Origin of the sequence: uncultured Sulfitobacter sp., assembly GCF_947499945.1 — a bacterium.
Classification (GTDB): Bacteria; Pseudomonadota; Alphaproteobacteria; order Rhodobacterales; family Rhodobacteraceae; genus Sulfitobacter.
Genome location: NZ_CANMQD010000001.1, coordinates 1,591,112 through 1,646,977 on the forward strand (window position 1 = coordinate 1,591,112; position 55,866 = coordinate 1,646,977).

General features: G+C 53.7%; 60 protein-coding genes (2 of these 60 only partly in view). 35 read left to right on the forward strand and 25 right to left on the reverse strand.

Annotation, left to right across the window (positions count from 1 at the left end; genetic code table 11):
- The 6 genes from dnaN to mutM all read right to left on the reverse strand — a co-directional run.
- Positions 1 to 444: the 5' portion of a DNA polymerase III subunit beta gene (gene dnaN / locus Q0775_RS07925; protein WP_298859034.1), read on the reverse strand. 675 nt of this gene lie to the left of the window's left edge; the window shows 444 of its 1,119 coding nt (coding positions 1-444); the start codon lies at positions 442 to 444; its stop codon lies beyond the left edge, outside the window.
- 138 nt (positions 445 to 582) lie between these two features.
- Positions 583 to 1,947 (reverse strand): chromosomal replication initiator protein DnaA, encoded by a 1,365-nt coding sequence (dnaA, locus tag Q0775_RS07930; RefSeq protein ID WP_298859036.1) that lies wholly within the window; start codon positions 1,945 to 1,947, stop codon positions 583 to 585.
- Between the two features lie 490 nt (positions 1,948 to 2,437).
- Entirely contained in the window at positions 2,438 to 2,701 is a 264-nt protein-coding gene (gene rpsT, locus Q0775_RS07935) for a 30S ribosomal protein S20 (RefSeq protein ID WP_184565023.1), read from the reverse strand.
- 173 nt (positions 2,702 to 2,874) lie between these two features.
- Positions 2,875 to 3,750 (reverse strand): mechanosensitive ion channel family protein, encoded by an 876-nt coding sequence (locus Q0775_RS07940; RefSeq protein WP_298859042.1) that lies wholly within the window; start codon positions 3,748 to 3,750, stop codon positions 2,875 to 2,877.
- 120 nt (positions 3,751 to 3,870) lie between these two features.
- Entirely contained in the window at positions 3,871 to 4,647 is a 777-nt protein-coding gene (locus tag Q0775_RS07945) for an enoyl-CoA hydratase (RefSeq protein ID WP_298859045.1), read from the reverse strand.
- A 62-nt stretch (positions 4,648 to 4,709) separates the two neighbouring features.
- Positions 4,710 to 5,561, reverse strand: a complete 852-nt coding sequence (gene mutM, locus Q0775_RS07950) for a bifunctional DNA-formamidopyrimidine glycosylase/DNA-(apurinic or apyrimidinic site) lyase (RefSeq protein WP_298859047.1) — start codon at positions 5,559 to 5,561, stop codon at positions 4,710 to 4,712.
- An 81-nt stretch (positions 5,562 to 5,642) separates the two neighbouring features.
- On the opposite strand from mutM, the gene ubiE reads away from it, so the two are divergent.
- A complete protein-coding gene (gene ubiE, locus Q0775_RS07955; RefSeq protein WP_298859049.1) occupies positions 5,643 to 6,386 on the forward strand; it encodes a bifunctional demethylmenaquinone methyltransferase/2-methoxy-6-polyprenyl-1,4-benzoquinol methylase UbiE in 744 nt (247 codons plus the stop codon).
- 1 nt (position 6,387) lies between these two features.
- Positions 6,388 to 7,920 (forward strand): 2-polyprenylphenol 6-hydroxylase, encoded by a 1,533-nt coding sequence (gene ubiB, locus Q0775_RS07960; RefSeq protein WP_298859051.1) that lies wholly within the window; start codon positions 6,388 to 6,390, stop codon positions 7,918 to 7,920.
- Between the two features lie 54 nt (positions 7,921 to 7,974).
- Here ubiB and Q0775_RS07965 read toward each other — a convergent pair whose 3' ends face one another.
- The 4 genes from Q0775_RS07965 to Q0775_RS07980 form a co-directional block, all read right to left on the reverse strand.
- On the reverse strand, positions 7,975 to 9,153 hold the full coding sequence (locus tag Q0775_RS07965; protein ID WP_298859053.1) for an acetyl-CoA C-acyltransferase family protein: 1,179 nt from the start codon (positions 9,151 to 9,153) through the stop codon (positions 7,975 to 7,977).
- Positions 9,154 to 9,209: 56 nt separating this feature from the next.
- Positions 9,210 to 9,953, reverse strand: coding sequence for a metallophosphoesterase family protein (locus tag Q0775_RS07970; RefSeq protein WP_298859055.1), 744 nt, complete (start codon positions 9,951 to 9,953; stop codon positions 9,210 to 9,212).
- 66 nt (positions 9,954 to 10,019) lie between these two features.
- Complete coding sequence (serA, locus tag Q0775_RS07975) at positions 10,020 to 11,615, reverse strand: phosphoglycerate dehydrogenase (RefSeq protein ID WP_298859057.1); 1,596 nt, start codon at positions 11,613 to 11,615, stop codon at positions 10,020 to 10,022.
- Positions 11,616 to 11,673: 58 nt separating this feature from the next.
- On the reverse strand, positions 11,674 to 12,813 hold the full coding sequence (locus tag Q0775_RS07980) for a phosphoserine transaminase (RefSeq protein ID WP_298859058.1): 1,140 nt from the start codon (positions 12,811 to 12,813) through the stop codon (positions 11,674 to 11,676).
- 158 nt (positions 12,814 to 12,971) lie between these two features.
- Here Q0775_RS07980 and serB point away from each other — a divergent pair, with 158 nt between their 5' ends.
- Complete coding sequence (serB, locus tag Q0775_RS07985; RefSeq protein ID WP_298859990.1) at positions 12,972 to 13,847, forward strand: phosphoserine phosphatase SerB; 876 nt, start codon at positions 12,972 to 12,974, stop codon at positions 13,845 to 13,847.
- Between the two features lie 19 nt (positions 13,848 to 13,866).
- On the opposite strand, the gene Q0775_RS07990 is transcribed toward serB, so the two are convergent.
- On the reverse strand, positions 13,867 to 14,850 hold the full coding sequence (locus Q0775_RS07990; protein WP_298859059.1) for an asparaginase: 984 nt from the start codon (positions 14,848 to 14,850) through the stop codon (positions 13,867 to 13,869).
- Positions 14,851 to 15,043: 193 nt separating this feature from the next.
- On the opposite strand from Q0775_RS07990, the gene Q0775_RS07995 reads away from it, so the two are divergent.
- The 3 genes from Q0775_RS07995 (at position 15,044) to Q0775_RS08005 (ending at position 17,238) form a co-directional block, all read left to right on the forward strand.
- Positions 15,044 to 15,574 carry an invasion associated locus B family protein gene (locus Q0775_RS07995; protein ID WP_298859061.1) on the forward strand — a complete coding sequence of 177 codons (531 nt, stop codon included), beginning with the start codon at positions 15,044 to 15,046 and terminating at the stop codon, positions 15,572 to 15,574.
- A 106-nt stretch (positions 15,575 to 15,680) separates the two neighbouring features.
- Positions 15,681 to 16,850: a 23S rRNA (adenine(2503)-C(2))-methyltransferase RlmN gene (gene rlmN / locus Q0775_RS08000; protein WP_298859063.1), complete on the forward strand. Its 1,170-nt coding sequence runs from the start codon at positions 15,681 to 15,683 to the stop codon at positions 16,848 to 16,850.
- A gap of 172 nt (positions 16,851 to 17,022) precedes the next feature.
- Complete coding sequence (locus tag Q0775_RS08005) at positions 17,023 to 17,238, forward strand: hypothetical protein (RefSeq protein WP_298859065.1); 216 nt, start codon at positions 17,023 to 17,025, stop codon at positions 17,236 to 17,238.
- A gap of 14 nt (positions 17,239 to 17,252) precedes the next feature.
- Here the strand turns inward: Q0775_RS08005 and Q0775_RS08010 are convergent, their stop codons facing one another.
- Positions 17,253 to 18,095, reverse strand: coding sequence for an LOG family protein (locus Q0775_RS08010; protein WP_298859067.1), 843 nt, complete (start codon positions 18,093 to 18,095; stop codon positions 17,253 to 17,255).
- A 179-nt stretch (positions 18,096 to 18,274) separates the two neighbouring features.
- Between Q0775_RS08010 and dapD the strand changes: the two genes are divergently transcribed.
- The 3 genes from dapD (at position 18,275) to Q0775_RS08025 (ending at position 19,859) form a co-directional block, all read left to right on the forward strand.
- Positions 18,275 to 19,102, forward strand: a complete 828-nt coding sequence (gene dapD, locus Q0775_RS08015) for a 2,3,4,5-tetrahydropyridine-2,6-dicarboxylate N-succinyltransferase (protein WP_298859069.1) — start codon at positions 18,275 to 18,277, stop codon at positions 19,100 to 19,102.
- Positions 19,102 to 19,458, forward strand: coding sequence for a hypothetical protein (locus Q0775_RS08020; protein WP_298859071.1), 357 nt, complete (start codon positions 19,102 to 19,104; stop codon positions 19,456 to 19,458). The genes dapD and Q0775_RS08020 overlap by 1 nt, the downstream gene beginning before the upstream one ends.
- Before the next feature lie 62 nt (positions 19,459 to 19,520).
- Positions 19,521 to 19,859, forward strand: a complete 339-nt coding sequence (locus Q0775_RS08025; RefSeq protein WP_298859073.1) for a hypothetical protein — start codon at positions 19,521 to 19,523, stop codon at positions 19,857 to 19,859.
- Here Q0775_RS08025 and Q0775_RS08030 read toward each other — a convergent pair.
- Positions 19,856 to 20,950, reverse strand: coding sequence for a Hint domain-containing protein (locus Q0775_RS08030; protein WP_298859075.1), 1,095 nt, complete (start codon positions 20,948 to 20,950; stop codon positions 19,856 to 19,858). The genes Q0775_RS08025 and Q0775_RS08030 overlap by 4 nt on opposite strands.
- Positions 20,951 to 22,672 (reverse strand): Hint domain-containing protein, encoded by a 1,722-nt coding sequence (locus tag Q0775_RS08035; protein ID WP_298859077.1) that lies wholly within the window; start codon positions 22,670 to 22,672, stop codon positions 20,951 to 20,953.
- Between the two features lie 277 nt (positions 22,673 to 22,949).
- Here Q0775_RS08035 and dapE point away from each other — a divergent pair, with 277 nt between their 5' ends.
- Genes dapE through rnr form a run of 4 tightly spaced genes read left to right on the forward strand, consistent with a single transcriptional unit; the run spans position 22,950 to position 27,370 of the window.
- Entirely contained in the window at positions 22,950 to 24,095 is a 1,146-nt protein-coding gene (gene dapE, locus Q0775_RS08040) for a succinyl-diaminopimelate desuccinylase (RefSeq protein WP_298859992.1), read from the forward strand.
- Positions 24,092 to 24,508 (forward strand): GNAT family N-acetyltransferase, encoded by a 417-nt coding sequence (locus Q0775_RS08045; protein ID WP_298859079.1) that lies wholly within the window; start codon positions 24,092 to 24,094, stop codon positions 24,506 to 24,508. Before dapE ends, Q0775_RS08045 begins: the two co-directional genes overlap by 4 nt.
- Complete coding sequence (locus Q0775_RS08050) at positions 24,505 to 25,077, forward strand: TIGR04282 family arsenosugar biosynthesis glycosyltransferase (RefSeq protein WP_298859081.1); 573 nt, start codon at positions 24,505 to 24,507, stop codon at positions 25,075 to 25,077. The genes Q0775_RS08045 and Q0775_RS08050 overlap by 4 nt, the downstream gene beginning before the upstream one ends.
- Positions 25,078 to 25,114: 37 nt before the next feature.
- Entirely contained in the window at positions 25,115 to 27,370 is a 2,256-nt protein-coding gene (gene rnr, locus Q0775_RS08055) for a ribonuclease R (RefSeq protein WP_298859995.1), read from the forward strand.
- On the opposite strand, the gene Q0775_RS08060 is transcribed toward rnr, so the two are convergent.
- Entirely contained in the window at positions 27,367 to 28,062 is a 696-nt protein-coding gene (locus Q0775_RS08060; protein ID WP_298859083.1) for a glutathione S-transferase family protein, read from the reverse strand. The genes rnr and Q0775_RS08060 overlap by 4 nt on opposite strands.
- Positions 28,063 to 28,161: 99 nt before the next feature.
- On the opposite strand from Q0775_RS08060, the gene Q0775_RS08065 reads away from it, so the two are divergent.
- A complete protein-coding gene (locus Q0775_RS08065) occupies positions 28,162 to 28,881 on the forward strand; it encodes a YafY family protein (RefSeq protein WP_298859085.1) in 720 nt (239 codons plus the stop codon).
- A gap of 64 nt (positions 28,882 to 28,945) precedes the next feature.
- A complete protein-coding gene (locus tag Q0775_RS08070) occupies positions 28,946 to 30,145 on the forward strand; it encodes a lytic murein transglycosylase (protein ID WP_298859087.1) in 1,200 nt (399 codons plus the stop codon).
- Here the strand turns inward: Q0775_RS08070 and Q0775_RS08075 are convergent.
- The 5 genes from Q0775_RS08075 to Q0775_RS08095 form a co-directional block, all read right to left on the reverse strand.
- Entirely contained in the window at positions 30,134 to 31,312 is a 1,179-nt protein-coding gene (locus Q0775_RS08075) for an ABC transporter permease (RefSeq protein WP_298859089.1), read from the reverse strand. The two genes, Q0775_RS08070 and Q0775_RS08075, sit on opposite strands and share 12 nt — an antisense overlap.
- 11 nt (positions 31,313 to 31,323) lie before the next feature.
- Complete coding sequence (locus tag Q0775_RS08080) at positions 31,324 to 32,928, reverse strand: ABC transporter permease (RefSeq protein WP_298859997.1); 1,605 nt, start codon at positions 32,926 to 32,928, stop codon at positions 31,324 to 31,326.
- Positions 32,929 to 33,104: 176 nt separating this feature from the next.
- Positions 33,105 to 34,211, reverse strand: a complete 1,107-nt coding sequence (locus Q0775_RS08085; RefSeq protein ID WP_298859090.1) for an extracellular solute-binding protein — start codon at positions 34,209 to 34,211, stop codon at positions 33,105 to 33,107.
- Positions 34,212 to 34,329: 118 nt separating this feature from the next.
- Positions 34,330 to 35,430 carry an ABC transporter ATP-binding protein gene (locus Q0775_RS08090; RefSeq protein WP_298859091.1) on the reverse strand — a complete coding sequence of 367 codons (1,101 nt, stop codon included), beginning with the start codon at positions 35,428 to 35,430 and terminating at the stop codon, positions 34,330 to 34,332.
- A 204-nt stretch (positions 35,431 to 35,634) separates the two neighbouring features.
- Positions 35,635 to 37,032, reverse strand: a complete 1,398-nt coding sequence (locus Q0775_RS08095; protein WP_298859093.1) for an aspartate aminotransferase family protein — start codon at positions 37,030 to 37,032, stop codon at positions 35,635 to 35,637.
- A gap of 224 nt (positions 37,033 to 37,256) precedes the next feature.
- Between Q0775_RS08095 and Q0775_RS08100 the strand changes: the two genes are divergently transcribed.
- The 5 genes from Q0775_RS08100 (at position 37,257) to Q0775_RS08120 (ending at position 42,745) form a co-directional block, all read left to right on the forward strand.
- Positions 37,257 to 38,342: a polyamine ABC transporter substrate-binding protein gene (locus tag Q0775_RS08100; RefSeq protein WP_298859095.1), complete on the forward strand. Its 1,086-nt coding sequence runs from the start codon at positions 37,257 to 37,259 to the stop codon at positions 38,340 to 38,342.
- A 70-nt stretch (positions 38,343 to 38,412) separates the two neighbouring features.
- Positions 38,413 to 39,540, forward strand: coding sequence for an ABC transporter ATP-binding protein (locus Q0775_RS08105; protein ID WP_298859097.1), 1,128 nt, complete (start codon positions 38,413 to 38,415; stop codon positions 39,538 to 39,540).
- A gap of 192 nt (positions 39,541 to 39,732) precedes the next feature.
- The gene (locus tag Q0775_RS08110; protein WP_298859999.1) at positions 39,733 to 40,605 is read left to right on the forward strand and encodes an ABC transporter permease subunit; all 873 of its coding nucleotides are present in this window, start codon (positions 39,733 to 39,735) and stop codon (positions 40,603 to 40,605) included.
- Positions 40,602 to 41,420, forward strand: coding sequence for an ABC transporter permease subunit (locus tag Q0775_RS08115; RefSeq protein WP_298859099.1), 819 nt, complete (start codon positions 40,602 to 40,604; stop codon positions 41,418 to 41,420). The genes Q0775_RS08110 and Q0775_RS08115 overlap by 4 nt, the downstream gene beginning before the upstream one ends.
- Positions 41,417 to 42,745 carry an FAD-binding oxidoreductase gene (locus Q0775_RS08120; protein WP_298859101.1) on the forward strand — a complete coding sequence of 443 codons (1,329 nt, stop codon included), beginning with the start codon at positions 41,417 to 41,419 and terminating at the stop codon, positions 42,743 to 42,745. The genes Q0775_RS08115 and Q0775_RS08120 overlap by 4 nt, the downstream gene beginning before the upstream one ends.
- On the opposite strand, the gene Q0775_RS08125 is transcribed toward Q0775_RS08120, so the two are convergent.
- Together Q0775_RS08125 and Q0775_RS08130 are read right to left on the reverse strand one after the other, a co-directional pair.
- Positions 42,742 to 43,419 (reverse strand): flagellar hook capping FlgD N-terminal domain-containing protein, encoded by a 678-nt coding sequence (locus tag Q0775_RS08125; RefSeq protein WP_298859105.1) that lies wholly within the window; start codon positions 43,417 to 43,419, stop codon positions 42,742 to 42,744. The genes Q0775_RS08120 and Q0775_RS08125 overlap by 4 nt on opposite strands.
- A 9-nt stretch (positions 43,420 to 43,428) precedes the next feature.
- Positions 43,429 to 45,432, reverse strand: a complete 2,004-nt coding sequence (locus tag Q0775_RS08130; protein ID WP_298859107.1) for a flagellar hook-length control protein FliK — start codon at positions 45,430 to 45,432, stop codon at positions 43,429 to 43,431.
- Positions 45,433 to 45,551: 119 nt separating this feature from the next.
- On the opposite strand from Q0775_RS08130, the gene Q0775_RS08135 reads away from it, so the two are divergent.
- From Q0775_RS08135 to Q0775_RS08160, 6 genes are all read left to right on the forward strand, one after another.
- Positions 45,552 to 45,830, forward strand: a complete 279-nt coding sequence (locus Q0775_RS08135; RefSeq protein ID WP_298859109.1) for a rod-binding protein — start codon at positions 45,552 to 45,554, stop codon at positions 45,828 to 45,830.
- Positions 45,820 to 46,173 (forward strand): flagellar biosynthesis protein FlgN, encoded by a 354-nt coding sequence (locus Q0775_RS08140; protein ID WP_298859111.1) that lies wholly within the window; start codon positions 45,820 to 45,822, stop codon positions 46,171 to 46,173. Before Q0775_RS08135 ends, Q0775_RS08140 begins: the two co-directional genes overlap by 11 nt.
- A gap of 256 nt (positions 46,174 to 46,429) precedes the next feature.
- Entirely contained in the window at positions 46,430 to 47,272 is an 843-nt protein-coding gene (locus tag Q0775_RS08145; RefSeq protein ID WP_298859113.1) for a flagellin, read from the forward strand.
- A gap of 77 nt (positions 47,273 to 47,349) precedes the next feature.
- A complete protein-coding gene (gene flaF, locus Q0775_RS08150) occupies positions 47,350 to 47,703 on the forward strand; it encodes a flagellar biosynthesis regulator FlaF (RefSeq protein ID WP_298859115.1) in 354 nt (117 codons plus the stop codon).
- A gap of 13 nt (positions 47,704 to 47,716) precedes the next feature.
- On the forward strand, positions 47,717 to 48,121 hold the full coding sequence (gene flbT, locus Q0775_RS08155) for a flagellar biosynthesis repressor FlbT (protein ID WP_298859117.1): 405 nt from the start codon (positions 47,717 to 47,719) through the stop codon (positions 48,119 to 48,121).
- Entirely contained in the window at positions 48,121 to 48,912 is a 792-nt protein-coding gene (locus Q0775_RS08160; protein WP_298859118.1) for a DUF1217 domain-containing protein, read from the forward strand. The genes flbT and Q0775_RS08160 overlap by 1 nt, the downstream gene beginning before the upstream one ends.
- On the opposite strand, the gene Q0775_RS08165 is transcribed toward Q0775_RS08160, so the two are convergent.
- Positions 48,909 to 50,246: a FliI/YscN family ATPase gene (locus Q0775_RS08165; RefSeq protein ID WP_298859120.1), complete on the reverse strand. Its 1,338-nt coding sequence runs from the start codon at positions 50,244 to 50,246 to the stop codon at positions 48,909 to 48,911. The genes Q0775_RS08160 and Q0775_RS08165 overlap by 4 nt on opposite strands.
- Before the next feature lie 80 nt (positions 50,247 to 50,326).
- Between Q0775_RS08165 and Q0775_RS08170 the strand changes: the two genes are divergently transcribed.
- Genes Q0775_RS08170 through Q0775_RS08210 form a run of 9 tightly spaced genes read left to right on the forward strand, consistent with a single transcriptional unit; the run spans position 50,327 to position 54,949 of the window.
- Positions 50,327 to 50,713 (forward strand): FlgB family protein, encoded by a 387-nt coding sequence (locus tag Q0775_RS08170; RefSeq protein ID WP_298859122.1) that lies wholly within the window; start codon positions 50,327 to 50,329, stop codon positions 50,711 to 50,713.
- Positions 50,714 to 50,724: 11 nt separating this feature from the next.
- Positions 50,725 to 51,117, forward strand: coding sequence for a flagellar basal body rod protein FlgC (gene flgC / locus Q0775_RS08175; RefSeq protein WP_298859124.1), 393 nt, complete (start codon positions 50,725 to 50,727; stop codon positions 51,115 to 51,117).
- A 44-nt stretch (positions 51,118 to 51,161) separates the two neighbouring features.
- Positions 51,162 to 51,452, forward strand: a complete 291-nt coding sequence (gene fliE, locus Q0775_RS08180) for a flagellar hook-basal body complex protein FliE (RefSeq protein ID WP_298859126.1) — start codon at positions 51,162 to 51,164, stop codon at positions 51,450 to 51,452.
- Entirely contained in the window at positions 51,452 to 51,721 is a 270-nt protein-coding gene (locus tag Q0775_RS08185; RefSeq protein WP_298859128.1) for a flagellar biosynthetic protein FliQ, read from the forward strand. Before fliE ends, Q0775_RS08185 begins: the two co-directional genes overlap by 1 nt.
- A gap of 2 nt (positions 51,722 to 51,723) precedes the next feature.
- On the forward strand, positions 51,724 to 52,443 hold the full coding sequence (locus Q0775_RS08190) for a flagellar hook-basal body complex protein (protein ID WP_298859130.1): 720 nt from the start codon (positions 51,724 to 51,726) through the stop codon (positions 52,441 to 52,443).
- A gap of 20 nt (positions 52,444 to 52,463) precedes the next feature.
- Entirely contained in the window at positions 52,464 to 53,249 is a 786-nt protein-coding gene (gene flgG, locus Q0775_RS08195) for a flagellar basal-body rod protein FlgG (protein WP_298859132.1), read from the forward strand.
- The gene (gene flgA, locus Q0775_RS08200; protein WP_298859134.1) at positions 53,249 to 53,668 is read left to right on the forward strand and encodes a flagellar basal body P-ring formation chaperone FlgA; all 420 of its coding nucleotides are present in this window, start codon (positions 53,249 to 53,251) and stop codon (positions 53,666 to 53,668) included. The genes flgG and flgA overlap by 1 nt, the downstream gene beginning before the upstream one ends.
- 4 nt (positions 53,669 to 53,672) lie before the next feature.
- Positions 53,673 to 54,407 (forward strand): flagellar basal body L-ring protein FlgH, encoded by a 735-nt coding sequence (gene flgH / locus Q0775_RS08205; protein ID WP_298859136.1) that lies wholly within the window; start codon positions 53,673 to 53,675, stop codon positions 54,405 to 54,407.
- Positions 54,408 to 54,421: 14 nt separating this feature from the next.
- Positions 54,422 to 54,949 carry a flagellar basal body-associated FliL family protein gene (locus tag Q0775_RS08210; RefSeq protein ID WP_298859138.1) on the forward strand — a complete coding sequence of 176 codons (528 nt, stop codon included), beginning with the start codon at positions 54,422 to 54,424 and terminating at the stop codon, positions 54,947 to 54,949.
- 6 nt (positions 54,950 to 54,955) lie between these two features.
- Here the strand turns inward: Q0775_RS08210 and Q0775_RS08215 are convergent, their stop codons facing one another.
- Together Q0775_RS08215 and Q0775_RS08220 are read right to left on the reverse strand one after the other, a co-directional pair.
- On the reverse strand, positions 54,956 to 55,360 hold the full coding sequence (locus Q0775_RS08215) for a hypothetical protein (RefSeq protein ID WP_298859139.1): 405 nt from the start codon (positions 55,358 to 55,360) through the stop codon (positions 54,956 to 54,958).
- Positions 55,357 to 55,866, reverse strand: partial view of a flagellar biosynthesis protein FlhB gene (locus Q0775_RS08220; protein WP_298859141.1) — the 3' portion only. It continues 573 nt past the right edge of the window; the window shows 510 of its 1,083 coding nt (coding positions 574-1,083); its start codon lies beyond the right edge, outside the window; it ends in the stop codon at positions 55,357 to 55,359. The genes Q0775_RS08215 and Q0775_RS08220 overlap by 4 nt, the downstream gene beginning before the upstream one ends.

Here is a 55,866-nt window from a genome sequence, read left to right on the forward strand (position 1 = left end):
GGAAATCGCGAATTTTGACTTATCAAACAGGCGGCGCAGGACTGCGGCGTTGGCAGAGAAGTTCGACGCATACTCCGACGTCGCCATCACGGGAAAATCTTCCTTGGGCAGCGTCGCGAGGGAAAAGTTCGAGCGACCCGCTTCAACGGTCAAACGACCAGCGGCATTGTCGGCTGTTAGAGAGACGAGCGCACCATCCGGCAACTTGCGAACAATCTCGTGCAGTGTTGTCGCGGCAACTGTCGTGGCGCCTGCGCGCTCGACTTGGGCTGGGGCCTTATCGACGACTTCGATGTCGAGGTCGGTTGCACGGAAGGAGACATCGCTGCCTTCAGCTTCGATCAGGACGTTCGCAAGGATCGGGATTGTATTGCGGCGCTCAACCACGGACTGTGCCTGGCTGACGGCTTTGAGCAACGCGGCGCGTTCGATGCTGAATTTCATATGCCTAATCTCCACTGCACAGGGTTGGGAAAATTAACGTACCCGCTTTGTGCCTGATCACAAGACTTAACGGTGTTGAAACGTAAAAGGCGACCCTGTGGAGGGCCGCCCTGTGGCATCGCTGCATCGCACTGAGTACTATGCCTCGAGCGAGCGGCGCAAAAGCTCTAGATCTTCTGCGATTTGGCCGTCTGATACCTTCAGTTCTTCGATCCGCTTCACACCATGCATAACTGTCGTGTGATCACGACCGCCAAAGCGACGGCCAATTTCAGGCAGCGAGCGGCTTGTCATATGCTTGCACAAATACATGGCGACCTGACGGGGCCGCGCATAGCTGCGCAAACGTTTGGGGCCGATCATGTCAGAGAGGCGGATGTTATAGTGGTCGGATACTTTGCGCTGTATCTCCTCTACTGTGATTTTACGCTCCGAAGCACGCAGGACATCGGCAAGGCAATCCTGCGTTAGTTCCATATCGATTCGACGACCGACGAGCGAAGCAAAGGCAAACAGACGCGTCAATGCTCCCTCAAGAACACGCACATTTGTCGAGATACGATGGGCAAGGAACGCAAGGATATCATCGTCCATCTCAAGCTCGGGGTAAGAGGCGCGGTGCACATCTACTTTTGTCTGCAGGATGCCGAGGCGCAGCTCATAATCAGTGGGATGAAGATCAACCACCAGACCGCATTGTAACCGTGACTTCACGCGGTCCTCGAGATCTTTGATATCCTGCGGTGCACGGTCAGCTGAAATGATAATCTGCTTGTTTTGGTCCACCAGCGCGTTGAACGTATGAAAGAACTCTTCTTGCGTACTGTCCTTACCTGCGATGAACTGAACATCGTCTACCATCAATACGTCAACTGTGCGGAAGATTTCCTTAAAGTCCATCATTTTGCGATCACGCAGTGCTTGAACAAAGCGGTACATGAATTGCTCGGCTGACAAATAGAGCACGTTCAGTTCCGGTCTGCGTGCCTGTAGCTCTTGGGCGATGGCATGCATGAGATGCGTTTTACCCAGACCAACACCACCGTAAAGAAACAGCGGATTGAAGGTTACAGGACCACCCTCGGCGACACGGCGGGCGGCGGCATGCGCAAGCTCGTTCGGCTTACCGACAACAAAAGTGTCAAACGAGAAACGCCTTTCCAGCGGCGCGGTATAAACCGAAGATGTATTCACAGGCTTGGGAGCTGCTGCGCGAGCTGGGGTGATCGCATCGGTCTGGCGGGTAACAAGGTCTGGCTTAGCGCTTGCGACTTCAAAATTCAGACGCGTTACGTCGGCGTCAAAGCCCTTCATCTCATGCAAGATAAGATCAGAGAAGTTTTGTGAGACGTAATTACCGAAAAAGTTGGTTGGCACGCTCAGCGTTGCAATGCCGTCCAATGTCTGACCCAACATGAGTGGATCAATCCAAGTGGTAAAGTTGTTTTGCCCGACTGTCTTAAGCAGCCGTTGCTTAACATTGGCCCATTCTTCGCGTGTCATACTTTTACTACCACCATCAATCATGCTGCCCCCTGCAGCAAAGTCCCGATCAGCCACACGAACAAACACAGGCCGTTCCGGTCCCATCGGAAAACCGGCCCAATCCGTCGGACTGTTATTCTTTTGCGAACGCACTTTTTGGCACAAATGTACCGCCAAAGAACGAGCGACATCGTTATATAATCGTGACAGGCAATACTGCTGGCAGCAGAACTTGCAGCTCATCTCAATGGCGTTTTGTGCCATTGGAAGAGACCTTCAAATCAAGCACCACCTCTAGCAAAATGGTTCTCGATGATCGGGTCTGTCCCCCTGCGATGTGAATCGCTCACCCTTCGTAGCAAGGTCGGACAGCGCGTTTCAACACATCTTACTTGTTGACTCTGTGTTTGCTGAAAAAGAATCTCACGACCCTCTGAAAGGGGTCCTGAAAACAACACAGGCGCCACCATTGGTGACGCCTGTGCGAAGTCTCTGAACAGGTAGTTGATTAAGCGATTGCTTTAACCCGTGCGGCCAGACGCGACATTTTACGTGAGGCTGTGTTCTTGTGGTAAACGCCTTTTGTAACACCGCGCATCAGCTCTGGCTGTGCCGCTTTGAGTGCTGCAACGGCGTCATCTTTTACGCCAGATTCGATTGCTTCTTCGACCTTGCGGATGAATGTGCGGATACGTGAGCGACGTGCTTTGTTGATCGCAAAACGCTTCTCGTTCTGACGTGCGCGTTTCTTTGCTTGTGGTGTATTGGCCATGAGGATCGTCCTATCAATTTATTCGTGTCAAAGCGTGCAAACTCTCCCGAGGGGGAAGGACACCGATAGGTGATTCTAGCCTGAGCGGGCTGCACGCGCATGTATGTGGTGGCCTATAACGGTGTTTGGTCAGTGTTGTAAAGGTCGCTGTGCCAGCTGACGTTAACAAGGCATCAATCAGCCTCGGTCTTTCCTCCCCCAGAGAGAGGCAATGGCTCTTTGAAAGTCAACGTACGGTAGGGGAACGGAATTTCTATCCCAGCATCATCAAGTGCTCGTTTTACCTTTGATACTACTTCATCGCGAGATTTTCGAATTTCCAGAGGAGTGGATCCGGTCCACCAGGTCACTTCGAAATTGATGGACGACGATGCGAATTCCTGGGCAAAAATTTGCACAGGTTTTTCGTCTGTTTCCACGGTTTCGCATGATTTCACCGCATCAGCGATTACTGTTCGGGCTTCATCAACATCAACGTCATACGCAACACCACAAATAACGGTCACCCGCCTTTGATCTTTATCGGTTCGCACCGTCACTGCGTTTTTGAAAAGAATTGAATTTGGTATGATAACGAGTTGTCCGTCGGTCTGCCTTATGTGGCTTTCACGAATAGCGATATGCGTCACTTGTCCTTCGATCCCCTCACACTCGATATGATCCCCAATTCGCATTTCGCGGCGAAAGAGAATGATAATACCAGCCAGAAAATTCTCGAACACGTCCTTGAAGGCAAAACCAATCGCCACTGAACCAATACCTAAACCGGCAAGCATGCTTGACGGTGTTAACCCTGGGAAAAGGATGATCGCGGCAATCATAATCCCCGCCATCCATACAATGATCGAACTGATTAAAGTGAACAGTTCTTTTAGGCTTTGCCTAAGATTGCTGCGCTTCAAAACGCGTCTGATGATTGTCGAGACTAGTTTGTTCAGCAGCCACGTGGCCAGTAACACCACCAATGCAACAACGAGTTGCGGCACAAGCTCAATTGCACCTGTTGCCATAACATGTAGTTGTTCAATCAGAATGTTTACTGGTTCCAAGGCTGTCTACTCCAACAAATTCCATTGGAGAGACAACAGTACCAGCATGTCAAAGGTTCCGTTTAACGAGAAACTAAAAGCACTTGTTCAAAATGGCAGTAGCTTCTTTAGGAGTTACCGCTACCTGTCACGGAACTGTGTTTCACGCTTCTCCAGAAATGCACTCATGCCTTCTTCCTGATCTTCGGTGGCGAACAGCGCGTGAAACATGCGGCGTTCAAACAACAGACCCTCCCGCAGCGGCACTTCATAAGCGCGGTTTACGGCCTCTTTTACGACCATAGCGGAAATCATGGATTTCTCGGCGATCTTGTGTGCAGCGCCGAGCGCCTCCTCCATCAGTTTCTTCACAGGCACGACACGCGAGGCGAGGCCGGAGCGCTCTGCCTCATCCGCGTCCATAAAGCGACCTGTGAGGTTCATATCCATTGCTTTGGATTTGCCGACGATTCGCGTCAGGCGCTGTGTCCCGCCAATACCGGCAACCACACCAAGGTTGATCTCGGGCTGACCGAATTTCGCTGTCTCTGAGCAGATGATGAAATCACACATCATGGCAAGTTCACAGCCACCGCCCAGCGCATAGCCGGATACGGCCGCGATGATCGGCTTGCGCACACGCATGATCTGATCTGTTTCGGGGGTGAAAAGGTCACCCGCAAACACATCCACAAAGGATTTATCTTTCATCATCGCGATGTCAGCACCGGCGGCGAATGCCTTTTCCGAGCCGGTGATGACGATGCAGCGCACTTTCTCGTTTTCCTGACAGCCTTTGAGGCAATCGGCCAACTCGCTCATCAGTTGATCATTGAGCGCATTGAGCGCGTCAGGACGGTTCAACGTTACCAAAGCGACATGATTATCGACGTCCAGAATGATCGTTTCATAAGCCATATGTGCGGCCCTTTGCTGTTGTTCAGACGTGCTTGCATACCATGGCGGTTGGGTGGATCAAGCTATCTTTGACATTGTGGACAATAGAAAGAGGAGCGACCCGATTGTACAATTCGGGCAATGGTCGCATCGCATCCTTGTGCTTTGCACGGCGCACCTTCCCTACCGTAAACATCGAAGGAATGCTGAAAATATCCAAGCTCTCCATCAGCTTGACGGAAATCGCGCAGGGAGGACCCACCTGCTTCAATTGCTTCGCCCAGTACCTCTCGGATGATGGGAACCAGTGCTGCAACCCGCACTGCGGCAATCCGCCCCGCTTTTCGCGCTGGGTTAATTCCTGCCCGAAAAAGTGTCTCGCAGACGTAGATATTGCCTAAACCAGCCACAATACGCTGATCTAACAGAGCTGACTTCACTGGCGTATTGCGGCCTTTAAAGGCCGCAACCAGAATCGCTTCATGAAAATCATTGCTCAGCGGCTCTGGTCCCAGCAAAGCGAGCAGCTTGTGTTCTGCTTCACGGGCCGTCTCCATTAGGTCCATCGCCCCAAAGCGGCGCGGGTCGTTGAAAGTAATCCGTGCGCCGTTCTCCATATGAAACACCACATGGTCATGTTTTTCCGCGGCAGGATGCTTATGGACAAATTGCCCAAGAGGGTCACCCGAAATGAGCATGCGCCCGGACATCCCAAGATGGATGAGCAGGGTTTCACCCGAACTCAAATCGGCTAGCACATATTTGGATCGCCGCCGTAGTCTCTCCACCCGCTGCCCTGTTATCCGCTCCGCCATCCGCTCTGGGAATGGCCAGCGCAGGTCAGGTCGGTTCACATCCGCATGCGCAATCACCACACCTTCAATCACGGGAGCAAGACCGCGACGGACCGTTTCAACTTCGGGTAATTCGGGCATGACTGCTCCTGCGTCAAATGGTGGTTTGCACCTGCCTACCTGAGGCTATATCCCCAACGCAACAAGATCAGGACCTATACCATGACCGACAAAACAACACATTTCGGCGCCCAGACAATTCCCGAAGAGGAAAAGGCGGGCAAGGTCCGCGCACTCTTCTCAGACGTGGCCAATAAATACGACGTTATGAACGATGTCATGAGTATGGGGATCCACCGCATCTGGAAAGAGGCGATGATGGACTGGCTCGCCCCGCGTCCGGGTCAAAAGCTGCTCGATGTTGCGGGCGGGACGGGCGATGTCTCGTTCAAATTTCTTAAGCGTGCAGGCCAAGGTCATGCGACGGTCTGTGACCTTACCGAAGGGATGTTGATCGAGGGCCGCAAACGTGCCGAAGCCGAGGCAATGCAAGACAGCCTCGATTGGGTTGTCGGCGATGCGATGGACCTGCCATTTGAGGACAACACGTTTGACGTCTATACGATCTCCTTTGGCATCCGGAACGTGACCCGCCCGCAGGAAGCGCTCAATGAGGCATACCGCGTTCTTAAGCCCGGTGGCCGCATCATGGTGCTGGAATTCTCGCAACTTCCCAACCCGATGATGCAAAAAGCCTATGATCTCTATAGCTTCAATGTGATCCCGCGCATGGGCCAGATGATCGCCAATGACCGCGATAGTTATCAGTACCTTGTGGAATCAATCCGCAACTTTCCTGATCAGGATACATTCCTTGGTATGGTGCGCAGCGCGGGGTTCGAGAACGCAAAATATCGTAACATGACCATGGGCATCGCGGCACTTCATTCCGGCTGGAAAATCTAGCATGCGCGGGCCTCATAATATTTGGCGCCTGATCCGCACGGGCGCCACGCTGGAACGTACCGGCGCGATGAATTTCGTGCTCGACGCATTTGAGGCACCAAAGGCTGTGCGCCTTGTGGCGCGCGCGCTGGCGATCCCGTTCAAGCCTCTGGGCTATAAGGGCGATCCGGCGCTTCAACCAGCCACCCGCGCCCTCACGGCGCTGGGCCCTGCCTATATCAAATTTGGACAGATACTCTCAACACGCCCCGATGTGGTTGGTGATGAGATGGCGCTACAACTGCGCGTGTTGCAGGATCAGCTGCCGGCCTTCCCTGTAGAGGTGGCAAAAGCAGCGGTTGAAAAGGAGCTTGGCCAGCCTGTCGACGAGATATTCTTGGAATTCAGCGAACCAGTAGCAGCCGCTTCTATCGCGCAAGTACACAAAGCCCGATTGCGTTCTACGGGTGAAGACGTCGCCGTAAAAGTTCTGCGTCCAGGTATTGAAAAAGCATTCCAGAAGGATGTGGATGCCTTCTATCTCGCAGCGCGGATGGTTGAGTTATTCTCCCCCGGTTCCCGCCGGCTACGTCCGATGGATGTAATTGAGCATTTCGACGGCGTTGTGCGCGGTGAGCTTGACCTGCGGCTTGAATCCTCCTCGGCCTCTGAATATGCGGCCAATACAAAAGACGATGCTGGCTTCCAGTTGCCCGAGATCAAGTGGGATTATTCTGCTCGTCGCGTTATGACACTTGGCTGGGCCGAGGGTGTCCCGATGGGCGATAACGCAGCCATTGATGCGGCTGGCCATGACCGCGTCGAGATGTCAGAGCGAATCTTGGCTCTATTCCTGCAACATGCGCTGCGCGATGGTTTCTTCCATGGTGACATGCATCAGGGGAACCTGAAAGTCGCGGCAAATGGTGATATCATCGCCTTTGATTTCGGGATCATGGGCCATATCGACGAATATACTCGCCGCGTCTACGCCGAGATACTCTATGGCTTCATCCGTAAGGATTATAAGCGCGTGGCGGAGGTGCATTTCGAGGCGGGATATGTGCCTGCCGATAAAGATGTCGATGAATTCGCCCGTGCACTGCGTGCAGTGGGGGAGCCGATCTTTGGCATGGATGCCGACCGTATCTCTATGGCGCGGCTGCTGGCCTATCTGTTTGAAGTGACAGAGCGTTTCGGCATGGAAACCCGTACCGAGCTTATCCTGCTCCAGCGCACCATGGTTGTGGTCGAAGGGGTGGCCCGCTCGCTCAATCCGCAGATGAACATCTGGCAGGTAGCAGCCCCGATTGTGACGGATTACATCACTAAATCCATTGGTCCCAAGGCAATCATAACCGACCTCACCAAGACGGCGCGTGTCCTGTCGCGCTTTGGTCCGCGACTTCCTGCACTTGTCGAGGCGGCGTTGATCCGTCAGGCGGATGCGTTGCCGCCACCGCCCAAGCCGTTCAAGCGTTATCTTGTCTTGTCAGCTCTCGTGGGTGCTGGGGTGGCAACTGGTATAATCGCAATGATCAACGCACTGACCTGACCTCTAGGCTTTTGGGCTTGATGGGCGCAGAGTATTCCGCGCCCATCGCCATCGTCAGAGCATTTCAATCGCCAGTGCAATACCCTGACCACCACCGATACACATGGTGATCAATCCGCGCTTGCCGCCGGTGCGCTGCAATTCGTGCAGGGCCTTAACCGTGATAATTGCACCTGTTGCACCGACGGGATGGCCCAGCGCTATCGCACCGCCATTGGGGTTTACCCGCGCCGGATCAAAACCAAGCGCTTTACTCACGGCCAATGCCTGCGATGCGAAGGCTTCGTTGCTCTCGATTACGTCAAAATCATTCGGCCCCAATCCTGTCTTCTCAAATAGCTTGGTGACGGCGGGAATAGGTCCGATGCCCATAACCTCGGGGCGCACACCTGCGTGGGCATAGCCGATGATACGCGCCAAGGGGCGCAGCCCGTTATCTTTAGCAACCGAAGTGCGAGCAAGAACAAGCGCCGCCGCCCCATCGTTAATCCCTGACGCATTGCCTGCTGTGACAGAGCCGTCTTTCTGGAACACGGCCCGTAAACCAGCCAGCTTTTCCAGCGTGGTAGCTTTTGGATGTTCATCCACTTCAAAGGCCACAGTCTCGCGACCCTTTCGCACTTGGACAGGCACGATCTGTTCCTTGAAATAGCCCGCCTCAATCGCCGCGGCCGCGCGCTCTTGCGACAGCATGGCAAAGGCGTCTTGTTCTTGACGATTCACGTCATGCTCACCCGCAACATTCTCTGCGGTGATGCCCATGTGTCCCGTTCCGAACGGGCAGTTTAACGTACCCAGCAGCATATCAAGGGAGGCCACATCGCCCATCTTTTGACCCCAGCGTGCAGCAGGCAAGATATAGGGTGCGCGGCTCATGCTTTCTGCGCCGCCAGCCAGTGCGAAATCCGCATCGCCCAGCATCAGTGACTGCACGGCAGATACAATCGCCTGCACACCAGAACCGCAGAGGCGGTTCACGTTCATCGCGGGTACGACATCAGGCACGCCAGCTTCCATTGCGGCAACACGGCTGAGGTACATATCCCGTGGCTCGGTGTTGATGACATTGCCGAATACCACATGCCCGATCTGGCCGCCCTCAACGCCCGCGCGGTCAAGCGCTGCCTTGGCAACAGTTGCGCCCAGCGTTGTGGCGGGTGTACCCGCAAGCGCGCCACCGAATGTTCCGATCGCAGTGCGCGCACCGCTTAGAATGACGATATCATCTGACATATTTTCTCTCCCTGATATGTTAGCTGTATCCTAGAAATCAGCCTGCCGCTTGTCAGCTAGGACGTTCCGTCAGTGGGGTGCAATTGAATGCGCCCTTGATCGGTCAAGCTCCAGCATTTTCGCCCTTCAAAGACTACAGCCGCCAATGGTCGCCCGTATCCTGCGCCCGCATCTATGTTTACGCGGTTGCCATAGTGGGTTGCTGTGTCAACTGGAGTGTGGCCATGCACGATAAGCTTGCCGTGATCGCGGGTATCCACATGGAACTCTTTGCGAATCCACAGCAGATCATGCTCCGACTGCTGATCCAGCGGCACACCGGATTGGATGCCTGCATGGGCAAAGAATAGATCATCATTCTCAAAGCTAAGCGCGAGACTGTCGAGGAAATCGACATGGCGCTGCGGCACGGCCTTCTTGGCCAAGCCATGCACATCGGTTTGGCGATCCGTCTGGGTCATCTTGATTCCGTAGGAGGCGAGTGTCGTATCGCCCCCCAACCGTTCGTGCAGCCAATACAAATAAACGGGCAGATAGGCATCATGGAGAGGATAGTCGCGCATAAACCAGCTGAACATGCGGTCATGGTTACCCTTGAGGCAGTGCCAGCTTTTGCCTGCTTCCAAACCGTCGATCAGAGTATCAAGAACATCTGAGGACGCGGGGCCGCGATCGGTATAGTCGCCGATAAACACGATCTCCGCCTCTGGCCCACCGTCTGCCTCGATCAAGTGCAGCACGCGCAAAAGCTCGGTGTGCTGCCCGTGAATATCGCCAACAGCATAGATCGGTTTGGTCATAGTTCCTCCAATGCAAAAGGCGCGACCCCATAAGAGCCGCGCCTTTTAGTCAATTTGAAGATAGCTTTAGTTGACGTCGAATTCCAGCAGCTTGATCTGGGTGAACAAACCTGTCTCGTGCAGCTTTTTCACAACAGGGGCCGGAACAGGCTCGTCCACATACAAAAGCGCAATCGCCTCACCCTTCACTGCCGCACGGCCAAGGGTAAAGTTTGCGATGTTTACACCGTTCTCGCCCATCGTCTGACCCAATGTACCGATGATGCCTGGCACGTCCTCGTTGGTGGTATAAACCATGTGACGGCCCACCTCGGCATCAATCTGGATGCCTTTGATCTGAATAAACCGTGGCTTACCGTCAGAGAATACCGTGCCTGCGATAGAGCGCTCGCGCTTGTCGGTCACAACGGTAACTTTGATGTAACCTTCAAAGGCGCCTGATTTATCCTGATTGGTGGTCGAAATCTGGATGCCTTTTTCTCTGGCAACAACAGGCGCGGACACCATGTTCACGTCAGGGTTTGCACGTTTCATGATCCCAGCCACTACGCCACAGTTCAGCGCATCGAGGTTCATCTCGGAGACAACACCGTCATAGAGAATGTTGATTGCCTTGATCGGCTCATCCGTGAGCTGACCAATGAACGACCCAAGGTGACCCGAAAGCTTCAGCCACGGACCCATAACCTGCGCCTCTTCGGCAGTGACGGACGGCATGTTGAGCGCGTTGCTCACCGCACCTGTCAGCAGATAGTCGGCCATTTGCTCAGCCACTTGCAGGGCCACGTTTTCCTGCGCTTCGGTTGTTGCGGCACCAAGGTGCGGTGTGCAGACAACATTGGGCAGGTTGAACAATGGGTTCTCGGTGGCAGGCTCGACTTTGAATACGTCAAATGCCGCACCTGCCACATGGCCGGACTTCAGCAAATCGGCCAGCGCCTCTTCGTCAACCAGACCGCCGCGCGCACAGTTGATGATGCGCACGCCCTTTTTGGTCTTCTCAAGATTCTCACGGCTCAGGATATTGGCCGTCTGATCGGTGAATGGAACGTGCAGCGTGATGAAATCAGCGCGTTTCAGCAGCTCTTCCAGTTCGACCTTTTCCACGCCCATCTTGGCGGCTTTTTCCTCACCGAGGAAGGGGTCATATGCCACAACCTTCATCTTAAGCCCACGCGCACGGTCGCACACGATACCACCGATGTTACCCGCGCCAATCACGCCAAGTGTTTTGCCCGTCAGCTCGACACCCATGAATTTGGACTTTTCCCATTTACCGGCGTGGGTGGAGGCGGAGGCCTCAGGGATTTGACGCGCCACAGCGAACATCATCGCAATGGCGTGCTCGGCCGTTGTGATCATGTTGCCAAAAGGCGTGTTCATGACGATCACACCCTGTTTGGAGGCGGCGTCTTTATCGATGTTGTCGGTGCCGATACCAGCACGGCCAATGACCTTGAGGTTCGGCGCAGCGGCGAGGATTTTATCGGTTACTTTGGTTGCGGAACGGATTGCGAGGCCGTCGTAGTTACCAATGATCTCGGCAAGCTTGTCTTTGTCCTTGCCCAGCTGGGGTTGGAAATCGACATCAATGCCGCGGTCTTTGAAGATTTGGACGGCGGCTTCGCTCAGGCTGTCGGAAATGAGTACTTTGGGGGCCATGATATGGTCCTTTAACTTGAGAATGGGGGAAGGCGCGGGGGTTATCCCCCGCGCGGAATTATGCGTTAAGCTCTGCGTTGAACGCGTAGTCGAGCCACGGCAACATCGCTTCGATGTCCGACGTCTCGACCGTGGCACCACACCAAATGCGCAGACCTGCGGGCGCGTCGCGGTAGGCACCGATGTCGAGCGCCACGTCCTCATCCGCCAGCCGCTTTGCAACAGCTTTGGCAAATGCGGCACCATCGGTAATGCGGTCGTCCGTGAACTTGAGACAAACAGATGTATTCGAGCGTGTCTCGGGATCAACTGCAAGGAAGTCGATCCAGTCATGGGCCTCGACAAAAGCAGTGATTGCTGCCGTATTCGCATCGGCACGCGCGATCATGCCTTTCAGGCCACCAACGGATTTTGCCCACTCAAGCGCAAAAAGATAATCCTCGACGCAGAGCATGGAGGGTGTGTTGATTGTCTCGCCTTTAAAGATACCCTCGATCAATTTGCCACCTTTGGTCAGGCGGAAAATTTTGGGCAGTGGCCATGCAGGGGTGTAAGTCTCCAGCCGCTCAACCGCGCGAGGGGACAGGATGATCATACCGTGGGCCGCTTCACCACCCAACACTTTTTGCCAGCTGAATGTCGTGACGTCCAAACGGTCCCACGGCAGGTCCATCGCGAAGGCGGCAGATGTTGCATCGCAAAGCGTCAGACCCGCGCGATCCGCAGGAATATCAAACGAGGCAGGAACGCGGACACCTGATGTCGTGCCGTTGTAGGTGAAGCAAACGTCGTTGTCGAAATTCACACCATTCAGATCAACGATCTCACCATAGGCGGCGGTTTTTTCAGTCGCATCAATCTTGAGCTGCTTGAGGGCATCAGTAACCCAGCCAGAGCCAAAACTTTCCCATGCGAGCATTTCGACATGACGCTCACCCAGCAGATTCCACATCGCCATCTCGTAAGCGCCAGTGTCAGAGGCGGGAACAATACCGATCTTGTAGTCAGCAGGTATGCCAAGGATTTCGCGGGTGGTCTCTATCGCTTCCAGCAGCTTTGCCTTGCCCGGAGCGGCACGGTGGCTGCGGCCCAACGGCGCGTCAGACAACTTTGCCAGATCAAATGTGGGGGGCTTGGCGCAGGGGCCAGAAGAAAAACGCGGATTAGCCGGCCGCGTAGCCGGAGCAGTAATAGCCATTGATGCTACCCTCTCAGATAAAATGCCCTTCGTTGGGGAAGGGTGTCCCACGGATGCGTGTACGGGCCATTCCGTTCTGGCACAAGCGGGGAAATAGGGCTAAACCGCCGCTCGGTCGCCTTTTTGCGACGCCCCTGACGCTGATCGGAAACTTGGATATGTTTACCGCCATTCTCTTGTGTGCACCCGACACGCGCAATCTGGAACCATCCCTTGTGGAATCACTACGCAATGCATGGGGTGGGGGTGATGCGATCTGGCTTAAGCCTGATGAGGCGGCGGAATTTGCGCTGGGCGTAATGCCTGACAACTTTGACGAGGTGTGGAGCAGCTGCCAGGCCATGAGCGTTGACCTGGTTATTGTGCCCACCGAAGGGCGGCGAAAGAAGATGCTGCTCGCCGATATGGATAGCACCATGATCGAGCAGGAGTGTATCGACGAGTTAGCTGATGAGGCCGGTGTCGGTGCGCGGGTCAAAGACATCACAGCACGCGCCATGAATGGCGAGCTAGATTTTGATGGTGCACTTCGTGAACGCGTCGGGCTGCTCAAAGGATTGCCTGAGACTGTCATTGCCAAAGTTCTGGCAGAGCGGATTACGTTGATGGGCGGTGGCAAAACGCTTCTTGCGACGATGAAGGCGCAGGGTGCGTATGCGGCTCTGGTTTCTGGCGGATTCACGGCTTTTACATCGCAAGTGGCAGGTGAGTTGGGCTTTGACGAGAGCCGCGCGAACACGCTCTTGGTGACGGATGGGATGCTCACAGGGGAGGTTGGCATGCCGATCCTTGGCAAGCAGGCGAAGGTGGATGCGCTGGAGGACATCACTGCGCGCCTTGGGATTGTCGATGCGGATGTGCTTGCGGTAGGTGACGGCGCCAACGATCTGGGTATGCTTACCCGTGCGGGGATGGGTGTTGCTCTGCACGCCAAGCCGTCAGTCGCCGCACAGTGTAATGTGCGCGTCAATTTCGGCGATTTGACTGCGCTCTTGTATGTGCAGGGCTACGCGCAGAGCGATTTCGTAACCTAGAATTGCCCTGCGCGACTGATTATCCGATCAAGTCAGCCGCAGGTTTCAAAATACCTGTAGTCAAACCATCCCAGTTTTTTATGGGTTTGTTGATTCTATTCAGCGTGGCGGGGTGATTGGCATCTAAAACCCCAAGACGTACGAGCAGCGCAGCAATCGCCGCTTCCGCCGCACGCGTGGTGCCACAAGCCGCTTTGAGCGCGATGCCAAGCCCGCGTTCTGGAATTATTGCGATGAAGAAGCCCTCGGCACCTGTTTTGAGCGCCACCTTGCCATCACAAGCCCGCATGAGTTCGGTGCAGGCACGCCCCTCACCCGCGACAAGGTCCGGATGTAGACGCATTGCCTCATGCAAGCGGGCTTCTGCGCTGCCTTCGGATGCTGCAGCGAAATGCGCCATGGCGCGTGCCATACCGTGAAGGGATGTGGCGTGATTCGGAGCGGAGCAACCGTCGATACCAAAACCGGGGCTGGTTTCGCCCGTCACTTCCTCAAACGCCTCAAGGCAGGCACGCTGAACAGGGTGGTCGAGTGCGACATAATCGGCCCCGCCGCCAAGGTACTTGGACAGAGTCAGAAATCCTGCATGCTTGCCAGAACAATTGTTGTGGATGCGGCAGGGCTTCTCATGGGCGCGAATTTGCGCTTCCATCACTTCACGGTCCCGCGATTCCTCGGTTCCGCAGCGAAAATCATCATCGCTCAGGCCCAGATCCTTTATCCATGCTCCGACGCCATCAAGGTGGATTTGCGCCCCTTGGTGAGACGCGCAAGAGAGTGCAAGCTGGCGTGTGCTAAGGCCGAATGCATCCGCTGCACCAGAGCGCACCAAGGGTAGCGCCTGAATCATCTTTGAAGAACTGCGTGCCAGCACAACAGCGTCCGGATCACCCCAAGCCTCTACTATTTGCCCAGAAGCGTCACAGATGACGGCATGGCCTGAATGGACGCTTTCCAAAAACTGGCCACGCCAGATTTCTGCGAAGGGGGCGGGAGCGATCATAGTTGGGTCCTTTTTGCAGCGAATATGGGCGAAAACCTGCCAATGCGGGGTTTCACCACTCGCGTCTTTCGCGTTATGGTGTTTGTTGTCGGTAAGAGCGTAAACCATTGTGAACGAATGGCCCATTCAAAAGCGGCCACGACAAGGTTTTGGATACACGTTGAGGCAATGAGACGGCTGGAGAGTTAGAAGAATGGCATTTTTGAAAACGGGTGTAGTGGCAGCACTGATGGCAAGCCTGATTGCGGGCAGCGCATGGGCGCAAAGCCAGAGCACCAACCGCGTAGCGGCAAAGACAGACTGGAGCGTGTTTGTAGAGGATAACCCAACTGAATGTTGGAGTGTCTCCACGCCCAAAGAGACCGTAAACTCACGCGATGGTCGTGTCGTTGCGGTGAACCGTGGGCAGACATTGCTGATGGTGTTCTACCGCCCCAGCGCGGGTGCAAACGGTCAGGTCGCCTTTACCGGCGGCTATCCTTTTGCCAGCGGGTCTACTGTACGCATGGATATTTCCGGTAACTCCTTCGAGTTGTTTACCGAAGGGGAGTGGGCATGGCCTGCGACTACATCAGACGATGCAAAGATCATCGCAGCCATGAAGCGTGGCGCGGATGCAAAGCTGACGGGCCGTTCTGGTCGGGGCACCCAGACAGAAGATACGTTCTCATTGCTTGGCTTTACTGCCGCTGTTGAGGATGCGGGCAAACGCTGCGGCGGGTGATCCTTTGCGAAACAAATAGTGCGGCTCTGCCTCTTGGGGCGGGGCCGTTTTCATTTTCGGCACCAAGCGCCTATATACTGCGCAACACCTTATAGGAATCGCTCTCATGTCCGCTCCCATTACCCAAGACGTCCATACCATGCCGCGCAAATTGCCCGAGGGGCCTGCGAACCTTGTGGGGATGACCCGTGAGGGAATGCGCGATGCTTTGATTGCAATTGGCACGCCAGAGAAGCAGGCCAAGATGCGGGTCGGTCAGATTTGGCAGTGGATCTATAACTGGGGTGTTCGTGATTTTGACGCGATGACCAACCTGAGCAAATCCTTTCGTGCCGATCTGGCCGCGCATTTTGTGGTCGAAGTGCCCGAAGTTGTGACCAAGCAGGTGAGCGAAGACGGCACACGCAAATATCTGGTGCGGATCGCAGGTGGTCATGAGGTTGAGGTCGTCTATATCCCCGAAGCGAACCGAGGCACGCTCTGTGTGAGTTCGCAGGTGGGTTGCACGCTGACCTGTTCATTTTGCCACACAGGCACCCAAAAGCTGGTGCGCAATCTAACAGCAGGTGAAATCATCGGGCAGGTAATGATTGCACGCGATGATCTGGATGAGTGGCCGAAAAGCGGAACGCGCACCGAGGACGCGCGCCTGCTGTCCAATATCGTGCTGATGGGTATGGGAGAGCCGCTTTATAACTTCGAGAACGTGCGTGATGCGATGAAGATTGCGATGGATCCCGAGGGTATTCAACTGTCGCGCCGTCGGATCACGCTCAGCACATCAGGTGTGGTTCCAGAGATTGCGCGCACGGCGCAAGAGATCGGTTGCATGCTTGCTGTTTCTTTTCACGCAACAACGGATGAGGTGCGCGACACGCTGGTTCCGATTAACAAAAAGTGGAATATCGAAACGCTTCTGGACGCGCTGCGTGACTATCCCAAGGTATCTAACTCCGAGCGGATCACCTTTGAATATGTCATGCTGCACGGGATTAACGATAGCGACGAGGATGCCCACCGCCTGATGAAATTGATCGAGGGTATTCCTGCGAAGATCAACCTGATCCCCTTTAACGAATGGCCCGGTGCACCATACAAGCGGTCGAGCAATAACCGTATTCGTGCATTCTCGGACATTGTGCATAAAGCGGGATATGCCTCCCCCGTGCGCAAACCGCGCGGTGAGGATATCATGGCCGCCTGTGGTCAGCTGAAGTCAGAGACAGAGCGTGCGCGTAAATCCAAGCGCCAGATCGAGGCGGAAACGCGTAGCTAAGATACTGTTTTAGGAAGGAAAATACCTTTAAAAAGCTGCGGGTTTGATAAAAATGCACAGCTGCTCAACCTTTGAGGGTACAAAAACCTCTGTTCCGCCACAATCGGAGCCGAATCTTGCCATTGTGACTCCGCAGATTGTTTCCTGAGATGACTTAATCAGGAGAACGACAATGTCGATTATTATCAAACAAGACGCATTTGTTACCGATGAGGTAATGCAGATTGTAGCACGCGAACGCGCAGTGGCTCTTTCAGCCCGCGAATGGAAGCATCGCCTTGCAGGCTATGGCTATTCCATTCGCGATACCGAAGACGGAAAGCATGTTTTGGAAACACTGCCTCACCACGTTGCGCTATGTGAGCTACCAGACGAGCTGTTTCATTAAACTTTGCTGATTGTTTACCGACCGGGAACACTCTCGCGTGCCGACGGCTCGCCCCAGTTCTCGATCAGGTCCATCGCTTCCTGAGCTGTTTCAACAAAACGGAACAGGTTGAGGTCTTCGGCAGAGATTGTTCCCGCATCGGCAAGCGCGTCCCAATTGATGATGCTTTCCCAAAAGGCGCGACCGAACAGCAGAAACGGCACCCGCTCCATCCGGCCTGTCTGGATCAGCGTCAGCGCCTCAAACGTTTCGTCCATGGTGCCAAAGCCACCAGGGAACACACAGATCGCTTTTGCCCGCATGAGGAAGTGCATCTTTCTGATCGCGAAATAGTGGAAGTTGAAGCACAGCTCAGGTGAAACATATTCGTTCGGCGCTTGCTCGAACGGCAATACGATGTTCAGTCCGATCGACTTGCCGCCTGCGTCGAGCGCCCCACGATTGCCTGCTTCCATCACGCCTGGTCCGCCGCCGGTCACGATGATGTCTTCATGCCCGCCACCTTCCATGGACTTTACGGTCATCAAGCGTGCAAATTCGCGTGCTTCATCGTAAAAACGCGACAAATCAGCCAGCGTTTTTGTCCTCGCACTGTCTTTTTTTGCAGGCTCTGGAATCCGTGCACCGCCAAAAAGAACAATGGTCGACTCAACGCCATATTCATTCATCATCACGCCTGCTTTGAGCAGTTCAAGTTGGAACCGGACGGGGCGCATATCGTCGCGGCACATAAAATCGAAATCGTTGAAGGCAAGCTTGTAGGCCGGCGCTTGGGATTGCGGTGTGACGGGTACGCCGTCTGCTGCGGTGCGGTCTGTGCTGGCGTTACGCAATGGGTGCTGGTGTTTTGTGCTCATGTCTGTCCTCAATATTCGACTATTTTGTGCAACATGCACCCGATTGCGCGGATTGACTATGCGATTATGTCTGGAGTGGCGTACCGCCACGACAACTACAGCGCAGCGGTTAGGATTGCGCGATGCGCTTTGCCCGCGTATATCGCCCCCTAACAATCTCAATTAATCGGAGTTCCGCCATGTCGAATGCCCAGCTTGAAACAGCCATTGAGGCCGCGTGGGATGCCCGCGATACAATTACCCCCGAGACAAAAGGCGAAACCCGCGATGCGATTGAGGCCACACTGGCCGCGCTCGATTCCGGTACGCTCCGCGTTGCAGAGCGTCAGGGAAATGGCGACTGGCATGTAAACCAATGGGCAAAGAAAGCCGTTCTTCTGGGATTCCGTATTCAGGATATGGGCGAGCAGTCTGGTGGTCCGCAAGGCTCCAACTGGTGGGACAAGGTCGACAGCAAATTCAAAGGTTGGGGTCCGGCAGAATGGAAAGCTGCGGGTTTCCGCGCTGTTCCTGGCTCTATTGTGCGCAAGTCGGCGTTTATTGCACCTGGTGCGGTGCTGATGCCGTCGTTTGTGAACCTCGGCGCCAATGTTGGCGAAGGCACGATGGTCGATACATGGGCCTCAGTTGGTTCCTGTGCACAGATCGGCAAAAACGTGCACCTCTCGGGTGGCGTTGGCATTGGTGGTGTGTTGGAGCCGATGCAAGCAGGCCCGACAATCATTGAGGATAACTGCTTTATCGGAGCGCGCTCCGAAGTGGTCGAGGGCTGTATCGTACGTGAAGGCTCCGTGCTTGGCATGGGCGTGTATATCGGCCAGTCGACCAAGATCCTCGACCGCGAAACGGGCGAAGTGATGTACGGCGAAGTGCCGTCAGGCTCGGTTGTGGTTGCAGGCTCCATGCCATCCAAGAACGGCGTGAACCTTTACTGCGTTGTGATTGTAAAGCGCGTGGACGAGAAGACCCGCTCAAAAACTTCCATCAACGAATTGCTGCGCGACTGATGCGACTCTTCCTGCTCATGCTTTTGCTGTCTGTAACGGCGGCTACAGCATGGGCGGGTCCCTATGATGGCCGGTACAGACCCGACCATTCAAGCGGGGATAGTTGGGATTGTAAGCGGGTTGGAAAAGATGGCGGCGCGATTTTGCTGACGTCCAACATCTTCTTTGCTGTTGGCAGCAGGTGCAACCTGCGCGACCCCGTCAGGGTGAGCGGCATGGATGCGACACTGTATAGTGCGATCTGTCGTGCGGATGGGACGCCATGGGAGCGCCGCATAATGATCATGAAAACCGAAAATGGTATTGCTGTGATCCAAAGCGGTGCGCGGGTCAGTATGCTTCGCAAGTGCGAGTAGGCTTTTCAAACCACCGTTGACCGTCTAGGTCTGCACTCCATCTGCGTTTGAGGGACAGGCCAATGACCGACGAAAAGAAACCCAAAAAAGTATCACGCCAACAGGTCTATACCTTGCTGGTAGAAATCGGCCGAAAGGCAGGTGACGGGCTGCCCGACAAGGCGACGGGTGCTGCGCTCATGTGCTTTGCCTCTGGCATTGATGAGGCCGAAGCTGTTCGTGAAACCGTAGCAATTCTCAAGCAGGCAGAAACTGCTCCGCTTGATGTGACAGGCTATGGCACGCTGGCCGAGCGGGAGGCCGAAGGCGACGAGATCGACGACGAAGAGCGCGCCCTTATGATGCGTGCCCTCGACGAGAACTCGGTTATTATCGCCCAGATGACGCCGTTTTTTGATTAGGCCGCGCGGCGACGCGCGAGATGAATTGCTTCATACCATTTGAGCACTTTATGTGACGGTGCCTTGTGTTCTGGCAGGTCATTGCGGTCCACGCCAAACATTACGCTTGAGGCCAATTGATGACTGTCACGCCGAATACGCCCGATATAGAGACTTTCCAACGGCGCACCTCCCGCGAGAATCGGTTCGTGATTGGGTAGGATAAGCTGGGTGTAGGTCACGAGATGGCCGCACGGCTCTGTCCGCGCGGCAAATCCGTTGACCAAATGGCGCGCGGGGGTCAGCACACTCTCACAGGCGAAAAGATACTCAACTTCTGGCCCGTCAATCACCACATGCTGCTCTGGTGAAATGATGATGTCGTCCTGTAATCCGAAGTAGGGCGCGCGCATGCGGATCGGGGCATAGCTGCCGCGTGCAGGCACGCTACGTGAAACGGTTTGGAGAACAGGCACAACGTCACCGTTCATGGTATAAACAGTATCTCCACGCTTAAGCGTTCCTGCATTGCGGTAGCCCCATGGTGTCGCAATTGGCGTGTCAGGGGACAATGTCGGACCGGGGCCAATCGGCTCAATCTCGTTTGAGAGGGCGGCAAAGACCATGTCAGGCGCATAATCCTGTTGCCCGCGCCCCAGCATAAGATCTCGCAGATCATCAAGGGTCAGCGGGAGCGGGTTTTCCACAGCCACACTCGTCACTGTCGTCTCGCCCGCCTGCTCCAATGTGAGGCGGCCCCAGTTGTATTTCGTGTCCCACGCATAGGTCAGGCGCAGGATTTCAGCGCGGCCTGCATTTTTATGAGCAATCGCGGCATGGGCAATTTTCTCCCCCTGCACATGGACCATCGCGACACCACCACCGGGTATTGCTTGAAACACTAGGCTACGGTGGGTTGGATGCGGATTGGTGTAGCCGAACAGCACTTGTGGTTTGCTGTCCTCAGAGACCTGAGCCTCGAACATAATACTGCCGCGCGTCAGCTCTTCAGTCGGTTTATCGATCATAATTGGCATGGCGCGTTTTTCGTGGCCAAGGCCGCGCAGGGACAGACGGCGGTCAGTGTGATCGGTAATTGCAAGCCAAGTCATTTAAGCCACCTTTGCGGCGCGCAATAGCCCCGCCTCATATCGTTTCAGTGTACGGCGTGCGGCAGTGGGATAGCCTGCACCAGTTTCAGGGTCTAGCTCGGGGAAAATGCTATAGATTTCCTCAACCACTTCGGCCTCAAAACTTGCTGCGGTTTGTGGTCCTGGTAGAAAACTTTCAGTCTCTAATCCTTCGGAAAACACAACTTGATGGCGATCAAACAGGAGATGGACATAGGTCACGTGACCGCCCTCGCGCCGCGTGATCGAGTGATCGTTAATCAGATCTCGCGCAGCGACCAAAACTTCGGCCTCACCAAAGAGAAGCTCAGCCAGAATATCCTTGATCAACACACGGTGAAGGGGAGAGACCAGCAGGTCGCGATGCTGGCCTAATGTGTTTGCGCGAATGTGGATGGGGGCAAAATTACCCGTTGCGGTCACCTGCCGCGATCCAATCCATCGCAGTGGTTGTGCACCGTCGTCTTTTGTCATCACCAGATCACCGGGTTTCAATTGTTCCGCGCGGCGATCCCCGTCTGGTGTCGCGATCAGCGTGCCCGCCACAAAGCATGGCACCGAGGTTGCGTTAACAAAACCTACGTCCGTGTCGGTGCCATTGTCGATCGTGTAGGTAAAGTTGAAATCTTCTACGTCGCCGTCGCCGACCACGCTAAAGGTGCCATCGGCATTCAGGGTTACTTGCTGCCCCGTTGGCAGGGTAATTGCTGTTCCCACCGTCGCAGGCTGACCGTTGATGTGTGTAATGGTCATCGTGCTGCCTGCGGGGCCGTTGTTAATGTCGTTGCCCAACACATCCAAGGTAGTGGTCCCGTCAGGATAAACGTTCACGTCGTCGGACACTGCGACAAGCTGTGTCTGCACAGAGTTACCTGCGATCAGCACGTTAGAATCGTATTGGCTGTCGCCCACATCGGCGATGGCGATCCGTATCGAGTTTGTCTCACCCGCATTTACGACCATCGTGAGGGTCAGCGTGATCGTAAAGCCGTCCATCTCCGTATTGTAGTCGTCGTTGGTATTGTCGTTGTACATGTTGATGTTGTTAGTGGTCGAGATATTGAACGGATCGGTCTCGCCATCACCTACGTCATGCTCGACTAAGGTGCCGTTGATCCATACACCAAAGAAGTCTTGATAGATGGAATTTGCAAATTCTGGGTATTCTTCTGAACTGAACACGAATTGCATCGTGAGAACGTCAGTGTCTGGAATGAAGTCAACATCCAAAGTAGCGGCGTCATACGTCCTGCCGCCAGCGGCCGAATTATACTGACTGAAATTATCGGTGCCCGAAGTATTCGTCGATGTGTTCGTGGATTGGTTCGGATCTGCGCCGCCGGTATTGCCGCTTCCGCCGTTTCCATTTCCGTTTCCGTTATTTCCGTTCCCGTTGCCGCCACCGTTCCCGACGCCGTTTGCGTTTCCGTTGTTTCCGTTTCCATTTCCGCTACCGGTCCCGCTAGTGGTCGCGTCGTTGGTAAAGTCCTCGGCTTCTCCCGTGGACATGATAATACCAGTTGGTCCGGGGACTACGCCGGGCGATGTCGTATCACCGCCGCTGTAGATGCCTGCACTATCGATATCGCCGTAGTAGGTGGCACCCGTTACGGTCACACCGTTGCCGAAAATCTCCTGCGCCATCTCAATCGCAGTCGTCCCCTCGCGCACGGTTTCGATATCAAGCTCGGATGCTACTGCCATGTCTCTGCCTCAAACCTTCTTATGAGACAGCACACGCACGCAGATTGGACAGGGGGATTCCCCCACATTCCAGATTTGTCTGTGTTCAGACGATTCCGCCCCTGTTTTCAGGTGTTGGAACTGCTTAGGCCCTGCCTCGGGTCAATTATTATACTACCAAGCTACCACAATTTTGACATAAATGAAGTGGGATTTTGCATGGTTGCGAGGGCTGGCGCTTTTTGACCACAGCGGGGATAAAGGGGGTGATTTCCAAAAGGAGCCTCCTATGTCGCAGATATCCCCGATTGATCCCGTTGAATTGACGGCTGCATTGGTGCGCTGTCCGTCGGTCACACCTGCGGATGCTGGTGCGCTCGATGTACTTCATGACCTTCTGACTGATGCCGGATTTACCTGCGCTTGGGCAGACCGTGGTGGTATCCGCAATCTCTTCGCACGGTGGGGTACCCAAGGGAACACGCGCAGTTTCGGCTTTAACGGTCACACGGATGTAGTGCCGATCGGGGACGAGGCTGCATGGACCATGCCCCCTTTTGGGGCTGAGATAAAAGACGGCATAATGTACGGTCGTGGCACAACCGATATGAAATCCGGCGTAGCCGCGTTTGCCGCTGCCGCCGTTGATTTTGTCCGGAACACGCCGCCTGACGGTTCTATTATAATCACCATCACGGGCGATGAAGAAGGTGAATCTGTCGATGGGACGCTGGCCCTGTTGGAGTACATGGAGAAGCATGGGGAGCGGATGGATGTCTGCCTTGTGGGGGAGCCGACCTGCCCCAATACCATGGGCGAGATGATAAAGATCGGGCGTCGCGGTTCTATGACGATCAAGTTCCGCGTAGTCGGCAAACAAGGGCACTCTGCCTATCCGCACCGCGCGAAAAATCCATTACCACCAATGATGCGCCTCATGGATCGCTTGGCAAGTCACGAGCTGGATCAAGGAACGGAGCATTTTGACGGCTCGACGTTGGCTGTAGTCACGGTGGATACGGGCAATCCTGCGACCAATGTCATTCCAGCGGAATGCTCTGCAACGGTGAACATCCGCTTTAACGATACGCATTCAGGGGCGAGTCTGAGCGAGTGGATCGAGAACGAAGTTGCCGCCATTCGCGAGGCTTTCGGCGTGCAGATCGAGACGCAGGTGAAAATCTCTGGAGAGAGCTTCATCACCCCACCCGCTGATTTGTCCACGATGGTGTCAAAAGCGGTTGAGGCGGTGACAGGCGTCATACCGGAGCTTTCGACTACGGGTGGCACCTCCGATGCGCGATTTGTTAAATCGCATTGCCCTGTCGTTGAGTTCGGCCTCGTGGGTCAGTCCATGCATCAAGTGGATGAACATGTTGAAGTCGTGCATATTCACGAACTCAAGATGATCTATACCCGCATCCTTCAGGATTATTTCGCTTGATCCAGATCACCGAGACCGAGGACCGCCAGACCTGTTATGCTCTGCGCCAAGAGGTGTTTGTGCAAGAGCAGGGCTATACTGCGGAGGGGGAAGTAGATGATCTGGATGCAATCAGCCACCACCTGTTGGCGGTTGAAGATGATGAGCCCGTTGCCACGGCACGTGTGTATATAGATGGGACTACGGCCAAAATTGGTCGCGTTTGCGTGATCACGTCGCGACGCGGGATTGGCCTCGGGGCAGATATTATCAACGCTGCGGTGGCCTTGGCCGCACAAAAGCGGGCTAAGCATGTCGTCCTTGGCGCTCAGGTTCATGCGATTGGGTTCTACGAGAAGCTGGGTTTCACACCTTTTGATCCACCTTATGATGATGAGGGCCAGCCGCACCAGATGATGAAGCAGGCCCTGTGAAACGAACCCTTGTTGTCATGCTGAAAGAGCCGCGTGCGGGGCGTGTCAAAACGCGGTTGGGGCGCGATATCGGTATGGTTGCTGCGGCGTGGTGGTTCCGCCATCAGGTGCGCAGATTGCTCCGTCGGATCGACGATCCGCGTTGGGATATCGTGTTGGCGGTTTCCCCTGATCGTGCAGGTCTTGTATCACGGGTTTGGCCCCAGTATTTGGTGCGCATTGCGCAGGGGCAGGGCGATCTGGGGGACCGAATGGGGCGTGCATTACGCAAACCACCCGTTGGTCCTGTCTGTGTGATAGGTGGTGATATCCCTGATATTAACGCCAAACGCATTGCCGAGGCTTTTGCGGCGCTGGGCCATAATGACGCAGTGTTTGGCCCTGCTCCTGACGGTGGTTATTGGCTTATCGGATTGCGGCGGGTCCGTGCAATTCCCCCAAACATCTTCGCCAATGTACGTTGGTCAACGAAATACGCGCTTAGCGATACAGTGGTAACGTTGGCAGATCACCGCATTGCTTTTGTTGCGACGCTCGATGACGTGGATACAGTTGCGGACTTAAAATAATGTGACGCGGCTCGATGCGCGTGCTACCTCCACCACCATGAACAATATCCCAACCAAAAAAGAAGTGCTCGACTGGATCGAGGAAAACCCCACTCTGACGGCCAAGCGTGACATCGCAAAAGCCTTCGGCATCAAAGGGGCTGCGCGCATTGATCTCAAGCGGATCCTCAAAGAGCTGGAGGCCGAAGGCCATCTGGAAAAGCGCAAGAAATCCTATAGCGACCCCGAGCGTCTGCCGCCCGTCAGCGTGCTGATGGTTACCGGACCTGATGCAGATGGTGATCTATACGCCAAACCGATGGAATGGGGCGGTGAGGGTGTGGAGCCTGTGGTTCTGATGATCCCCCGCGCCGCTGATCCTGCGCTGGGTGAGGGTGACCGCATTCTGGCGCGACTGACTTTGGTAAAGGGTGAAACGCATCATTATGAGGGGCGTCTCATTCGACGCATTGGCAGCAATCCGAAAAAGATTATCGGTATATTCAAAAAGCATGCCGAGGGCGGCCGTATTCAGCCTATCGATAAAGGCGCAGACAAAGAGTGGGCTGTTCCGTCTGACTTCACAGGTGGTGCCAAGGATGGGGAGTTGGTCGAGGCTGAACTTGCAGGTCCCAAAGGCCGGATGGGCCTGCCGCGCGCGCGCATCGTGCAGCGGTTGGGTGATCCTTCCGCACCCAAGGCGGTCTCACTCATTGCGATTCACCAGCATAATATCCCCGATGATTTCCCCGACGATGTCATTGCCGAAGCCGACGCGGCAGAACCTAAGGGCCTGAAAGGGCGCGAGGACCTTCGCGAACTGCCATTAATTACGATTGATCCATCTGACGCACGTGACCACGACGATGCGTGCTTTGCCGAGGCTGATCCTGATCCGGCCAATAAAGGGGGTCATATCCTTTGGGTCGCGATTGCTGACGTATCTGCTTATGTTGTGCCGGGATCCGCGCTGGACCGTGAAGCACGTAAACGTGGCAATTCCACCTACTTCCCTGATCGCGTGGTGCCAATGTTGCCTGACCGTTTGTCAGGCGACCTTTGCTCGTTGCATGAGGGGGTGGAACGCGCCTGTATCGCCGTGCGCATGGTGCTCGATGCCGAGGGCAACAAAATCACCCACGATTTCCACCGCGGCCTGATGAAATCTCCTGCAAGCTTGCATTACGAAGAAGTGCAGGATGCGATTGACGGTAAGCCGAACGAGCGTACCGAACCGTTGTTAGAGACTGTTTTGAAGCCCCTTTATGCCGCTTATGGCGCGTTGGTCGCGGCACGAGAGCGCCGCCAACCGCTTGATCTTGATCTACCAGAGCGGCGCATCGAACTCGATGATGATGGTAAAGTTCGCTCCGTCAATTTTCGTCTGCGGCTGGATGCACACCGTTTGATTGAGGAATGTATGGTGCTGGCCAATGTCGCCGCTGCCGAGACACTCATCGCCAAGAAAACCCCACTTCTCTTTCGAACCCACGAAGAGCCTACGCCAGAGAAACTTGATGCGCTGCGTGAAACGGCTGCCGCAGCAGGATATACGCTGGCCAAGGGCCAAGTGCTGCAAACGGCGCATTTAAACAGATTGCTTGAGCAGGCGGCAGGAAGTGACGATTCGGAACTGATCAATATCTCCACGCTTCGCTCAATGACTCAGGCTTATTATGGCGCGGATCAGATTGGGCACTTTGGTTTGGCACTGCGGTCCTACGCGCACTTTACCTCCCCCATTCGCCGGTACGCGGACCTGATCGTGCACCGTGCGCTTATCACTGCGCATGGCTGGGGCAAGGACGGGCTGTCGCAACATGACATCGACGATCTTGAGGCGACTGGTGCGCATATCTCGGACACCGAACGACGCTCCATGATTGCGGAGCGTGACACGACGGACCGCTATCTCGCGTCGTACCTGTCAGAGCGTGTGGGCAACGAGATGACAGGGCGGGTCAGCGGCATTGCCCGCTTTGGTGCCTTTGTGAAATTGGACGAGACGGGTGCCGATGGCCTTATCCCCATGCGTAATATCGGACGAGAGTACTTTCACCACGATGCCGATGCTGGCACGCTTATGGGGGCCGATACGGGCATGACCATCGGTCTGGGTCAGCGAGTCACCGTGCGCCTGTCCGAAGTGACACCAGTGACGGGTGGGATTGCGCTGGAACTGCTTGAGATCGAAGGCGAGGCAATGCCTCAGGGCCGTCATAACCCTGCAGGCCGCAGCCCCCGCCGCAAGGGGGCAAAGGCGAAAGGTAAGAAAGCTGCGACCAAGCGGAAAGTTACCCGAAGCCGACGCTAACCCATCGCTTCGCGACAACGGGCGATATAGGCGCTCAGAACTCGATCATCTGCCACACGTTGTGACAGAGGTGTGGGTGCAGGTGCTCCAATGATCCCACCAAGGATCGCCCCTACACTGGCATCCGCCGCCGTTGGCGTGTCGCCAAACAAGAAGTCCTGTTCTCCGAGTTGCGCAGCAATGGCCTGAAGGTCTGGTTCAATACGCTCTAGTCTCTCTGGTCCCGTGAGCCGGCCCAACCCAAGACCGTGCATGGTCTTTATAAGGTCTTTTCGCAGTTTGGACGTGACAAATCCGCGGATGAGCGCAGGCAGGAAATCGAAATACTCTTTGCGGATGATCGCCCAATTCGCCTCATCTCCCCAACGATCATGAACTTGATGCCAGTACATGTGCTCTTCGGCCATGCGGATAAATGCGCGGGAAATTCCGCGGTCACGGGAAGTGAGACCTGCATCAAAGTCATGGCCAAGCCCCTCAAGGTGGGCGCGGATATTGTCGCTGTCCGGCACGATGGTACCATCGTCGAGTGCGATAGCGGGGAGCTTTCCATGGGGCATCTTGCGCGGATCATGAAGGTCTTTGCGCTCCCATGGTGTTCCCGACATCTTCAAAAGATACCCTGCTTTTGTGCAGAACGGGCTATAGCTGAACTCCCCGAATCCGGAGGCGAATGTGTAAAGCGTGATCATGGGTATCCCTTTCTGTGAATTGAGACTTGTTTACCAGGCATTGCTGACAGAAAATGACAGCAACCTGTGCGAAGGTTGGCACATAAAGGGGAGAGACCCATGAACCGCACGCACCGCTTGTTTCAACTCATGCAAACGCTCCGCCGTTTGCCTGCGCCTGTCACGGCTTCCGCACTGGTGAATGAAACGGGAGTCTCCTTGCGCACAATCTACCGTGATATTGATGCCCTGCGTGGCTTGGGCGCTGTGATCGACGGGGAAGCGGGGTTTGGCTATACGCTGATCGAAGATGCTGCTTTGCCGCCATTGGGGTTTACCGATGACGAGCTTGAAGCGCTGGTGCTGGGCCTGCGTGAAGTGGACGTGATAGGCGACCCTGCTTTGGCAGCGGCCGCCCGCACCGCGCTGGCAAAGCTTAAGGCGCGACTGCCAGCCCGCCAAACACATCGCCTGCAACATGCCGTTCTGGATGCCCGCCGTTTTGTTCGACCCACAGAACCAAAGATTAACGTGAAAGCTCTACGCGCCGCGACTTGGGATGAGGCAACTGTCGAATTTCAGTATGAGGACGCAAAGGGTGCAGCCTCAAAGCGGCAGGTAGACCCGCTTAGTATAGTGTTTATGCAGAATGCCCACATGCTGCTTGCGTGGTGCCACCTCCGCCAAGATTTTCGCGCTTTCCGCCTCGATCGGATGCATGATTTTGCTGTGACGGAGGCTCATTTCAGACCTCGCCGCGTGCCGATGCTGCGCGACTTTCTGGAGCGGTTGCGTGCGGAGGATGAGCGACGGGCTAAAGACCGCGTAGCGGAAGTTTGATTGCTTTTCGCGTCACCATATTGGCGTTAGATTGGAAGCAATTGATTTAAGAAAGGGTAATAAAATGCGCGCTATTCCGGTTTTTCTTCTTCTGCTTGCCGCGGCGCCATTGTGCGCCCAATCGACGGAGCGCAGCAATGCAGGACTACAGGCGTGGATTGCGGATTTTCGCGCTGACGCGCTCGCTGCTGGCATTTCGGCGCAGGTTTACGATGCGAGTATGGCCAAAGTCACGTTTTCGCCAAAGGTAGTTGAGCGTGATCGCAACCAATCGGAATTCACGAAAACGATTTGGGATTACCTTGAGACAGCAGTATCTGATTTGCGCATTAGCAATGGCAAGGCTGCGCTGAAGCAGCAGCGAAAAGCCCTGATTGCGATTGAAGCAGAATATGGCGTTCCCGCAGAGATCGTCACGGCGATTTGGGGGCTTGAGAGTGCCTATGGCACCTTTCGCGGTACCGACCCTGTCCTGACTTCCATGGCATCGCTGGCCTATGACGCGCGGCGCGCTGCGTTCTTTCGGTATCAGTTGATTTCGGCGCTAACTATTCTGAGTATTGGCGAAACAGATGTCGAAAACCTGCGGGGCAGTTGGGCGGGGGCGATGGGCCATACGCAATTTATGCCCAGTTCATTTTTTGCCCATGCGGTTGATTGGGACGGTGACGGTAAACGAAACATCTGGGGCGATGATCCCCGCGATGCGCTCGCCTCTGCGGCGAAATATCTCAAGGATAACGGCTGGGTCACAGGCCAGCCTTGGGGTGTAGAGGTCACCATACCCGCCGGCTTTGACTACCTCTTGGCAAATCGTGAAATTTTGAAGAATCCGCGTGAGTGGGCTGCTCTTGGGATTATGGATACCAGCGGAAAAGTTGTGCCGGATCATGGGCCGGCGGCGATTCTGCTGCCTGCGGGGAAAGACGGTGCAGCATTCATGGTGTTCAAGAATTTCGAAGTTATCGAGACATACAACACTGCCGATGCTTATGTTGTCGCCGTTGGACATCTGGCAGACCGCATTGCGGGCGCTGGGCCGCTCAGAGGGGATTGGCCGCGTCCGGATCGCGCGCTTACCTACGATGAGCGGATAGAGCTTCAGACAGCGCTGACGGCACAAGGTTTTGACACGCAAAAAATAGATGCCAAAATCGGGCCGTTAACGGTCAATGCTGTGAGGGGTTGGCAGGTATCGCAGGGAGAGGTGCCTGACGGCTATGCCTCTCCCGCGTTGTTGGAGCGTGTTAGATCAGCTCGGTGACATGCCGCGCATCCGCTCAGAGCGGCGACGCAGGAGTTCAACGACAGTCAGCAAACAGATAGAGATGAATACCAGTATCGTCGCCACGGCGAGGATCGTCGGGCTAATCTGTTCGCGCAGTCCTGTGAACATCTGCCATGGCAGGGTTTTTTGACCAGCCGAGCCAACGAAGAGCACAACAACCACTTCGTCAAATGATGTGATAAAGGCGAAGAGGCCACCCGAGATCACGCCCGGCAGGATCAGCGGCATCTGCACACGAAAGAATGTGGTCACAGGGTTGGCACCCATGTTCGCCGCGGCGCGGGTCAGCGAGTTGTCAAAGCCGACCAGTGTCGCCGTCACAGTGATGATCACGAATGGAATGCCCAAGGCGGCGTGCGCGAGGACCACCCCAATATACGTTCCCTGCAAACCAACACGACTGTAGAAGAAGTACATACCAGCGGCAGAGATGATCAGCGGCACGATCATTGGCGAGATCAGGATCGCCATGATCGCGCGGCGGAAGGGCACATGTGGTTGGCTGAGACCGATGGCCGCCAAAGTGCCAAAGCTGACCGATAGGAGCGTGGCAACAGGCGCAATATAGAGTGAGTTTTTCACCGCATCCTGCCACGCGTCATTGGTAAAGAAGTCGCGATAATGCTTGAGCGAGTAGCCCGCAGGATCAAAGCGCAGCATCTCTGGTGTGAATGTAAAGAAGTTCTCGGCATTAAAGCTGAGCGGCATTACGATGATGATTGGCGCGATTAGGAAGAAGAAGATCATGCCGCAGAGAGTGCGGAAAGAGAAATGCCACAAAACCTGACCAGGTGTCAAATAAGGGGCCACCTTCGCACGGTAGCGTCCCTCGTAGAGCCAGAAGATCAGGAACCCAAAGAACCAGCCAAAAAAGGCGCCAACGAAAAGACCGGGAAGGCCAGCGAGTGCAAATCCACCAATCGCCAGCAGGAGCGTAAGGCCCCAACGGCTTACCCGTTCATTTTTGGCGACTTTTGTCAGGACAAAGGCGATAACGCCCATCAGGATCGCGCCCCCAAGGACACCGCCTATCGTGCTACCCTGTCCTGTTCCGATGAAGACGCCGAAAAAGGCACCGAAGGCTGCCACGACCGGAACATAAAAGCTCGGGGCGGTGCGCGAGATGGGTGTGAGTGCAACCATTGGTCTGCTCCTTATCCGAGTTTCACGTTATCGATGCCGACGATTTTATCGTAGGCGTAATAGAGCAGCATAACAGCCGCCAAGAGGATCGCGCCCAGCGCTGCACCCAGACCCCAGTTCAGCGAGCTGGAGATGTGATAGGCGATACGGTTCGAGATGAATGTGCCCTCAGTGCCGCCCACAATCGCGGGAGTGATATAGTAGCCAATGGCGAGAATGAACACGAGGATACTGCCCGCGCCGATGCCCGGCACAGACTGTGGGAAATATACGCGCCAGAAGGCGGTCCAGTTCGTGGCACCAAGGCTTTTCGCGGCGCGCAGATACGTTGGCTGGATCGTTTGCATGACGGAGTAGAGCGGCAGGATCATGAAAGGTAACAGGATATGCGTCATCGCAATGATCGTGCCCGTCTGGTTATTGATGAGTGCCAGGCGGTCATCAGTGGCAACAATGCCCAGCCAGACAAGCGTGTCATTGATCACACCCTGATCCTGAAGCAACACTTTCCAAGCGGATGTACGCACCAGCAGCGACGTCCAGAACGGTAGCAGCACAAGGATCAGCAGAAGGTTCGCCTGACGTGCAGGCAGGTTGGCAAGGATCCACGCGACGGGGTAGCCGAGCATGATACAAGACAGCGTGATTATCACCGACATTTTCATCGTGCGGTAGAACAGGATGCCATAAATTTGCTGATTTTCGGGGCGCATTTCCGCACCATCCACAGATTTTTGCATGTCGATAGCATTCAGGAAATACCCCGAAGTCAGTTTGGGGCTATAGGCTTTGATTGTCGTCCAAACGTCCAGATCGTGCCATTTCTTATCGATGTCCAGAAACGCCTCGGAGAAGTTTACAGTCTCGAATGAGGTTGCTGCGGCTGCGCCGGCCTTGAGTTGTTCTGCGGCTGGACCAGCATAATCGGCCAGTGCGTTCTCTCCTGTCAGGTCTTTGTGAAGCGAGGAGTATACAATCGCCCATGGGTCAGTCGTATAGAGGTTTTTCTGGTCTTCATTCTGAGTGAAGGCAGCGTATTTCAGATAGGTCGCGGTGGTTGCAGGCAGAACATCTGCCATGCCTTCGCGCAGTTTGAATTTGGGTTGGCGGCCATCTGCTTTTGTCCAGCCTGCCATTGAGGCGAGCCATTCATCGCTCCCCATAAAGCTGTTCCAGTTTTCACCAGTCTTCCAAAAAGCATCGAGACCTTCGAACTGGTCTTGATAGACCTCGCCCATATCCTCGACTTTGCGGCCCGACTTGCGGAACAGCGATGCCATGCCTGTCAGCTCATAGTTGAGGCGGCCACCGAGCTTGGTGTGTTCCTTTGCCTCGATGGCATAGAACATGTCGTCATAAAGCGCCTCAAAAACGGCCTCGTCTGGAATTTCGGTGCCCTTTGCATCCCAATTAGCCAATAAGGTGGTGGTGCGAGGCAGGGTCTCAGATACAATTTCGTTCTCGACAGAGCGGAACAGCATGTCTGCAATCGGTGCGATGAATGTAACCAGAACAAAGATCAGCAAAGGCGCGATCAGCGCCAGCGCGCGCATCTTTTGCAATCTCAGCGCACGGTTGAGCGATTTCTTCAGCGGCGTGCCATCGGCGGCAAGCATTGGCCCAGTATAGGCGGCATCGGCGATGCGCGCTTCTGCGGCGGATGATGATGCTGTTTGGGCTGTTGGTGCGTCGCTCATGGTGTCCCCATCGGCTTGGTCTTAAGTGGCAAAGTGCCTGATATCAAAGTGTGGAGAGGGCCACGATGGGCCCCCTCCTTGAAGCTAACGATAGCTTATTTAACCAACCACGCCTGGAATTTGGCGTCGATGTCGTCACGGTAGTCTGCCCAGAACTCGTAGTTATACAAGAACGTGTTCTTTGCATTCTCTGGATCAGTTGGCATGTGCTCTGCCATCTCGATGCCCAACTCTGCGTGCTTGCCCACCAATGGAGCGGAGGATTTACGTGCAGGACCGTATGCGATGTACTTGGACTGATCGGCCAGACGCTGTGTGTCTGTGGCGAACATGACGTAGTCCAGTGCACGCGCCTGACGCTCAGGGGACAGGCCTGTTGGTATGATCCAACCGTCAAGGTCGAACATCTGTGCGTCCCAGAGCATTGCAACAGGCTGGTTCTGCTCAACGATGAGCGAGAAGAGACGACCGTTGTATGTGGAACCCATTACAACTTCGCCATCGGCGAGCAGTTGCGGTGTGTCGGCACCAGCGGACCACCAGACAACGTCGTCCTTGATGGTTGCAAGCTTATCGAGTGCTTTCTGCTGACCTTCTTCGGTCGCCAGAGCGTCATAGATCGCGTCTTTTTCTACGCCGTCACACAACAAAGCCCATTCCATGTTACCAATCGGACGCTTCTCAAGCGAACGTTTGCCTGGATAGGCATCGGTGTCAAAGATTGCGCAGATGTCGGTTGGAGGCGTGTCGCCAACCAGATCGGTGCGGTAGCCAACAGTTGTGGAATACACGATCTGTGGGATGAAGCAGTCGCCAACCAGCAGGTCGCCGAAATCTTCGGATGCTTTTGTGCCATCAGGCGCATCTGCAAGCTGTGTATCAGGGTCGATTTCCATCGCCAGACCCTCGTCACACAAACGCAGAGCGTCGGATGCAACAACGTCAACAACGTCCCATGTCACATTGCCCGCTTCGTTCATCGCGCGCAGTTTAGACACGGCCTCGGCAGAGGATTCGTCGTTGATGATCTTTACGCCGGTCATTTCGGAGTAAGGTGTGTGATACGCGTTCTGCTGTGAAGCGGAGTATGCACCGCCCCATGATACAATTGTCATCTCGGATGCCATGTGGCCATCCGAATGTGCCATGCCAGCCGCAACAGTAAGTGCAGTGGATGCCATCAGTGTTTTTGTGAGGTTCATTAGTCTCTCCCAGTTTTATCCCGTTTTTGTATTCCAAGGTCGCAACAACGGGGTTAGTCGCCACCTCTTATAGATCACGGCGCGGTGACGCGCCGCGATATGACACGCGGAGTGGACGCTATGCGTCCAAGGCGCGGCAATCTTCGGGCAACCAGCCGATTTCGATTTGGGTGCCGGGTGTGAGGCGAATCTGATCGGGCGCGTTGCGTGTTTTGACGATAAAATCGTCACGCCCTGCAACACGCAGACGCGTGCGGAAAATATCACCCATATAGATGAATTCCAGCACTTCTGCTTTCAGGGTAAACGCACCGTCTTGCATACGTGATTTGTCAAATTCGACACGCTCTGGGCGTATGGAAACGCGGGTGCGCTCTCCTGCCTTTGTCACGTTGATCGGTTTGGCTTGGATCAGCTCGCCACTGTCCAACTGTACCATGGCGACGCCACCTTTGATCTCTTTTACAACACCGTCGAGAGTGTTATTTTCACCGATAAACTGCGCAACAAAACTGTTCTCGGGGGATTCATAAAGCTGATCCGGTGGAGCAAGCTGTTGGATGCGGCCATCGTCAAACACGGCGACGCGGTCTGACATGGTCAGGGCTTCGGTCTGGTCGTGGGTTACATAGACCACAGTAATCCCCAGGTCGTGCGCCAGCCGCGTAATTTCAAACTGAAGCGTCTCGCGCAGCTGTTTATCCAGAGCGCCAAGCGGCTCGTCCATCAGAACCAGCTCGGGTTCAAACACCAGAGCACGGGCAAGAGCGATCCGCTGCTGTTGTCCACCAGACAATTGCGCGGGTCTGCGTCCTGCGAAATCCTCCATTTGAACCATGCCCAGTGTGCGCATAATTTTTTCTTCACGCTCCGACTTGCCAATTTTACGAACTTCCAACGGGAATGACAGGTTTTCAGCAACGGTCATATGCGGAAACAAGGCGTAGTTCTGAAAGACCATACCAATGCCGCGTTTGTGTGGCGGGATATTATTGATCGACGTGCCGCTCAGGCGGATATCGCCATGCGTTGCTGTCTCGAAACCTGCCAGCATCATGAGGCACGTCGTCTTGCCCGAACCTGATGGTCCAAGCATTGTCAAAAACTCGCCCTTTGGCATGCTGAGGTTGAGATCTTTGACGACAAGGTTTTCGCCATCATAGCTTTTTTGTACGCGCTCAAACTCGACGAATGCGTCGGTGCTTTTGGTATCGGCCAAATTTATGGCTCCCTGTAGACTTTATTATTATCAACACTGGCGCAAACTAAACGCATGCATGCATCTGTTTGCAACTGGATAACATCAAAACCGCATGAATCTTTTAGATTCAAGGAAGATTACCTAAATTTTGTACAGATACAGGCCTATTGCCCTTTAACGTGGCTGGTTTGGGCGCGATTTGCCGCGCCCAAACCGGTCAGCCTATGATCCAGCTTTGAGCATATCGCCGTCTTTGAGCGCCTTATATGTCTCATCCAGCGCTAGTTTCGCGCGGGTGTGAAATACATCAAGCTCTTCTGGCGTGATTACCAACGGGGGAGAAATGATCATTCGGTCACCCACATGGCGCATCACCAGGTTATTGGCAAAGCACCGCTCGCGGCACATGAAACCTGCGGTGCCTGTGTCCATCGCAAATTTCGCACGTGTTTCTTTGTGGGGTGTCAGGGGCAGGGACGCCATCATCCCCGAGACGTTCACACCACCCACCAGCGGATGCTCTCCAAGCTGGGTTAGAACAGCGCGTAATGCGGGGGCCGCAACATTGTTTACGTGATCCAAAATCTTCTCATCTTGCATGATGCGCAGGTTTTCGAGCGCAACTGCCGCACAAACGGGATGTCCTGAGTAGGTGTAGCCATGGTTGAATTCGATTGCGTTGATCACTTCGGCAATTTCGTCACAGACGATCGATCCGCCAATAGGCACATAGCCAGAGCTGAGGCCTTTTGCGATGGTCATAATATGCGGCTTGATCCCCATGGTGGTGGAGCCGAACCAGTTGCCCGTGCGGCCAAAGCCACAGATGACCTCATCCGCGATGATCAACACATTATACTTGTCACAAATGCGCTGGATTTCAGGCCAATAGGTGCTGGGCGGTACAATCACACCACCAGCGCCCTGCACAGGTTCCGCAATAAAGGCCGCGACTTTCTCAGCGCCCAGTTCAAGGATTTTTGCCTCTAGTTCTTGCGCACGCAGCAGACCAAACTCTTCGGGGGTATGGCTACCGCCCTCGGCATACCAATCAGGCTGACCGATATGATGGATGCCGGGAATTGGAAGACCGCCTTGTGCGTGCATGTACGTCATACCGCCCAAACTGCCTGATCCAACAGTTGAACCATGATAGCCGTTCAAACGGCTGATGATATGGGATTTCTCGGGATGACCTTTTTCGGCCCAATAGACCCGTACCATCCGCAGGTTTGTGTCATTCGCCTCAGAGCCTGATCCGGCAAAGAACACATGGTTCAACCCTTCAGGCGCCAACTTTGCCAACTCGGCCGCCAATGCGATGACGGGCGTGTGAGTGGTGTTGAAGAACGTGTTGTAAAACGGCAGCTCTTGCATTTGACGCGTTGCAACTTTGACCAGTTCGTCACGACCATATCCGAGGTTGACGCACCACAAACCTGCCATGGCATCAAGGATTTCGTTTCCCTCGCTGTCGCGCAGATAGATGCCTTTGCCGCTGGTGATCACGCGCGCGCCACGTTCCTTCAACTCGTTGTTGGTGGTGAACGGATGCATGTGATGCGCCCCGTCGAGCGCCTGCAATTCGGCAGTTGGCAGATGGTTCGAAACGATTGTCATGAAAGGCCCCTATCAGGATGGAGTTTGGCTGCGATCAAAATATGATCAAATTTCTGCGCGGTCAATCAAACACTCCGCAACAAGGTTCTGCGAGCGCTGAATTTGTGAACAAAATGCCGTCAACGACGGCCTTGCGTGATGAAACAACTTGGCAAGACGTGTAAAATTTGATCACAATCCCGCCAATGCCGGGCCAACCCGGCGTCACCTATGGGAGTCTCATAATGATTAAGACACTTTTGACGGGCACCGCAGCGGTGGCCTTGATGGCCAGCACAGCGTTTGCCGAAGAAGTACGCGTTTACAACTGGTCCGACTACATCGACGAAGAATTGCTGGCCAAGTTTGAAGAAGAAACAGGCCTTCAACTGATTTACGATGTTTTCGACAGCAACGAGGTTCTGGAAACCAAAATGCTGGCAGGCGGCTCGGGCTATGATGTAGTTGTGCCGTCGGGCACCTTTCTCCAGCGTCAGATCGTTGCCGGTGCATTCCAGAAGCTCGATATGGATAAATTGCCGAACATCTCCAACATGTGGGATGTCGTTTCCAGCCGTACAGAGCAGTATGATCCGGAAAACGCCTACTCCATAAACTATATGTGGGGCACCACGGGCATCGGTGTGAATGTTGGTAAGGTAAAAGAGATTCTCGGAGACGACGCCCCGATTGATTCACTCGAGTTGGTCCTGAACCCTGACAACATGTCCAAGCTGGGTGATTGCGGTGTGCACTTCCTTGATGCACCTGCTGAAATGATCCCAATGACGCTGAAATACATTGGCGAAGACCCAGACAGCCATGATCCAGAAGTCATCGCCAAGGCCGAAGATGTTCTGCTGAAAATCCGTCCCTATATCCAGAAGTTCCACAGCTCTGAGTATATTCAGGCGCTGGCGAATGGTGACATCTGTGTCGCAGTAGGCTGGTCCGGTGATATCCTTCAGGCACGTGACCGTGCAGCAGAGGCCGAGAACGGTGTCGAAATCGCATATCACGCCGCTAAAGAGGGCGCACAGATGTGGTTTGACCAGATGGCCATTCCAGTGGATGCACCGAACGTTGACGGCGCACACAAATTTCTGAACTTCATAATGGACGCGCAGAATATGGCGGCGGCATCAAACTATGTCTATTACGCCAATGGCAACGAGGCCTCGCAGGAGTTCCTTGTAGAAGACGTGAGCGGCGATCCCGCGATCTACCCTGATGCGGCGACGCTGGACAATTTGTTCACCACGACGCCCTACCCGCCCAAGGTGCAGCGTGTCGTGACGCGGACTTGGACCAAGATCAAGTCTGGCACCTGATTCTAAAAGAGAGGGCGGCACCAGACGGTGCCGCCCTTTCGCCACGCCTCGTGCGCAAGGAATATCATTCGTGAGCATACCTGTTTTCGCCCCGTGGAATGACCCGCAGGAAAAACCACTGATCCGGTTCAAGAACGTGACCAAACGCTTTGGCGATTTCGTTGCGATCGACGACTTGACCCAAGATATATATGCTCAAGAGTTTTTTGCGCTTCTTGGGCCGTCTGGCTGTGGCAAAACGACGATGATGCGGATGCTCGCAGGGTTTGAGAAAGTGACAGAGGGAACGATTGAGCTTGCTGGTCAGGATATAGCAGATGTGCCGCCGAACCAGCGAGCGGTCAACATGATGTTTCAATCCTATGCGCTGTTTCCGCATCTGAGCGTTTACGAGAATATCGCCTTTGGTTTGCGTCGTGATAAACTTGCCAAGGATGAGATCGACACTCGCGTTGCCGAGATGCTCAAACTTACCCGTCTTGAGAAATTTGCCCGCCGCAAGCCGCACCAGATATCAGGGGGGCAACGCCAGCGTGTGGCCCTCGCGCGTAGCCTCGCAAAAGCGCCTAAACTGCTGTTGTTGGATGAGCCGTTGGGTGCGCTGGATAAGAAGCTGCGTCAAGATACCCAATTTGAACTGATGGATATTCAGGAAACGACGGGCACCACATTCGTCATCGTTACCCACGATCAGGAAGAGGCGATGACTGTTGCCTCCCGTGTGGCTGTGATGGACGAGGGGCGGATCATTCAGGTCGCGACCCCTGACGGCATCTATGAAGCACCCAACAGCGTTTACGTCGCGGATTTCATCGGTGATGTGAACATTATCAAAGGGACGGCAAAGGCGGCGGGCAAGGACAAATACTATGTCGATTGGGGTGTGAACCAAGCGCCGATTGTGGCGAATTCGGACCGCCCCTTCACCGAAGGACAAGATTGCTTTCTTGCGATCCGACCCGAAAAGATCAGCATTACTAAGGACAAGCCAGAAGAGGCCGAGAATGCCGTGCAGGGTGAAGTTCTGGACATCGCCTATCTTGGGAACCTGAGTACCTATCATGTGAAGCTGCCTGATGGTCAGATCATCAAGGCGCAGACTGCCAATACCCGCCGCCTCTCGCGTCGTGATATTACGTGGGAAGATAAGGTTTGGGTGCGCTGGACGACCACTGCCGGCGTGCTGTTGGAGCACTGAAGAATGCGTCAGGCCTCCACTCTTGTTTTGTTTTTTTGGTTTTCAGGCCTTTTGATTTCGGCTTTGATCGCATTTTTTGCTGTGGCGACTTTCAACGGTTCAGGCCTTGCTAGTTATCTTCCCTCAGTAGGTTTGTTGGCTTTGGCGGCAATCTCTTGGTTGATCCTTCCATTACATTTTAAACTACGTGTTTTGGGGCTAGCCCTGATCGCGGTGCCATACACATGGCTTCTGGCGCTGTTTCTGGTGCCGTTTTTGATCGTTTTCAAGATTTCGTTGTCTGACATTGCATTGGCAATCCCACCTTATACTCCAACGGTGAAAGACGGGTTTAGCGCACTGATCCAAGGGCTCGATTTTGAGAACTTCGTCTTTCTGACCACTGATGCCCTCTATTACAAAGCTTATCTTAGCAGTCTCAAGATTGCAGTGATCTCGACTGTACTGACCCTCCTTGTCGGTTATCCGATGGCATATGCTATGGCGCGTGCGCCTCAGGAATGGCGTGCCACATTGATGATGCTTGTGATCTTACCTTTCTGGACCTCTTTTCTGATCCGCGTTTATGCGTGGATTGGCATCCTCAGTAATGAAGGGCTGTTGAACCAGTTTTTATTGTGGACCGGTTTGATTTCCGAACCGCTGACGATTTTAAACACCAATACCGCAGTCTATATCGGCATCGTTTATACATATCTGCCCTTCATGATCCTTCCGATCTATGCGGCCCTTGACCGGATGGACGACAGCCTGATCGAAGCGGCGGAAGATCTTGGCTGCTCGCGCCTGTCTGCCTTCTGGCTTGTGACGATCCCCCTATCCAAGAATGGCATCATAGCTGGATGTTTCTTGGTATTCATTCCTGCGCTGGGTGAGTTTGTGATCCCCTCGCTACTTGGTGGCTCTGGCACGCTGATGATCGGAAAAATATTGTTTGAAGAGTTCTTTAACAATCGCGATTGGCCTGTTGCCTCTGCTGTGGCGGTCATCTTGCTTTTGATCCTCATTATTCCAATCGTGCTGTTTCAAAAGAACCAGCAAAAACAAGCGGAGGCGGAATCATGAAACGCCTAAGCCCGTTCAACATCACCGCACTCACGCTCGGATTTGCATTTTTGTATCTGCCAATGATCTTGCTGGTAATCTACAGTTTCAACTCCTCCAAACTTGTCACGGTCTGGGCGGGTTTTTCGACCAAATGGTACGGTGAGCTTTTGCGCGATGAGGCTTTCCTCAATGCGGCATGGGTCACGATAAAAGTTGCAGTCATCTCATCAACCTTCGCAACTGTCCTTGGAACAATGGCGGCTTATGTCCTGGTGAACTCAGGCCGATTTTTCGGGCGCACTCTTTTCTCTGGCATGATCTATGCGCCGCTTGTGATGCCCGAGGTTATCACAGGTCTGTCGTTACTATTGCTCTTTATCGGGATCGGGTTGGATCGTGGGGTGCTGACAATTGTGTTGGCGCATACGACCTTTTCGATGTGTTATGTCTCTGTTGTTGTATCATCGCGGCTGGTCAGTTTTGATCGCTCGCTAGAGGAGGCCGCCCTCGATCTGGGCTGTAACAGATTTGACGCATTCCGCCTTGTAACCTTACCGATCATTGCACCTGCAGTGATCTCTGGCTGGCTTCTGGCCTTCACGCTCAGTCTTGATGATTTGGTGATCGCATCGTTTGTTTCTGGCCCTTCCTCGACAACTCTGCCGATCAAGATCTGGAGCGCGGTGCGTCTCGGTGTCTCGCCTGAAATCAACGCGCTCTCTACATTGATGATCGGGATTGTGACTATTGGTGTCATCACGGCATCCCTGATTTCCAAGCGTAGTTCGATTCGTGCGCAAAAGGATGCGCAGGCTGCTGAGCGGACTGCATGAAACGGATTTTTGATGCGTATGCCTATGGGGAGGGGCCCCGCGCGGGATGCTGGTGGGATGAGACAAGCGATGTGGAACGGCGCCCCGTTGTCGACCAAAGTTTGCGCACCGATGTCGCAATTATCGGGGCAGGGTTTACAGGGCTGTCAGCGGCACTTCATCTGGCGCGGGCAGGGATAAGCGTTACGGTTCTGGACGCCAATCATGTTGGTTGGGGTGCTTCGGGGCGCAACGGTGGCTTTTGTTGTTTGGGAGGTGGCATCGACAGTGATGCGGCTCTGGACAAGCGTTTTGGTCTCAGAGGTCGGATTGATTTTCGGCGCACAGAGCTTGCGGCCATCCAGTATGTCGAAGGTCTGATTGACGAGCTTGGAATTGATGTGGATCGTCACTCCGATGGAGAGACATCCCTCGCACACCGTCCAAAAGACATGGTAGACCTAGAGGCATCGGGAGAAGCAGTGCATGAAAATTATGGTGTTCAACACACCCTTCTTCGCAAAGAAAAACTTGCTGCGGTAGGAATGGCCGGCCCGTTTTATGGGGCGCTGACGATCAAAGCGGGCTTTGGCTTGAACCCTCGGAAGTATGTGAATGGTTTGGCCTGTGCTGCTGAAACAGCCGGCGCGCAGATTTTCGAGCAAAGCGCTGTGTCCGAACTAACCCGCCAAGTCGATGGCTGGGTCCTGCGCGTTAATGCTCATAAGTTGCGTGCGGATCAGATCATCGTCGCGACCAATGGCTATTCATCAGAGGACGTCCCTCCTTGGCTTGCAGGGCGATACCTTCCTGGTCAGTCTAATGTGATCGTGACACGTCCTTTGAGTGATGATGAGGTGGCAGCTGCTGGATGGACCACTGATCAGATGGCTTATGACACCAGACATCTGTTGCATTATTTCCGACTGATGCCAGATCGCCGCTTCCTGTTCGGGATGCGTGGAGGACTGCTGACGGGGGCGGCCGCGGAAGCAAGGGCCAACAAGAAGATTCGCAGCGACTTTGATTCAATGTTTCCCGCTTGGCGAGATGTGGAGGCGACGCATCACTGGTCAGGTATGGTGTGTATTGCGCGCGATTTGCTGCCCTTCGTGGGCCCCGTGCCTGACACCAAGGGATTATGGGCAGGGATGTGTTACCACGGCAATGGTGTCGCCATGGGAAGCTACAGTGGCGCTCTGCTCGCTCAGCTTGTGCAGGGCAAAGCGCCAGATGCTCTTTATCCTGAGCCAATGCAAAAACCATTGCGTAAGTTCGAATTGGGCAGTTGGCGCCGTGCTGCGATGCCACTTGCTTATGCAGGCCTCATGCTAGCGGATTTTTAAATCGCCTCACGCAGTGCTGTTATACTGTTTGCAGGCGCTTCGGCGCCGCCCTCAAACACAACACGCGATTCTGTGCCAAGTGTTTGGACTTCGACAATTCGAGCATATGTTTCTGCTTGGGTCGCAGGCAGCGTGTTGCCGTCCGTGCCTATTGCCTCTACCTCAAAGCGATATAATCCTGATGGGAGAGCGGTGCCACCCTGTTGTACGCCAGCCCAGACCACAGGATCATTGGAAACGGGCATCTCGTTTCGCGCCACTTCACGCCCATTTGCGTCATATGCGACCAATTCCATGCTTTGTGCGCCCACTGGTGGTGTGGGCATTACCGTAATCGGGGCCTTGTCGAAAGGAACTGGTGCCGTTGTCCGCGCCTCCATACCGATCCACTCGGCCATTTGACCCATAGTGCCAGTGCCCAGTTGTGAGGAAAGTGCAGAAAGCAAATCATTGGAAAGCACCTGCTGCTCTACCATTGAGAATTGAGCCAATTGCGCTGCGTATTCGGAACTGTCTAGTGGTTCCAGTGGATCCTGATATTTTGCTTGTGTCGTGAGCATTTTAATAAAGGTTTCAAAGTCTGACGAGAGCGCAGACTGTGTGGGCAGTGATGATGCAGAAGCTGCTCCAGAACCGGTAGTGCCAGCCGAGGATGTGAGTGTGGGAGAGATCATGTTTTTTCCTTACAAACGAATATCGACGCCAGTGGATGGCGAGCGGTCAAGATTAATCATTGCGGGTTCGGTGCGATCGGTTGCTGACGTAGAATGGTTGCTTGCATCAGATTTTGAATCGCTCTGACGCGCATCAGGATCCGCCTCATTTTCGGCGCCAGAGCCAAATGCGAATGTGATCGATTCATACCCCATGGTGCGGAAAGTTTGCCCCAACTGGTCAATGTGACGGCGCATCAAATCGAGTGTGTCCGCACGCTCTGCGATAATATGAACAGTGACAGCACCATCATCGGTGCGCACTGACATTCGCACGCGTCCCAATTCATCGGGGGAAAGAGCGATATCAACAGGCCGGTTCGAAGCTTGAGCCATGACTTCAACCAGTTGTCGTGCAATCTGCGGTGCTACGTCTACCCTCAATGGCACCATGTTGCTATATGCTGCTTGGGCCATGCGCCCACCCTCCCAACTGAAGACTTCGGACTTATCAGATGATGTAAGGAGTGAAACAGCAGGATCATTTTTGCCAATAGCTGAAGTGAGAGTACCTAAGTTTGAAATCACTGCTGCCATATTAGTTGGTTTCGATGTCGGGTGTGATAGCGCCGATGGTGATATTGGCGCACTGTGCCTCTCTTGTACGAACAAGTCTCTTGATTCACTATTGAGAATGCCAGCTCCTTTTTCAGATGAATGCATCGCGGATTTTTCTTCACCTTTTACGGTTCCCGTTGACCCCATCTGGACAACTTCTGCTCGATTTATAGCCGCCCCTGCCGTACGCGGTCCGGGGATTGAATGTAGAGCAGTTTGCCCTGTCTGCGCGGCATGTTTTACATCCATTTCAGCGGTCAACTGCAGCATAACGGGCGCAGCTTCTCGCTTCAATTCCGCTTGTGCCTGAGCGTCTCCTATATTGTTTGGAAGTACTGGCACTATTGCAGCCAAGCGTTGGGAATTTGTGTTGACCATTTTCGCTTCGGGGGTCGGATAGAACGCAGTTTGGGCTGTCTTTACGTTTTGCGGGTTCGGCTCCGCTTGTGCCTGAGCGTCTACAATATTGTTTGGAAGTATCGGCTCCATTGCAGCCAAGCGTTGGGAATTTGTGTTGACCATTTTCGCTTCGGGGGTCGGATAGAACGCAGTTTGGACTGTCTTTACGTTTTGCGGGTTCGGCTCCGCTTCTGCCTGAGTGTCTACAATCTGGTTCGGGTGTGCCGGTCCCGTTGCAGCTATGCGTTGGGAAGCGACGCTTGCCACATGCTGACCTTTCGGCTCGCCACTAGAGATTGATGGTCCGAGCGATGCTAAAAGTGTGGTCCGGCCAACCGGATCAAAAGTTGCCTGTTTAAAGGCGGCTCCATCCATTTTTGTTGGCACATCTGTTTCTGAAGTTTTGTAGAGGTTGGGAGTTCCTGTCGACTCTTTGCCTAAAGGTGAAATTTGAGCGTCAGGAGCAACGATACGTCTTTTTGCTGAAATTTGCGGGAGTAAGGGGGCTTCAACATCACGCAAAACCCTTAACAATTGGGGCTGGTTGGCGATTGCTGGTGTGTCAGCCGATGGTTGCTTCTCAAGTCGTCCATTTGGCGCGTTGAAGCCCATAGAAGGAAGCGAATGTGGCGCCGGTAGCGCTACAGCGAGTGAAAAAAGTTGTTCTTGGCTCAGATTATAAACTTGTTCCGTTGCATTTGACTGTAGTCGAGTGCGCTCTGATTCTCTATTGTCAGCGGCTCCACTATTCACGATCGGCGGATCTAATCGCTTTGGGTTATTGGTCTGGTCATCAATAGTAGGAGGGCTGTTGACCTCCCCTTCCAGCATGTTGGACTGCGGTGCCACCTCAATGTCTTCTGTGGGCGCTTCGTCATTTTTGGATAATGCAACCATCATCAAACTGGCAAAATCCGAACCTTCAGCATTCGGCAGCAATGCGTTGTGCTCCAATGGCGTAGCATGGATTTGCGGCCCGGTCCCGATGAGGACGCCTGATGGAATCGGAGTGGTCATATAGCGCCTTTCGGGATTCTGCCTCGATCTGCATCTACTAACCACACCCTTCCTTACCGGTTGTTTACCGCTTTGTACCCATGATCAGAAAAATCCATGCAATTTAAGGAGTATTTCTGATGATATCGATTCCCCCTCCCACTCAAGTAGCTGCGCTGCCTACGCGCGATGCAGCGCTGATGGAGGCTGCCCAGAATCTTGAGGCGGCGTTTCTTGCCGAAATGCTGCAATCTGCCGGGCTCGGCAAAACCAGCGAAAGCTTTGGTGGAGGGGCTGGTGAAGATCAGTTCAGCTCATTTCTGGTCCAAGAGCAGGCAAAACATATTGTGAAAGGTGGCGGTATCGGACTGGCACAATCTCTTTTCGATGCTTTGAAGGAGCAAACAAATGACACTTGAAATGACAGACTTTTCACAACTCGATAGCGTACTAGAGCAGGAACGCGCATTTCTTCTTGAAGGCGATCTTGAAGGTTTGGGTAGTTTGCTGCCTGTGAAGGAAAAGCTGGTTGAGCTTTTGCTTATGGATGTAAGTGGCAATCGTGAGCAGATCACACCTTTGGAAGGTAAATTACAACGCAATCAATTATTACTTGATGGTGCGCTGGATGGAATTCGGGCCGTGGCAGCACGTCTTGCTGCCTTGCGTCAGGTGCGTTCAGCGCTTGATACTTATGATGCGCAGGGCCGCAAGCAAAGTGTTGAAATGCCTAGTTCGCCCAAGGTCGAAAAACGGGCCTGACCTTTCGCTCACAAAGACAATGCTTCTTGGCCTGGGTACAGCAATACGCAGGCCAATTTATTAAAATGCCCGACAGACAGAATGACAGAATTAAGATTTTGGAAAGTCTGAAAAGGGCATGTTGGCGATGCATCCGATTTCGGGTGGCGCAGTTTTTGGAGGTCCGGAACTGCACAGGTCAGAATGGCATTCCTGTCCCACACACGTGAGGACGTCACTCCGGTGCAAAGCATCGATACGAAAGGAACATGCTTCAATGTCGAGCATTAATACAAACAACGGCGCAATGGTTGCATTGCAAACTCTGAAATCGATCAATTCCAACCTGACAGATACGCAAAACGCTATTTCGACGGGTAAAGAAGTCGCGACAGCCAAGGACAACGCATCTGTCTGGGCCATCTCCAAAGTGATGGAATCCGACGTATCTGGTTTGGACGCTGTGTCTGATAGTCTTGCAACCGGTCAGTCCGCTATCGCTGTGGCAAGTGCGGGTGCAGAATTGATCGTCGAAACGATCAAAGAAATGCAAGCACTGGCAATTTCGGCACAATCCGAAGGTGCCAACTTCACGCAGATCGACGCAGAGATGACTGCCAAAAAGTCGCAGCTTGACTCGATTGTTGCAGGGTCTCAGTTCAATGGTATTAACCTGTTGGCGACAGATACTGACGGCAACGGGGCAACGGGTCTGTCTGTTGTTGGTTCAATCAACCGTGTCGGTGGTGGTGCTGCAACTGCTACTACGATTGACGTTGCAACAGCGGACTTGGAAGCGTCTGTCACAGACATCACGCTGACAGGGACAGCGGATACTGCTGATGCTGCAACGACGTATACCGAGCTTGAAACAATGCTGACAGCTGCGATTACTGGTGCGGCAGCTTTGGGTACTTCGGCTAAGCGTCTGGATGATCAGTCCAACTTTGTGTCCAAACTATCGGACGCTCTTACTTCCGGTATTGGCTCTCTTGTTGATACGGATATGGAGGCGGCATCCGCAAAACTTCAAGCGTTGCAAACACAGCAGCAGCTTGGTGTTCAGGCGCTGTCGATTGCCAATCAGGCGCCACAGACCATCCTGTCACTCTTCCGTTAAGGTTTGGGTTTCTGAAACCTTTTGGGGGCGCGGCAACGCGCGCCCCCGATACAGCCATTAAAGAGTAGGGATACCCTGTGAACGCAACAACACTTGCCCACCGCGGTTATGCACCAACGGCCGCGCCACTGAAATCAGCACGACGTGCGGAGTATGACGTAATCGCACGCATTACATCGCGTATGACTTCGGCTATTCAGGCAAAAGACTTTAACAAGCTTATTCACGCCATGCACGAAAATCGCACGCTTTGGCGCAAGCTCGCAATTGATGTTGCCGACCCAGGAAATTTACTCCCGGACGATTTGCGGGCACGTCTTATCTATCTCGCTGAATTCACCGAACATCACACTCGCCGGGTTATTGCTCGCGAAGAGTCAGCAACACCGCTCGTTGAGGTAAACACTGCCATTTTGCGTGGCTTGAAATAGATTGGAATCCAACATGAGTGGTCTTGTTCTTAAATTGGGTCCCAAGGAGCGCGTACTTATCAATGGCGCCGTTATTGAAAATGGAGACCGCCGTAGCCGTCTTGCCATTATGACACCGGATGCAAAAATTCTTAGGCTTCGAGATGCTATTCACCCCGAAGATGCGAAAACGCCAGTGCGCCGTGCCCTATTTGCCGTGCAGTTGGTTTTATCTGGCGATAAGGATGCTGAGAGTGCGCATCTCCCTTTATTGCGCCAGGTTGAAGAACTGAGTCAGGTATTCACTGATCCTGATAGCCGCCAGATGTTGGCAGAAGCGAGCCAAGCCGTTATCGAGAAGCAGCATTACCGCACACTTAAGGCGCTACGTGCGCTATTGCCTCGTGAAGAACGGCTTATGGCCGTAAGGCCAAGCTAGTGTTTCAGCCTGTTATTCCTATAAGTGGATTGGGCGGCTGGCGGTTTCTTCAGCAAACGTATGACAACCAATTCAAAGCATTCACACAAAGCACTCAGCTTCAGCGCGGCAGTGACTATTTTCGTGAAAATATCGGGAAGGTTGAGACTGCTGAAGGCTTGGTAGGGGATCGTCGTCTGTTGACTGTCGCGCTAGGCGCTTTCGGTTTGCAAGATGATATAAACAGTCAGTTTTTCATCCGGAAGATTCTTGAGGAAGGATCGGTCAATGATGATGCTTTAGCGAACCGCTTCAGTGATCCACGCTATAAGGAAATGTCGCAGGCGTTCGGATTTGGTCCTGGAGAGTTTCTCAAAGTTGGGGAGCCAGTTTTTGCTGAGGCAATCATAGACCGATATGAACGGATCGAATTCGAAGTTGCTGCTGGTCAACAAAACGAGTCAATGCGCTTTGCACTCTATGCGGAGCGCGAAATGGGGCTTCTAGCGCAAGAAGACATGTCAAATGATGCAAAATGGTTCACTCTGATGGGAGAGCCCCCGTTGCGTCAATTGTTTGAAAAAGCGCTCAACTTGCCAACTGCCTTTGGTCAGATTGATCTCGATCAGCAATTGAGTGTTTTTAAGGAAAAGGCGAAGAAAGAATTTGGATCGGACGATTTGAGTATTTTTAGTGATCCAGAGTTGGTTCAGGATCTCATCACGAAATACGTCGTCCGTGATCAAATTGCGCAGTTTAACAGTAACTTTTCCTCCAACGCTGTCGCCTTAACTCTTCTTCGCGGATTCTAGGAAAGGCCAACACCTCCGCGGCGTAATAGGAGCTCAAGCTGACTAAAGCTGCGTTGCGCATCATCCATTTCTTCTTTTGCTAAAAAGCTCTCAATCTCGGGATGGAGCAAGATCGCCTTATCGATGTCTGAATCGCTACCATGTGTGTAAAGACCTGCGCGGATCATCATTGCATTACTGTCATATAGGCTGATCATTTTGCGCATATGTGCGAGTAGTGCGTTTTCACGCTTAGTCGCAGCAGCAGGTAAACTGCGCGAAACGGAACGCAGGACATCGATCGCAGGAAAGCGCCCACGCTCTGCGATCGCGCGATCAAGAACGACATGCCCGTCCAGAACGCCACGTAGGATATCTGCAATGGGCTCATCCATATCTGATCCAGCCACAAGAACGCTGAGCAGAGCGGTAATGTCGCCTTGTGAACCCATTCCAGGCCCGGCACGTTCACACAGCGATGTAATGAGGTGTGTGGTCGAAGGTGGATATCCTCGCAACACTGGCGCTTCACCTGCAGCGACGGCAACTTCCCGGTGTGCTTCTGCAAAGCGTGTAATAGAATCTGCGAGAAATAGAACTGAGTGACCGGCGTCACGATAGTATTCTGCCACTGCCATTGCTGTCCAAGCGCACCGTCGGCGAAGTAATGGCGATTGGTCTGATGTGGCTGCGACGACGACAGATCGCGCCAAACCTTTTTTTCCCAATACATCATCCACGAAGTGGCGTAATTCCCGACCGCGTTCTCCAATCATAGCGATGACGACAACATCGGCGGTCATATGTCGTGCAAATTGACCAAGTAGGCTCGATTTTCCAACGCCAGAGCCGGCAAAAAGACCAATACGCTGTCCTTGAACAATCGGAAGAATCGTATTTGTGACGGCCAAACCTGTGCTTAGACGGGGACCAAACGGGCGTCTATCTGCAGCGTTTGGTGGGGGACAAAGCAGGCGGCGCGAAGTGGGGCCGCGCAACAGAGGTTTACCATCTAGCGGTCTACCATCGGGATCAACGATTCTACCCAACCATTCTGTTGAAGGGGCAACGATACTTGGAGAGAACAGGGTCACACGGTCATTCAAACCGACGCCCTCTGGTGGTTCTTCGGCCAACATAACAAGGGTATCACCAACAATTTGAACGACCTCCCCTCGCAGGGGTGCGCCTCTCTTACGGTAAACGAGTAAGGCATCCCCGATGGATGCCTCATTGGCCAGACCATTGATATGCAAAGCACCACCGTCCGCGCGGCTCACTTTACCAACCGGGCGAACAGAGCGTAAGTCGGCAATATGGGCCGTTAGCCCATCGATCAGTGATGTACTCATCATAGCATCCCTTTTTTAGCTGCTCACTGTTTCTAAAGGAATCACCCTTAAGCATTGATGAAACCGCAGTAGGGAGAATCCCAATGTTCGAAAATTTAACAGTCTTCAAAACAGCATCGGCCATGGCCCGACATGCTGGACAGAGTCAGGCGTTGATCGCCCAAAATGTGGCGAATGCCGACACACCAGGATACGTGGGCAAGCAAATGCCACCCTTCGCATCGCTATATGCCCCAGCAGAAGGAGCAGGGCATCAACGTGCGTCGCGGGACGGACATCTACATGGCACTACAAATGTTCAACAGATGAGCGGTACTGACGTGCGCGGCGGTGACAATCCGAATGATAACACTGTGTCTCTAGAGGCGGAGTTGCTTAAGGCCGCCGAAGCCAAAAGCCATCATGACCGTTCTTTAGCGATCTATAAATCGGCGCTTGATGTGCTTCGTTCTGCAATCCGTACCCGCTAGGAGATAGTTCAATGTCTGATTTTTCATCGGCCCGCTCTGTTTCTGCGAGCGGCATGCAAGCGCAAGCTCAACGTCTGCGTCATCTTTCTGAGAATATTTCTAACGCAGACACTCCTGGGTATCGGCGAAAGCTAATCTCATTTGAAACTGCTTTGGATCAGGGGGAGCGTGTATCCACGGTCGAAGTGGGGCGCGTTAGTCTCGATAAATCTGAACTATCAAAAATTTATGATCCTGCCCATCCGCTTGCGGATGAAGCAGGGCAATACTCTGGTTCCAATGTGAACCTTTTGATTGAACTGGCGGATGCGCGTGAAGCCCAGCGTAGCTACGAAGCCAATCTTAAAATGTTCGATCAAGCGAGAAAAATGTCGAGCAGCTTGATGCAACTTTTGCGCCGTTAAGGTGCTTGTCGGCAATTGAACCAACTCAATAAAGGAGTTCCAGAATGGAATTGAATTCACTTTCTGCCATACAAAACTACACGTCCGCAAAGCCGGCGACTACACCAGCTGAAGGGGATGTCGGAGCTGTTGGAGCACTGCGTGATATTGCAGGGGATTTCGCTTCGACACTCGCAAAATCAGAGCAAATTGCGCAATCAACAATGATGGGCAATGCAGATCCACATGCGCTGGTTCAGGCATTGGCACAAACTGAACTTGCGGTCGAGACAGCAGTCAATGTGCGGAACAAAGTTGTAGAAGCATACCAAGAAATCTTGCGGATGCCTGTCTGATGATGGACGAAATGGTGTTTTTTGACACCATGCGGCAAGGTCTTTGGGTCGCTTTTGTGATCTCGCTGCCGATCCTTGTAGCAGCGCTTGTTTCCGGTGTGTCGATTGGCCTGGTCCAGGCTCTGACTTCTGTTCAGGAAATGACGCTTACATTTGTCCCCAAGCTGGCGGCGATTGCCGTCGTTTTCTGGATGTCGATGCATTTCATGACCAACACGCTTGTTTCGTTCTTCCACGATCAAATAATCCCGCTCATCATCGGAGGATAAAGATGGAAAGCACCAGTTATATCACCCTCAGCCGACAATCAGGTTTGCAGCGCGAAATGCAAGTAGTGGCAAATAACATCGCCAACGCGGCAACGACGGGTTTTCGTGCGGAAGGAGTTATTTTCTCCGAGTATGTTAAATCCGTTGATGGGGGTGCGTCTTTATCGATGGGCCAGGGCAACATTGGCAAAACTTCTTATGAACAAGGTGGATTAAGCCAGACAAACGGGACTTATGATTTTGCAATTGAGGGGGACGGATACTTTGTCGTCCAGACACCTATGGGGGACCGACTGACCCGTGCAGGGGCGTTCTCTCCAAATGCTGAAGGTCAGTTGGTTACGCCGGACGGATTTCCGGTATTGGATGCAGGACGCGCACCTCTGTTTGTACCTGCTGGAGCTGGTACACTTGCTGTTTCATCCGATGGTACACTTAGCATAAATGGCGCTCCTTTGGGTCAGATGGCACTAGTGCGCCCTTTGGAACCGCTGAACATGGTGCGTGAGGATGGCGTAATGTTCCGCGCTGATGCAGGCGATGAGCCAACCGAAGAAGCCCGCGTCCTGCAAGGTTTTGTTGAGGGTTCTAACGTAAATCCCCTGCTGGAATTGTCGCGGATGATCGAAGTCCAGCGCGCCTATGAGATGGGTCAGAGTTTTTTGAAAACTGAAGACGAGCGTGTTCGTGCTGCTGTCAAAACTCTTACAGAATCCACATAATCAAAAAAAGGAGAGAGCTTATGCGAGCCCTCAAGATTGCCGCTACGGGAATGACGGCCCAGCAAATGCGGGTCGAAACGATTTCTAACAACCTCGCGAATATGAGCACCACCGGATACAATGCCCGGCGTGCTGAATTCGCCGACTTGCACTACCAGCAAATGGCGCGTGCTGGTTCGGTCAACGCGTCAGATGGTACCGTCTTGCCGACGGGCGTACAACTTGGGCTAGGGGTGCGCCCCTCTGCAGTGAGTATGGACTTACAGCAAGGTTCGCTCGCGGCAACGCAGGGCGATCTGGATGTCGCGATCGAGGGGTTGGGGTATCTTGAGGTGACGTTGCCCAATGGACAAACAGGATATACTCGAGATGGATCTTTGAAACGGACAGGTGAGGGTCTGATCGTAACCTCTGAAGGTTTCCCGGTTGGTCCCGAGATTACGATCCCTGCGGATGCACGTAGTATTTCCATTAATGCTGACGGTGAGGTGTATGCCTATTTTGATCAGGCTACCGCCGGTCAGCTGCTTGGGCAATTTACTTTAACCGGATTCACCAATTCCAAAGGACTTGAAGCGATTGGAAGCAATATGTTTATTGAGACCGAAGCCTCTGGCCCTGCACTTGTTTCTTCGCCAGGGCAAGATGGCTTGGGAACGCTAAGACAGGGATATCTCGAAGCAAGCTCCGTTGATGCTGTGCGAGAAATTACCGATCTGATCGAGGCGCAACGCGGCTACGAAATGAACGCAAAAGTCATCTCTGCAGTCGATCAGATGATGAGTGCCACGACGCAGGTGCGCTAATGAGAGCGTTTAGCATAGTTTCCGCTGCAGCTTTTGCGTTTCCAGTGTTTGCAGACACGGTTGTGTCGTCGCGTACGATTAGACCCAATCAAATTATTACCGAAATGGACGTCACGTTCGCGGCCGGAGATTTGGTGACTGGTTTTGCTCGATTGTCGGACGTGATCGGACAAGAAGCTCGGGTTGCACTATATGCTGGCAGGCCAATTTTGATCGGTGACATCGGTCCGCCAGCTGTCATTACCCGAAACCAAATTGTCGGTCTTAGGTATCGTGCAAACGGCATAAACATCAGCACCGAAGGTCGTGCCCTTGAACGAGGCGCGATTGGTGACCGCATACGTGTCATGAACCTTGGCTCGCGTGCGACGCTGTTTGGCCAAATTTTGGACGATGGTACGATAGAAGTAAGGAATTGAACCCATGAAAAGAATACTCAAAATTGGCAGTTTGCTAGTCTTAGGTACAACTGTGGGATGCGCGCGCATGGATCACATCGGCAGCCCTCCAAGCTTTACGCCCGCGACAGAAGCACCAGAAGCGCGGGCCATGATTGAGCCAGGGCTACCTGCTGTTTTGATTGCTCAAAAACCGGTTGATGCTGCTTCTCTCTGGTCCCCATCCCGCGCGTCCCTATTGGGGGATCGCCGCGCGGTAGTTCGCGGTGATATCTTAACGGTCGTAATTGAAATTGATGAAAAGGCAGAAATCTCTAATTCATCTGACAGGAGCCGCTCGGGCAGTGAAAACTTGAGTGTGCCAGGACTGTTTGGCCTGCCCCAGCGTTTAGATTCTAGGCTTCCTGAAGGGGCCTCCTCAAGTGAGCTCGTTGGGATAACTTCCCAAAGCAGCTCATCTGGTGACGGATCGGTCAAGCGCAATGAAAAACTTGAATTGCGGATTGCATCGACAGTGATCGACGTTCTTCCAAATGGAGTTTTATCTATTTCAGGCAGTCAAGAGCTTCGTGTAAATTTTGAGCTCCGTGAACTTTTGGTGACCGGCTTTGTTCGACCCGAGGACGTGTCGCGTCAAAACGAAATCACGTACGACAAAATTGCTTCTGCGCGTGTTTCATACGGTGGGCGCGGACAGATTAGTGATGTTCAGCAGCCACGGCTTGGTCAACAAGTTATCGATGCCGTGTTACCGTTTTAAGTCAGGATTCCAAGATGTTAAAAAAGATACTTCCACTTGTTCTATTGTTGGTTGGCTCGTCTGTAGGCGTCGGCGTTGGTATTTTTCTGCGACCCGAAACGCCCGCGAAAGTTGAGCAAACCGCCGCGAGTAACGGTGGCGAAGAAGGTGTAACAAAGGCAATTAATCACGATGTTCAAGATGTAAAAAATAAGAATGAAGACACTGGGGGAGGAGATAACGAGTACGTTCCACTCAGCAACCAGTTTGTCATACCGATTGTTGCGGGTGAACGGGTCGTGGCCCTTGTTGTTCTTGCGCTTAGCCTTGAGGTGCCAGCAGGCCAAACCGATACAGTCCTGATGCGAGAGCCAAAACTGCGAGACAGTTTTTTACAGATCCTATTTGATCACGCGAATATTGGCGGGTTTGATGGCAACTTTACTGATAGTCATATTTTGGCACGGTTACGCAGTGCCCTTAAAGAAGTAGCGCAAAAAGACCTAGGAAAGGACATTGCTAAGGATGTCCTGATAAACGAAATAGCACGCCAGGACTACTGACTTTACTCAGAACAACGTCGAGTCGATGGCGCGGTTCAGTTGAGACCGCGCCTCTTTTTTTGATTCAGTAGTTTTTATTTGTGTACACAGCGCGGTAGTAACAATGACCTTGCCGTAAGCTTGGCGTACTTGTGCGACATGGCGCTCTTTCATTGCGAGTACCTGAGCGAGTTGCATATTCAGCTCACGCTTCTTCCGCCCTACCCAAGCTTGCCACAGAACATCTGCACCGATCGCCTTCCGTGATTTGTCTTCCCTGCTATTGCTTTCAGCCAAATGCACGTCAAGTTGTCGTAGCGATTTGCGCAGCTGGCCTTCTTGGGCCAAAAGGTGCGCAAAGCTTTCCCGTTGTTGTTGATACTTAATATCGACAACATTCTTCATTTCGAGAAGGTCCTTAAGTTTGCTCATATGGATTTCTTGGCGCGCAGGCGCATATCTTCAGCAAAACGAATAGCTGCAGCGACTGGGGCGTAATCATCTAGCCGAATTTGAGATCCTATGTCGACGGCTGCGTGGAGAGCACGAGCAGTTGGCGGATCCGAGTGAATTGGTACTCCAGCTTCCGCACCGATCCGCCGGATTGTTGCAGCAATCTCGTCCACTCCTTTTGCGACGCAAACGGGGGCCTCTCCTGGAAGACGGCTCCATTTAAGTACAACGGCATAGTGCGTTGGATTTACGATTATAACGTCTGCCTCAGGGACATCCTTCATCATCTGGTTTTGAGAAGCAGTGATCGCTCGTTGACGGCGTTCCTGTTTAAGATGGGGATCGCCTTCGCTGTTTTTCGTCTCGTCGGTCACTTCCTTCCGAGACATACGGTTTTTTCGCATGTGAGATGCGTGCTGCCACAAAGCATCAACACCACCGATAACACCAGATACTATTACAACTACGGTCAGAAATCCTGTGCA

Bases quoted from the DNA above. Each gene is read 5' to 3' on its own strand.
- ubiE (WP_298859049.1), top strand. From the start codon at position 5,643: ATGACCGACAAAACAACACATTTCGGCGCCCAGACAATTCCCGAAGAG.
- Q0775_RS08075 (WP_298859089.1), bottom strand. From the start codon at position 31,312: ATGGTTGCACTCACACCCATCTCGCGCACCGCCCCGAGCTTTTATGTT.
- Q0775_RS08080 (WP_298859997.1), bottom strand. From the start codon at position 32,928: ATGCTTGCCGCCGATGGCACGCCGCTGAAGAAATCGCTCAACCGTGCG.
- dapD (WP_298859069.1), top strand. From the start codon at position 18,275: ATGTCGAATGCCCAGCTTGAAACAGCCATTGAGGCCGCGTGGGATGCC.
- Q0775_RS08115 (WP_298859099.1), top strand. From the start codon at position 40,602: ATGAAACGCCTAAGCCCGTTCAACATCACCGCACTCACGCTCGGATTT.
- Q0775_RS08025 (WP_298859073.1), top strand. From the start codon at position 19,521: ATGACCGACGAAAAGAAACCCAAAAAAGTATCACGCCAACAGGTCTAT.
- Q0775_RS08130 (WP_298859107.1), bottom strand. From the start codon at position 45,432: ATGACCACTCCGATTCCATCAGGCGTCCTCATCGGGACCGGGCCGCAA.
- Q0775_RS07945 (WP_298859045.1), bottom strand. From the start codon at position 4,647: ATGGCTTATGAAACGATCATTCTGGACGTCGATAATCATGTCGCTTTG.
- flgG (WP_298859132.1), top strand. From the start codon at position 52,464: ATGCGAGCCCTCAAGATTGCCGCTACGGGAATGACGGCCCAGCAAATG.
- Q0775_RS08170 (WP_298859122.1), top strand. From the start codon at position 50,327: ATGTTCGAAAATTTAACAGTCTTCAAAACAGCATCGGCCATGGCCCGA.
- flbT (WP_298859117.1), top strand. From the start codon at position 47,717: ATGAGTGGTCTTGTTCTTAAATTGGGTCCCAAGGAGCGCGTACTTATC.
- flgA (WP_298859134.1), top strand. From the start codon at position 53,249: ATGAGAGCGTTTAGCATAGTTTCCGCTGCAGCTTTTGCGTTTCCAGTG.
- rpsT (WP_184565023.1), bottom strand. From the start codon at position 2,701: ATGGCCAATACACCACAAGCAAAGAAACGCGCACGTCAGAACGAGAAG.
- rlmN (WP_298859063.1), top strand. From the start codon at position 15,681: ATGTCCGCTCCCATTACCCAAGACGTCCATACCATGCCGCGCAAATTG.
- Q0775_RS08165 (WP_298859120.1), bottom strand. From the start codon at position 50,246: ATGATGAGTACATCACTGATCGATGGGCTAACGGCCCATATTGCCGAC.
- Q0775_RS08210 (WP_298859138.1), top strand. From the start codon at position 54,422: ATGTTAAAAAAGATACTTCCACTTGTTCTATTGTTGGTTGGCTCGTCT.
- Q0775_RS08125 (WP_298859105.1), bottom strand. From the start codon at position 43,419: ATGATCTCTCCCACACTCACATCCTCGGCTGGCACTACCGGTTCTGGA.
- Q0775_RS08135 (WP_298859109.1), top strand. From the start codon at position 45,552: ATGATATCGATTCCCCCTCCCACTCAAGTAGCTGCGCTGCCTACGCGC.
- Q0775_RS08030 (WP_298859075.1), bottom strand. From the start codon at position 20,950: ATGACTTGGCTTGCAATTACCGATCACACTGACCGCCGTCTGTCCCTG.
- serA (WP_298859057.1), bottom strand. From the start codon at position 11,615: ATGGCCCCCAAAGTACTCATTTCCGACAGCCTGAGCGAAGCCGCCGTC.
- Q0775_RS08095 (WP_298859093.1), bottom strand. From the start codon at position 37,032: ATGACAATCGTTTCGAACCATCTGCCAACTGCCGAATTGCAGGCGCTC.
- dnaA (WP_298859036.1), bottom strand. From the start codon at position 1,947: ATGACACGCGAAGAATGGGCCAATGTTAAGCAACGGCTGCTTAAGACA.
- Q0775_RS07980 (WP_298859058.1), bottom strand. From the start codon at position 12,813: ATGGCTATTACTGCTCCGGCTACGCGGCCGGCTAATCCGCGTTTTTCT.
- Q0775_RS07995 (WP_298859061.1), top strand. From the start codon at position 15,044: ATGGCATTTTTGAAAACGGGTGTAGTGGCAGCACTGATGGCAAGCCTG.
- flgH (WP_298859136.1), top strand. From the start codon at position 53,673: ATGAAAAGAATACTCAAAATTGGCAGTTTGCTAGTCTTAGGTACAACT.
- Q0775_RS08010 (WP_298859067.1), bottom strand. From the start codon at position 18,095: ATGAGCACAAAACACCAGCACCCATTGCGTAACGCCAGCACAGACCGC.
- Q0775_RS08100 (WP_298859095.1), top strand. From the start codon at position 37,257: ATGATTAAGACACTTTTGACGGGCACCGCAGCGGTGGCCTTGATGGCC.
- rnr (WP_298859995.1), top strand. From the start codon at position 25,115: ATGAACAATATCCCAACCAAAAAAGAAGTGCTCGACTGGATCGAGGAA.
- Q0775_RS08145 (WP_298859113.1), top strand. From the start codon at position 46,430: ATGTCGAGCATTAATACAAACAACGGCGCAATGGTTGCATTGCAAACT.
- Q0775_RS08215 (WP_298859139.1), bottom strand. From the start codon at position 55,360: ATGAGCAAACTTAAGGACCTTCTCGAAATGAAGAATGTTGTCGATATT.
- Q0775_RS08020 (WP_298859071.1), top strand. From the start codon at position 19,102: ATGCGACTCTTCCTGCTCATGCTTTTGCTGTCTGTAACGGCGGCTACA.
- Q0775_RS08060 (WP_298859083.1), bottom strand. From the start codon at position 28,062: ATGATCACGCTTTACACATTCGCCTCCGGATTCGGGGAGTTCAGCTAT.
- fliE (WP_298859126.1), top strand. From the start codon at position 51,162: ATGGAATTGAATTCACTTTCTGCCATACAAAACTACACGTCCGCAAAG.
- mutM (WP_298859047.1), bottom strand. From the start codon at position 5,561: ATGCCCGAATTACCCGAAGTTGAAACGGTCCGTCGCGGTCTTGCTCCC.
- serB (WP_298859990.1), top strand. From the start codon at position 12,972: ATGTTTACCGCCATTCTCTTGTGTGCACCCGACACGCGCAATCTGGAA.
- Q0775_RS07970 (WP_298859055.1), bottom strand. From the start codon at position 9,953: ATGACCAAACCGATCTATGCTGTTGGCGATATTCACGGGCAGCACACC.
- Q0775_RS08005 (WP_298859065.1), top strand. From the start codon at position 17,023: ATGTCGATTATTATCAAACAAGACGCATTTGTTACCGATGAGGTAATG.
- Q0775_RS08185 (WP_298859128.1), top strand. From the start codon at position 51,452: ATGATGGACGAAATGGTGTTTTTTGACACCATGCGGCAAGGTCTTTGG.
- Q0775_RS08065 (WP_298859085.1), top strand. From the start codon at position 28,162: ATGAACCGCACGCACCGCTTGTTTCAACTCATGCAAACGCTCCGCCGT.
- Q0775_RS08070 (WP_298859087.1), top strand. From the start codon at position 28,946: ATGCGCGCTATTCCGGTTTTTCTTCTTCTGCTTGCCGCGGCGCCATTG.
- Q0775_RS08190 (WP_298859130.1), top strand. From the start codon at position 51,724: ATGGAAAGCACCAGTTATATCACCCTCAGCCGACAATCAGGTTTGCAG.
- Q0775_RS08120 (WP_298859101.1), top strand. From the start codon at position 41,417: ATGAAACGGATTTTTGATGCGTATGCCTATGGGGAGGGGCCCCGCGCG.
- flgC (WP_298859124.1), top strand. From the start codon at position 50,725: ATGTCTGATTTTTCATCGGCCCGCTCTGTTTCTGCGAGCGGCATGCAA.
- ubiB (WP_298859051.1), top strand. From the start codon at position 6,388: ATGCGCGGGCCTCATAATATTTGGCGCCTGATCCGCACGGGCGCCACG.
- Q0775_RS08085 (WP_298859090.1), bottom strand. From the start codon at position 34,211: ATGAACCTCACAAAAACACTGATGGCATCCACTGCACTTACTGTTGCG.
- Q0775_RS07990 (WP_298859059.1), bottom strand. From the start codon at position 14,850: ATGATCGCTCCCGCCCCCTTCGCAGAAATCTGGCGTGGCCAGTTTTTG.
- Q0775_RS07965 (WP_298859053.1), bottom strand. From the start codon at position 9,153: ATGTCAGATGATATCGTCATTCTAAGCGGTGCGCGCACTGCGATCGGA.
- Q0775_RS08035 (WP_298859077.1), bottom strand. From the start codon at position 22,672: ATGGCAGTAGCATCCGAGCTTGATATCGAAACCGTGCGCGAGGGGACG.
- Q0775_RS08140 (WP_298859111.1), top strand. From the start codon at position 45,820: ATGACACTTGAAATGACAGACTTTTCACAACTCGATAGCGTACTAGAG.